This is a genomic window from Candidatus Cybelea sp. (genome assembly GCA_036489315.1).
Taxonomy (GTDB): domain Bacteria; phylum Vulcanimicrobiota; class Vulcanimicrobiia; order Vulcanimicrobiales; family Vulcanimicrobiaceae; genus Cybelea.
Genome location: DASXFZ010000059.1, coordinates 1 through 57671, shown reverse-complemented (window position 1 = coordinate 57671; position 57671 = coordinate 1). Strand labels below are relative to the sequence as shown.

Genomic DNA, 57671 nt, shown 5'->3' with positions numbered 1-57671 from the left:
GGCGCGATCAGTTTCGACCAGCAATCGAGTGCGGGTTTGCTCTCAGGCCTGATGACGCTCGGTCCGCTGGCGATTATGGTGCTGCTGCTCTTCTTTATCTTGCGACAGGCGCAGGGCGGGGGAAGCCAAGCCCTTTCCTTTGGGCGCTCCCGCGCGAAGATGCTCTCGGAGAACCGGCCGAAGGTTACCTTCGCCGATGTTGCCGGCGTCGACGAAGCAAAAGAAGAGCTCGCCGAGATCGTCGACTTTCTCAAGTATCCGAAGAAGTACCAGTCGCTCGGCGCGCGGATCCCCAAAGGCGTGCTGCTTCTTGGGCCGCCGGGCACCGGCAAGACGCTGCTCGCGCGGGCGATCGCCGGCGAAGCCGGCGTGCCGTTCCTCTCGATTTCCGGCTCCGATTTCGTCGAAATGTTTGTCGGCGTGGGAGCCTCTCGCGTCCGCGATCTTTTCGATCAGGCGAAGAAGTCTGCCCCGTGCATCGTCTTCATCGACGAGATCGACGCGGTGGGTCGCCAGCGCGGAGCCGGTTTGGGCGGCGGCCACGACGAGCGCGAACAGACGCTGAATCAACTGCTCGTCGAGATGGACGGCTTCGATCAAAACACCGGCGTCATTTTGATTGCCGCAACCAACCGCGCCGACGTGCTCGACCCGGCGCTGCTGCGCCCCGGCCGCTTCGACCGGCAGATCGTCGTCGGTCGAGCCGATTTCAAAGGCCGCGAGAAGATCCTCGAGGTGCACGCCCGCAATAAGCCGCTCGGCCGGGAAGTCTCGCTCGAGACGCTCGCCAAACGTACGCCGGGCTTCTCCGGCGCTGATCTTGAGAATCTGCTCAACGAAGCGGCATTGCTCGCGGCGCGGCGCAACAAGAGCGTTATCGAGATGATCGACTGCGACGAGGCCATCGATCGCGTGATGGTCGGTCCGGAACGGCGGTCGCTCGTAATGTCTCATAAAGAAAAAGAAGTGACCGCGTATCACGAATCGGGCCACGCGATCGTCGGAGGCCTGCTCGACAAAGCCGATCCGGTACACAAAGTGACGATCATCCCGCGCGGAATGGCGCTCGGCATCACCTGGTCGCTTCCCGAAGACGACCGGCACAACCGGACGAAGGAAGAGCTGATCGCGCAGATCACGATGTCGCTGGGCGGCCGCCTCTCCGAAGAGATCAAGTTCGGCGACGTCACGACCGGTGCGAGCAACGATTTCGAGAAGGCCAGCGAGCTCGCGCGACGGATGGTCACGCAGTTCGGCATGAGCGAACTCGGCCCGATCACGTTCGGTCGCGGTGCGCACCAGGTCTTCCTCGGCCGCGATATCGGCGAAGAGCGAAACTATTCCGAAGAGGTCGCGAGCCAGATCGACAACGAGGTGCGCAAGATCATCGAGTCGTCCTACCAGACCGGCAAACGCATCTTGAACGAGAACTGGGCCAAAGTCGAACGGATGGTGGCCTCGCTGATGGAGTTCGAGACCGTCGAAACCGAAGAAGTCCGAGCGATTCTCGACGACAAGCCGTACGATCGCGAACGCAACCAAGAGATTACGACGACCGCGCCGGATTCATCGAACGACCGGCCCGCAAGCGACGAGACCAAACGCGCCGAAAAGCCGACACGCTTCCCGCCAAAGATCTCTCCGGAACCGGCATGATGCTTCGGGCCTGTTTATCCGCAGCTGCGCTCGTCGCGGCTGCAGCGTTTCCTACGCTCGCGGCCGCTGCCGTCGGCCCGGCGCCGCAGCAGACGGGCGCTCTGCCGCGCGGCGGAACGTACGTCGTCTATCCGGATCCGACCGTCGGTTCGGCCGCGATCGGGCTTTGGTTTCGGGCGCCTGGCGCCGGCTACGATAACGCAACGCCCGGGATCGCCAACCTCGCGGCGACTGCCGTTGCGGTCGCGCCGCTGGCGAGTGGAAAAACGTTGTACACGCTCGTTCACGGCGTCGGCGGCGAGCTGAACGTCCAGGTCTATCCCGATATCGTCGGAATCGCCGTCACGGTGCCGGCATCGGCAACGCGCCGCGTCGTGGCGGCAATGACTGCAGCGTATTTCTCGCCCTCGGTCAACGACGCTGCGGTGAAGGTGGCGCGAGCCAACGCTGCGGTGCTCGGCGTACAGGAGCGCTACGAATCGGACGCGGCCCTGCACGACCTGCTCTTCAAACAGCTGTTCGCGCGCGGTCCCGAGCACTATCCGCCGCTTCCGGCGAGCATACCTCAAATCACCGGAATCACCACGGCGCAGATCAGCGACTTCGCAAAACGCGCATTTCGCTCCAATAACGCCGTACTGACGCTGACGGGTAACGTCGATACCTCGAACGTTACGGCCGTGACCGACGGAAACGGCTCAGGAAATATGGACCCGCCGTTCGACTCGGCGATCGCGCCCTCGCCTGCCGCTTCGACCGCCTCGGGCCTCGTCGGTGGAATCGGTCTTGCTTGGCTGGGCCCCCCGATGAGCGATGAAAAAGCCGCAACCGCGCTCGACTTCGTCGCCGACTACCTCTTCCGAGAAGAGACGGGCTTGGTCACGAAAGCGCTCGACCGCTCCGCCAGCAGTGCGCTCGTCGTCGGACAGTTCATTACCCTGCACGATCCGGGCGTCATGGTCGTGACGATCGGCGGCGATCGCGAGCAGGACGCTCGCGACCGCGTCCTCGCCGCCTTATCCTCGATGCAAACGCCGCTCGACGTGCAGACGTTCGACGCCGCTCGCGAAGCGTTTCTCTATCACGTTGCGGCCGACACCCAGACGCCGCAGGAACGTGCCGACAATCTCGGCTGGTACAGCGTCGAAGGCGACGTTTCGTACGCGCCGGGAATCGCCGGTGGAACCTACGTCCACTTGGTGCGCCAACTCGATCCGGCCTACGTGGCCGACGTCGTGAAGCGATACCTGCAGGCGCCGGTCGTCGTGACGTTGCTCGCCTCCACTCCGAAGGAGCCGTCCCAGTGAATTATGCGCGTTGCGCAGCGATCGCCGCTGTGTTGGCGATAGCGCCGCTCTCGGCAGCGGCTGCAGCACCGGCCGTTCCCGCTCCCAGCGTCGACACGGTGGCGGGCGCGACCGTCGTGCAGCAGCTCGATTCCGCGGCCTCACTCGCCGGCATAACGCTGCTCGTCCGCGCCGGTCTCGACCGTCAGACGATGCGAGAGAACGGTCTGGCGGCACTGGTCGCCGAGACGATCCTGCGCACGCCGGTCGCGCCGTCGCCCGGCGATAAGAATACGGTTGCGCTCGAAGAGGCGATCGCCGCTCACGGCGGTTCGATTCATTTCAACGTCGATCCGGGAGACGTCCGTTTCTACGTCGAGGCGCTTGCCGAAGACGCGCCCGTTGTGCTGCAGCTGCTGCAGACCGCCATTGCCGCTCCCGACCTTTCACCCGCAACGGTACGATCGGCGCGCGCGGCGCTCGGCAAACAGATCGCCGAGAGTCAACAGGTCGCATTGCAGGTTGGGCTCGATATGCTCTACGCGGCGTCGGCGCCGCAGGCCAACACCGGGCTGCCCGAGCTCGGAACGCCGGCCTCGCTCGCTCAGCTCGTTCCCGAGGATGTCGCAAGGTTCTATCACGCGTATTACCGCCGCGGCGGGGCACTCGTTAGCGCCGCGGGGCGCCTCGATTCGCTTCCCGCCGGTGCGCTCGCTTCGCTGGCGAGCGCGCTTCCAGTTGGGGATACCGCTCCGGTCGCCGTGCACGTTTCCCCGCTTAGCGGCGCGATGCACGAAATCGTCGCGCATCGCGACATCGCTTCCCCCTGGCTCATCGCACAGTATTCGGCTCCGAAGGTCGACAGCCGTGACTTCGGTCCGATGCTCGTCCTCGCGGCGTTTCTGCGACGCACGATCTCCGATATCGCTCAGGTTCCCGGCGTCGTCTCGCCGACATTCGCGTCGCGTTCGGTCGGGGCCGACTACGTGTACGACCGGTATCCTTCGAGCCTCGTCTTGTACGTCAACGGCGGCCTGATCGCCAATCCCACTCGAGCATTCGCGACCGCGCTCTCGGTGGTCAGCGTGCTGGCTGCGACGCCGCTGCAGGGCTCGATCGATGATTTCAAAGCCGTCGCCGCCGGCGACTTCGCCGGCGATGCGACGACCCTGGAGTCGCGGACCTGGTTGGCAGCGGTTTTCTCGCGCGAGAACGCGTCGCCGGATTTCATCAATCACGCGCTGGCCGCGATTGCTGCAACGACGCCGGCCGACGTGCAGCGCGTTGCGCGCACCTATCTTGGAAACCCGACGATCGCCTTGGTGCTGCCTCGCGGCACCAACCTTCAAGATTAGAGTCGCGCTCGTTCATGATTACCTAAATCAGCGCGGCGGCGCCGAGCGCGTCTTTGCCCGAATCGCGCAGGCGTGGCCCGAGGCCCCGATCTATACCGCGCTCTACGACGAGCGCGTCTCGGGCGAAGCGTTTCCCGCCCAACGTATCAGGAGCTCGTACTTGGCGCGAATTCCGCTGGCCAACCGTTACTTTCGCGCGCTCGCGCCGTTTTATCCGCGCGCCTTCGAAAGCTTCGACCTCCGCCCTTTCGATGCGATCGTCAGCTCTACGACCGCGTGGGCAAAGGGCGTGCGCTTTGCGCGCACGGCCGTTCACGTGTGCTACATCAACACGGTCAGCCGATTTGCGTTCGCGTACGACGAGTATGTCGGGCGCATGATGCCGGCCGCGATGGCGCGCCCGGTCGTCGACCGCCTGGCGGCGTGGGATCGAGCGGCCGCCGCCCGCCCGACGCACTTCGTCGCGAATTCGCGCAACGTCGCCGAGCGAATTCGAAAGTACTACGGCCGCGACGCCGACGTGCTGCACTGTCCCGTCGACGTCGATCGTTTCAGCGTCGGGGCCGGAGCCGGCGACTATTACATCGTCGCGTCTCGATTGCTGCCCTACAAGCGCATCGACCTCGCGATCGAAGCGGCCGCGCTCGCGAACGTCCCGCTGCTCGTTGCCGGGACCGGCCCGGCGGAGCGGTCGCTGCGCGAGATCGCGCGCGGCACGACGACGCAGATGCTGGGCTACGTCTCCGACGCGCAGCTCAACGCGCTGATCGGGAACGCGCGGGCGGCGGTTCTCCCCGGAGAGGAAGACTTTGGCTTGGTGCCGCTGGAGGCTGCGGCCGCCGGACGCCCGGCGATCGCCTATCGCGGCGGAGGTGCCCTCGAGACGATCGTCGAGGACGAAACCGGAAGCTTTTTCGACGAACCCGCCCCCGAGTCGCTGGCCGCGGTCTTACGCACATTCGACGCTTCACGCTTCTCACCCCAGCGTCTGCGTAACCACGCGCGGGCCTTCGCACCGGCGCAGTTCATCGAACGTCTGCACGCGATCGTCGACCGCGTCTACGCACAACGGCCGCTCGCGTAGGATGCGGCCGCTCTACTGGGCCGTCGCGATCTTCGTGCTGGTCTACGTCGCGCTCGATTTAAACAAACTCTACGCGCTGCGATACGGCGCCGACCTTGGCACCTATCTGCAAACCCTGGTAAATCTGCGCCACGGCTCCTCCTGGAACTACGGGGAGTGGCGCCCACACCTTCAGGTGCACAGTTCGTGGGCGCTGCTCTTCCTCGTTCCGCTCGTCGCGTTGATTCCCCGGGCCGAAACGCTGATCGTCGTGCAGGTCGTCGCGATCGCGGCGGCCGCGGTACCGCTCGTCCTTCTGGCTCGGGAACTTGGAGTGAGCCCGCGTGCGGCAAACCTGCTCGGAATCGCCTACCTGTTAACGCCGTCGGCGCAGGGGATGAGTTACGATAACTTCTCGGAGAACGTTTTCGTGCCGGTATTGGCGTGCGGCGGAGCGTTGTTTGCGCGCCGGCGCCTGGTGTGGCCAACGGCGCTCGCCGCGCTTTTGCTCGCGGGTTTGAAAGAAGACGAGATCCTGTTTGTGCTGTGGCTTGCAGCGGCGAGCCTGTTGTGGTGGGATCGTCGCATCGGCCTCGCCACAGGCGCCGTTGCGCTGGCGAGCGGCCTTGGATTTTGGCTTACCGAAAGAATCGCCGGCGTGCACCCAAATCTCCCGCCCTACGGCCTCGCGGTTCACGACGTCAGCGGCAAGTTTACCCTGGTAGCGCTGTTGCTGGCGCCGTTTGCGTTCGCGCCGTTGGGAATTGGACGATGGCTGCTGCTCGGCGTGCCGATGCTCGGCGAAATCGTCTTCATGCAGCCTTGGAACTACGAACCGAGCCGAGTCGGTTCGCACTATACCGCGCCGCTGCTCGCGGCGACTGCGGTGGCCGCGGCCTTCGGTATGAGACGCTGGCCGTTGACGGCGCGCGCGATGGTGCCGTGTGCGCTGATCGTGATGCTGTTGATCTTCAACGACACGGTTCTGCGCCCGGGCCGATGGCCGTATATCGTCGATTGGCCGGCGTACGCGCGTGCCGTCGCGTTGCGGGACGGCGGCCGCCCCGTGCTGCTCTTGCGGCGCGACGAGGGAACCTGGGCGATTGCCGCCGCCAATCCCTTGATCCGTCTCGACCCGCATCGCGACGACGGAGCCCTTTCCTGCCCCGCCTACGATACGAACGCGCGCGCCTTTTTTGCAAGCCTTGCGGGGCGCGCCCCGCGTGCGCTCTGCGGCGGCGTGCCCGTCGCTCCGTGACGCTCTCGTACGGACCGATACCGGCGACGCGCGAAGATCGCGGCCGCTTCGCCGCGGTGCGCGACGCCCGCGTGCTGATCTACTGGCCGCACGGGCTGGGCGACTGGATTCATTTCGGCTATGTGGCGCCATTGCTCGAGCCGTCGAACGCCTACGCGATGACGCGCTTCGGCGACGATTACGTCAGCGTGATGGAGAACAATCCAATCGTTCTGCCGCTCTACAGCGGCGTCGCGACGCCGGAAAGCGGATCGGAACTGGGTGCCGCTGACCTGGGGCTCGTGCTGCGCGAGTGCAATGGCAAGCCGCTGCACTTGAGCTTGCCGCCGCGGCTGGGTGCGGCGGTAGAAGCGTTCGGCCCCGAACGCCTGCTGTGGACCGACTATCCCGAGACCGAAGGTCGAACCGCGTTTCCGTTTCACACCAAAGCGCGCAACCTCGCGCGACTGCTCGTTCGCCCCGAACGGCTGGCGTCGTTCGATCTCTCGCGGCCGTTGCCCAGTACGCTCGATTTTGCGGTTTCACGCGAGGCGCAGAACCGGCTCGACGAGCGGCTCGCGCGCTTTTTGCCCGGCAGGCGGCTGTGCGTCATCTCGCGATCCGGCGTGACGGCGGCTCGCAAGAACTGGGGCGAGGGCGGCGAGGCGCGCGAGTTCGTCGCCGCGCTCGCGCGGCAATCGCCGGGGTGGCGTTTCGTTTCGATGGAGAACGAGGACCTTGGCGAAGCGGTGACCGGCTTTCGCTCGCTCTTCGGCGACCTCGATGAACCGTTCGCGCGTCTTTTCAAAGCCCTCGCAAACCGGATCGATCTCTTCGTCGGCATACCCGCCGGGCCGCTGCACCTCGTCATGGCGCGCGGCGGCATTCCGGTCGTCGGGCTGTGGGCGGCGCATCATCCCGATTGGTACGACGAGCCGAATCCCAGCGCGGTCCATCTGGTCGGCCGGTTCGTGCGCGATCGGAAATTCGAGCGGCGCATTGCAACGACGAGCAAGCCGCCGTCGCTTCAGCACCGGCTGCGCTATCTCGATTCGACCGGAATTCCGGCTGCGGCCGTAGTGGAAGCGGCGCTAACGGTTACTGCGTGAGCTGCGGCGCGAAGAGCAGCGCGAATATCGAGATCGAGTTAAAGAGCGCGTGCGAGATCATCGAAGCGTACGCGTTGCGCGTGATGTAGTAGACGCCGCAAAGTACCATTCCGCCGAGCGCCAGCGGGATAACTTCGAACGGGTCTCCGTGCGCGACTCCGAAGAGCAGCCCGCTCACGACGGCGCCTACCCAGAATCCGCCGTAGCGCAGCCCGAGGTTGAAGAAGAAGATTCGGAACAGCGCCTCTTCCGCGAACGGCGCCAGGACGATGGCGAAGAAAGCGAAGAGCCCGATCGTCGTGCGATCGTGAAGCCCCCGGAATATCTGCACGATGTCCTGCTGGTGCGCGGCGTGGAAGACGTAGTTTATAAGAATTGCCGTCCCGTCGGCCGCGACGAACATTCCGACGGCGCCGGCCAAGGCGATAAGCAGCGTCATGCCGTCTGGGACGCGAAAGCCGAGATCGCGCAGGCTGCGCTTCGAGAGCCGCGGGAGTGCGAGCAGTACGATAGCAACCAGCAGCGCGTCGAGTATCAGCTGGATGATCAGAAGTTCGTTTAGCTGTTCGGCCGTAACTTTCGTCGGGGGTGGAAAGACGATCTGGAGTACGAGAATAAAGACGAACAGCAGCGCGATCGAGACGGCTAGGAACCAGGTCCAAAAGCCCTTGAAGCTATCCTTTGGCCAGCTCGTCGGCCAGCCGGGCGAAGTCGCCGAGGTCGAGTCTTTCACCACGAAGCTCCGGTGCGAAATTGCAAGAAGAAAGCGCCCGCGCAATCGTCGCGCGGTCGAGTTCGGTTGCGAGCGCGAGACTGTTGAGGAGCGTCTTGCGCCGGTACGCGAACGCACCGCGTACGACCTTCCAGAAGAGTTCGAGGTCGCGAACCTGCACTGCCGGCTGCGAGCGCCGAACGAGCCGCACGACGCTCGAGTAAACTTTTGGCGCTGGGTAAAAGGCTTGCGGGGGTACGGTGAATAGCGGCTCGACCCGCATCGCGTACTGGACGGCGAGCGAGAGGCTTCCGAAGGCTCGCGTACCCGGCAGCGCCGCAAAACGTTCCGCAACGTCTTTCTGGACCATTACCGTAATCGAATCCGGGCCGCCGTACATTTCGATCAGACGCAGCAGCAGTGGCGTCGCGATATTGTACGGAAGATTGCCGGCGGCGCGCCAAGGCTTGCCGGCCGCCCACGCGCCGTAGTCGAACGCCAGCGCGTCGCCGCAGACGATCTGCGCGCCGGAGAGATCCGCGCGCGAGTGCAAGATCTCGACGAGCTCCGGGTCGATCTCGAGCGCGGTGAGTTTGGCGCCTCGATCGAGCAGCGCGCGCGTCAAGACGCCGGTGCCGGCGCCGATCTCGAAAACGGAGAGTTCCTTCGCAGCGCCGTCCAGCGCGCACTCGGCGATGCGATTCGCCGTCGACTCGCTGAGCAAGAAGTTTTGCCCCAAGCGTTTCTTCGGGCGCAGCGCCGATCGGGCAAGCATCGTTCGGGGACTCGGCATCCCCTTATTTTACGCCGCTTACTTCAAACGATAAACGGTAACGGCGCGCCGGCCAAAGGCCATCGCCGCGCCGAGCGTGTCGAAGCCGAGATCGATCCGCCGGCCGACGATATCGCCGCCGGTGTCGCCTGCAACGGCGATTCCGTAACCTGGAATGTAAAGGTGAGTCCCCAACGGGATCACTCTCGGATCGACGGCGACGATTCCGTAACCCGCGCGCCGTCCGATCGCGGTCATCCCGCTTCCTCCCGCACTTCCGGCGGTGTACGCCGTCGCGAACATCAGCATCGCGCCGCGCGCGAGCTCCGCCATCTGCGAGATGCCGCGCGCTTCAAACGCTGCCAGCGCCGACGCACCGATGGCTTGCGCCAAAATGCGCGGCTTTGCAGGCCGAATTACGACTGACGAAACGATCGTAGCGCGCACACGCCCACCGTCGCGCTGTAAATACTCGACGCGAACTTCGCGCAAACCAGCGTGACCGCGGGCGATGACTTTGGAAGTGCCGGGCTGGAGGGACGAGTTGAAGCGGGTGATAGTCTTCGGGGCGATCGAACGCCGTTCGACTCGCTCCCAGCTGATGAGGCCGTTGCCGTGCCAGGTGACGCCGGCCGCGACGGGCTGGTCAGTTGGTGCGGCCGCCCAGGCAGGGCTCACCGCGAGGGCGGTGCCCAGGAAAGCGGCACAGAGTACGCGTCCGATCAATCCGTAGTTCCTTTCCTTCCCGGAACGCGTCACGGTCTGCAAATCTACACCACGCAGAGAGGCGGACGATGAACGCAATTCGCGTTTTGTACGTGAAGCGGCGTGTGCGGCCGCTGGGGCAACGGATCCGACGGAGACGCCGAGACTAGAGTGGCCCGCTCGCCGATTTGGGCAGGCCCGGCTGACCCGGGCACTATACCACACTCGTCTCGGCGCGAAAATATGTCAAAAGTAACAATTTGCAAGGTGCCACCTTCTTGCTAAGCTCCTTTTCCGGAACCGGGCGCCTCGGGCAGCAAAGCGAAGAGATTCCGCCTATGGAGCGCCTGCGCGTGGGGCTGTTTACCGAAATTTACCGCCCCGTCGTCAACGGCGTCGTGGCCTCGGTCGAGACGCTGGCGCAAGGCCTGCAGCTGGCGGGCCACGAGGTCTTTTGCTTCGCCCCGAGGATGGCCGGCGCGACCGGTTCGGAGAGCCGGATCGTCCGCATTCCATCACTGCCGCTGCCCGCCACTCCGTATCGCCTCACGCTGCCCCTCATCAGCCGGCGCGAAGTCAAATCGGTCATCGAACGGCTCAGTGTCGTTCACGTTCACTCGCCGTTTATCACCGGCTGGATGGGGATGCGCTACGCCCGCCGCTACGGGATGCCGCTGATCTACACGTACCACACGCAGCTCGAGGCCTACGCGCACTACGTACCGTTTGAAGCAAACGCCACGCGCTTCGCCGCATCGCAGCTGACGCGAAGATTCGCAAACCTCGCCGACGCGGTCATCGCACCGACGCCGGCGATGGCGGCGCGCCTGCGCGAGCTTGGCGTAACCGTGCGCGTCGAAACCGTTCCCAGTGGAATCGACGTCGCGCGCTTCGCCGCCGGGCGGCGCAGTGAAGAACTGCGCAGGCAGGCCGGCGCCCGAAACGGCTCGCGGCTTTTCCTCTATGTCGGACGCCTCGCGAAGGAAAAGAACATCGAGATTCTCTTCGAAGCCCTCGCTCGAGCCGGCGATCCGGAGGCGTGCCTGGCGGTCGCCGGCGATGGTCCGTTGCGCGAGGAGTTGGGTCGCCGTGCGAAGTCGCTTCGGCTCGAGAACCGGATCCGGTTTCTCGGGCTGGTCGAGCAGGCGCGGCTGCCCGACCTCTATGCCAGCGCCGACGCATTTGTGATGCCCAGCATCACCGAGACCCAAGGCATCGTGCAGGCAGAGGCGCTTGCGGCCGGGCTTTGGGTGATCGCCGCCGACGCGCCGCAGAACCGCGACGTGCTCGGTGCGGCCGGCGTACTCGTCGCGGCCGAACCGGCGGCGTTCGCGGCGGCTTTGGCGGCGGTGCCCTTACTGCCGGACCCGCGACGTGCCGCCGACGCTCGCGCCGCCGCTGCCCGCTTTTCCGTCGAGGAGCAGATCTCTCGGACCCTAGGCCTCTACGCTAGCTTGATGCACCCGGCTCGGATCGCTTGACCTCGAACATACGTTCGCATAAAATAAGGGTACGAGGGTGATGACATGCAAAAATCGGGGCAGCGGGCGAGCGAGGTAGCGATCGGATACGCCGTCGGGCCGGCGGGAGGGGGCGTGGCCTATGCAACCTTCCAACGCGCCGGCGCTCAGGACGTTTTGCGCCTTCCATTTCGGATCAAGCAGATCTCCCCGTCGGTCGAGCGTGCTGCGGGCTATGCGGCTCTGGTGGTCGTTGCGCGAGCGATTCATCGGCTCGGCGTCACCGGTGTCCGCTTCGTGCTGGCAGATGAAGACTTTGTTCGCGAGGTGGCGTCCCGCGCCGAGGTGCCGGATAATCTCGTGCTTCCTTACGTCCGTTTGCGCTGTGCGCTCAATGCGCTCGGCAACTTCGAAATAGCGGCCGGACCGACTGACGACTTGATGCAAAGGGCGAGGGCCGAAGTAGCGCTGAACCAAGCAGCGTGAAGCTGGTGCGCCTCGGCGCGCAGGATCTCCCGGTAGAAACCAAAGCGTTAGCACGCGCGCTTCTTGGTTGCGTTCTCGTGCGTGAGAGCGAAGAAGGCACGGTCGCCGGCCGCATCGTCGAAACGGAGGCCTACCTGCCGGGCGACCCGGCGTGCCACGCCTTCACCGGGCGGAGTCCTCGCAACGCCACGCTCTTCGGACCGCCTCATCGCGCCTACGTCTACCAAATCTACGGCACGTCGTTTTGCTTCAACCTTTCCAGCGAGCCCGACGGGGAGGGTGCCGGAGTGCTGATTCGCGCTCTGGAGCCGCTTCTCGGAGTTCCGTTGATGCAGCGGCGGCGCGGCGCCGGCGAGATGCGCGATCTCTGCCGCGGCCCGGGCCGGCTCTGCCAAGCGCTGGCGATCGACCGGGCGTTCGACGGAACCGATCTCTTTGCCGATCGCAGCCTTTGGCTGGCCCGCGCGGACGGCGTTCCCGCGCGCGTGCGACTCAGTTGCCGCATCGGTCTCACGAAAGCCGCACAGCGCCGGCTGCGATTCTACGCGGCCGGGAGCCCGTTTGTTAGCGGACCGGCTCGGTTGAGCCCGGCTTGAACCCGGCCGGGCGCCTGTGCTATAGTGTGAGTCGTCGCGTCGCGGTCGTTTGTCGACAGCCGCGACATCATTTGACATCCTCACGCTCACGTCTCCGATCTGATTGCGACGGCCGCCTCTCCTTCGCTGATCGAAGCTTGACGTGCGCAGCTCTATGAGAGAGATAGCGTCCTGCAAACCGAACATCGGCCCAACCCAGAACACCGTGTAAATAATACTGATATGCGCCCCGCGCCCGGCGGAGGACGGCGGCGCCGTACGCGCCGGCGTCACCACTTTGGGCAGAATCCTGGGGCGTATCACGAACAGCTCCCGCAGGTAGACGTTCCGCCAATGACCACCGCGGCCCAGCTCGCCGATAAGACGAAGAACGAGTTGATCGAGGTCGCGAAAGAACTCGAGATCGAGATTCTCACCCCCGCGAAGCTCAAGAAGGACGAAATCGTCGAGCTGATCGTGCAGGGACAGATCGCCCGCTCGGGCATCGAAGTTGCCAGCGGCATACTCGACGTGTTGCCGGAAGGTTATGGGTTCTTACGGCGTGCCGGTTACTATATCGGAAACGACGACATCTACGTCAGCCAGTCGCAGATCCGCCGCTTCGAGCTGCGGCGCGGCGACATGGTCGAAGGTCAGGCACGGCGCCCCAAAGAGAGCGAAAAGTATTTCGGGCTCATCCGCGTCGACAAAGTCAACGACTTAGACCCCGAGGCGATCAAGGGGCGGCGACTCTTCGAAAAGGGGACGCCGATCTATCCGCAGGAACGCTTCAAGCTCGAGGTCCGCTCGACGCAGCTTTCGACTCGCGTCATCGATCTGTTCTCGCCGATCGGCATGGGCCAGCGCGCGCTGATCGTCTCGCCGCCGAAGGCCGGCAAAACGACGCTTCTCAAGAACATCGCAAACTCGATCTCCATCAATCATCCGGACGCGCACATCATCGCGCTGCTGGTGGACGAGCGGCCCGAAGAGGTCACCGACATGCAGCGCACGATCGACGGCGACGTCGTCGCCTCGACGTTCGACGAGCATCCGGAGAACCACACCGCAGTTGCCGAACTGACGATGGAACGCGCGAAGCGTCTCGTCGAGCTCGGAAAAGACGTCGTGATCCTCCTCGACTCGATCACTCGTCTGGCGCGTGCGTACAACCAGGTCGTCGCGAGCTCCGGCCGGACGCTCTCCGGCGGGCTCGACACCGCGTCGCTGCACAAGCCGAAACGATTCTTCGGTGCCGCCCGCAAAATCGAAGAGGGCGGTTCGCTCACGATCATCGCGACCGCGCTGATCGAGACGGGCTCGAAGATGGACGACGTGATCTTCGAAGAGTTTAAGGGCACCGGGAACATGGAGATCGATCTCACCCGCAAGCTCGCGGAATCGCGCGTCTTTCCGGCGATCGATATCAAACGCTCGGGCACTCGGCACGAAGAGCTTCTGCTCACGCCCGACGAGATGCGCAAGATCTGGATGCTGCGGCGCGCGACGGCCGTGCTCAACACGGGCGACATCACCGAGATCATCCTCGACAAGATGGCGCAAACGCGGACGAACGAAGAGTTCCTCCAAACGGTTACCAAGGAGGCGCTCTCGATGTCGCGCGGTTACGAAGACAACAATAACGGAAAGTACTAGTCGCTCCGCCGTCCCCGCTCCGCTCCTGCTGCTTGGCCTCCTCGCTCCCGCGAATCCGCGGCTCCGCTCGCCGGTCCGAGTCTCCTCGCCGTCAGGTTAGCCCGTAGTTTAAGCTCGAAATTAACGAGTAGAGACGAGGCTGGGTGCGGCAGGCGATTCGGCTGAACAGGTTTCTTGCGCAGGCCGGGGTCGCGTCGCGGCGGCACGCGGACGAGCTGATCGCAGCCGGACGAGTCAACATCGACGGGAGGACCGTCCGAGAGTTCGGGACCCAAGTCGAGCCGGGGAGCGAGGTGCGGGTCGACGGCACGCCCGTCGCGCTGCCGGCCGAACCGACCTATCTTCTGCTGAATAAGCCGCTCGGGGTCGTAACGACGATGCACGATCCACAGGGCCGGCGGACCGTCGCCGAGCTCGTCGCCGGCCGGCCGAGAGTCTTTCCGGTAGGCCGGCTCGACTACGCGACCGCCGGCGCTTTGCTGATGACCGATGACGGTGAGCTGGCACATCAATTGCTCCATCCGCGATTTGGGGTAGATAAAACGTATCGAGCGGAGATCGCCGGGCGGCTCTCTCCCGATCAGGTGCGCAGCCTGATGGAAGGGATTTCGTTGGAAGACGGCCGCGCGGCCGGCGCAAAGCTGCGGGTGCTCGCGGTCAGGCGCGAGCACTCCGTGGTCGACGTGACCATTCATGAGGGACGCAATCGGCAAGTGCGGCGAATGTTCGAAGCGATCGGTCACCCGATACTGGCTCTCACGCGTACCCGATTTGGGCCGTTGCGGCTCGGCTCGCTGCCGCCCGGTCACGTACGCGGCCTTACCGAGAAAGAGCTCGAGGCGCTCAAACGGCATCGCAGGCCGCCGGCGCAATCGCCTCGTACCAATCGCCTGAGGTAATGCAATGAACCGCTTCTTTCAAATCGCTGCGATCGCCGCCATCGCGTCTTGCGTTCTCGGCGACCGGGCTCTCGCGCAGTATGCGAACGAATACACGCCCGCGAAGCTGATCAAGCAAGGCTCGACTACGGCCGGCATCGCCGGCAGCGGCAAGGTCGTCGTGCAGGTTCAGGTGAACGCCGACGGCTCCCACAAAGTCATTCGCGTGATCAGCTCGACGAACTCCGCCGACAATCAGGCGGCGATGCAGATCGCCCAAAGCTCGAGCTACCGTCCGGCTCACCGCGGCGCGACGCCGATCACCGCTTTCTACGACTTCACGCTGAAGTTCAACGGCAAATCGGTCGCCCAGAATCCGAGCGAGACTGGGGGAATCAGCATGCCGTCAAGCGGGACGCTTTCGCCGGCGGCAACCCAGATCGCAACGCTGATCCGCCAGAAGCAGTATGCGCAAGCCAAATCGAAGGCGCAGGCCGCCCTCCTCAACTCGCCGGACGACCAGGGGCTGCGCGAAATGCTCGGGATCGCGTCGTACGATACGCAAGACTTCGACGGCGCCGCGCAGGCGTTCGATAAGGTCCCTTCGATCGCTCCACAGTTCAAAGCGGTAGCCGCCCAGAGCTTCGCGGCAGCCGCCGTGAAAGCGGCGTCGAGCAGCCCCGAGCAAGCGATGAGCTATGCGAACAAGGCGATGAGCCTCGCTCCGGACACCAACTCCCGGTTCGCGCTCGGCGTCGCGCAGTTAGCCAGCAACGATAACGCCGCGGCGCTGGCCTCGCTGAAGGCGGCGCACGACTCCGCGATGGCGGATTCGAAAATTCCCGTCTCGTCGAAGGTGAACATCGACTCCGAGCTGCTGCAAGCCTACCTTGCGAACAACGACGTACAAAGTGCGCAAGCACTCTCGGCGCAGATCAAGCAGCTCGATCCCTCGAGCACGGCCGGCGCTCGCGCAATGGGCGCCAGCCTGCTGAAATCGGGCCAGGCGGCAGTGGCCGCCAAAGACAGCGAAACCGCATTAAAAGACTTCGACCAGGCGGCGGCCCTGGGCGACCCCCAGATCGCGGTCACAGCGAACGTCTCGGCTGCGTTTGCAGTAGCGCAGAGCGCGAAGCCGGACTACAAGCGGATGCAGAGTTATGCAGACAAAGCACTCGCTCTTCAGCCGAACAACGCTCAGGCCAACTTTGCAGAAGGGATCGCGCTGACGGGGCAATGGGCCGGCAGCCACAACGATGGAATCAAGAAGCAGGCCGCCGACGCGCTGGCCAAAGCCGACCAGCAAGCCAAAGCCGACGGCAACGAAGCCCTCGCGCTTCAAGTGGAAACGTTCGTGAAGAACAACCTCAACGGCGGAGCCGGTGCCCGGCCGGGAAGCGGGCCGTAAATCACCAGGACTTTATCCGGGGGTAGGCCAATGGGTCGCCCTCACGGGGCGGATGGTCGCCGCGCAGCAACGTTAATTGGAGGGTGGTAGCACACCGTGTTTTCGGGATTTTTGGGTCTCATGCAGCAGGGCGGCTGGGATATGTGGCTGCTCTTGCTCATCTCTATCGTCGGTCTCGCGGTCGTCATCGAACGCCTTGTCTTCTTTCAAATGCAGCACTCCGATACCAAGGGCTTGCTGCGACAGATCGGAGCCAAGGTCTCGGCCAACGACCTCGACGGCGCAATCGAAATCTGTAAGAAAAACCGTGGGATGCTTCCGCGCATTCTCGAGTTCGGGCTTCGTCGCGGCGAGAAAAATCGTGCCGACATCACCGACGCCCTTTCGATAGCGCTGATGGAGCACCTCAACTCGCTCGAGCGTAATCTGCCGATCATCGGCACGATCGCCGTCATAGCCCCCTTCGTCGGCCTCTTCGGAACGGTGCTCGGTATCATCCGCGCGTTCCAAGATATCGCTCTGAAGGGCAACTCGACTCCGGCCGTCGTCGCCGCCGGCGTCTCCGAAGCGCTGATCACGACGGCAACCGGTCTTATCATTGCGGTCATCGCGGTCGTGTTCTTCAACTTCTTCAAGTCGCGGATCAAGAACTATAACCAAGAGATGATTGTCGCGGCAAATCAGCTTGCGGAGATGCTGCACTTTCACAACACGGGAGCGCCGATCCCGACCGAGCTGTATCAGCCGACCGGGGCGCGCACGAAGTAAGGATCGCAGGACACTACCGTGTCGCTTCTATCGTCACAGCAAGATCAGGAGGTAATGGCGGAGATCAACATCACGCCGTTCACCGACGTCCTCTTGGTTCTGCTCATCATCTTCATGATTCTTGCGGCGCTCGTCGCGCCGCCGGGTTTCGAGAAAGAACTTCCCAACAAGAATCCCAATAACTCGACCCAAACGAAGAACCACAACGACATCGAGGTCGACGTCAACAATAAGGGCGTTATCTTCGTAGACGGGACAAAGACGGACGAGACCGGCATCTATCGAGTAATGTACGATGCGTCGAAGAAAAAACCGCACCACCATGTCTCGATCATCGCCGATGCGAAGGCGCCGTACGGGATCATCATTCGGATCCTTGACGCCGCCAAACAGTCCGGGCTCGAAGACGTCGGCTTCGTTACGTCGTAGGGATAGGAGGGTAAGAGAACGTGGCCGTTTCCACCGGCGGAGGCGAAGATGAGGTAATGTCGACGATCAACATCACGCCGTTTACGGACGTGCTGTTGGTGCTCCTCATTATCTTCATCATTCTGGCCTCGGTCACCAAAGAGCCGAAGCTGCCCGACGCTTACAATAAGGATAAGGTGCAGCCTTCGCAGATCGTGGTGATGATCGACGAGAAAGATCACATTCAAATCGGCTCGAACCAGGTCGATATCAAGGACGCGAAGGCCGCCTTCGCGCAGCTGCAGGATGCCACCGATCACCGCTTCAAGAGCGTGATCGTCAAGGCGGATCCGCATGCGACCTATGGCACGATCCTTCAAGTGATGGACGCCGCAAAGCAGGTCGATCTGACCGACTTCGGCCTGGCCAACCACGTTCAAGGCGCGCCCCCAGGAGCAACCCAATAGTCTATGGCTAATCGCGGCGGTTACATCACAACCGGCGAACGGGTCCGCAGCTACATCGGCTGGGCCTTCGTCATCGCACTGGTCGTGCACTTAGGCGTGGCCTCGGTGTTTCCGAACATCAACAAGCACGCGGAAGATCAGAAGACCGAAGAAGTGACGGTTTCGAAGATTCACAAGGTCATCGTGCACACGCCGCCGCCGCCGACGCCGACCCCGCCGCCGACGCCGACCCCGCCGCCGGAAAAGACGCCGCCGCCCAAACAGCAGAAGCAGCCGCAGCCCAAGCTCAAGCTCAACGTGGTGAAGACGACGAGCAACAGCAAGTCGAGCAGCTCGACTGAGAACGCGTACGTCGCACCAAACAGCGGAAGCGAAAAAGGCGCCCCGTCGGGCCAAGGAACGCCCGCGCCCGCCGCGGCTACCGCGCCGCCTGGAACTCCGAAGCCTTCTTGCGCAAATCCCAACGTCGAAGCGACGGTTACCAACCCGGTGCAGCCGGAGTATCCTGAGTCGGCGAAGGAGATCGGGCTCGGTGCGGTCACCGTGCAGGTCGAGGTCACGGTCGGACCGTCGGGCAATCTCCTCGGAGCGAAAGTCTACAAGAGTTCGAGCAACATGGCCATCGATCAAGCTGCGCTGCGGGCCGCTCGGGAATCCACGTACTCTCCGAAGCTGATTGATTGCGCGCCGTCGCAGGGCGACTATCTCTTTCGCGCCGACTTCACGCCAGGAGACTAGCCGGGTTAGAAGCTGCTCCGCGCCCCATGCAAGATGAGGCGTACTGGGCGCTTTCTGGTCGTTGCCTTCGCGCTGTCGCTGCTGCTGCACGCGATCGTCGCGTTGATCGTACATCCGGCACACGCCGATTTTCAGAACCAAACCGAGGTCGTTTCGATCGTCCGGCGTTCTTCGATAGCGGTAGCGAAGCAAACCCCGCCGCCTCCTAAGCCCAGGCAGACCCCGGCCCCGCACCGTGGCGCAGTTGCGCGGCCGCACGCTCGGATCGCAGGCTCCGCCGGCCCCCCCGGAGGGGGACGCGGCAAGGCTACTCCCGCGCCGACCCCGCCGCCGGCGACCGCCCCTCCGAAGCTGGCGACCGCCGCTTGTGCCTCTCCGGAAGCGGCTGCGACGGTCGTCGCGACGCCGCCGCCGCCGAACATTCCGCCCGAGGCGCGCACCGAGGCGACCAGCGGGCTTGCGAGCGTGCAGGTGCAGCTCGACGCGACCGGTCAGGTGCTCAGCGCCAGCGTGGCGCAGAGTACCGGCAACTCTTCTCTCGACCTCGTCGCCGTTTCGATGGCGCGCCAGGCGCGCTACGATCCGCCGCTGCACGACTGCAAACCGATCGCCGGCAGCGCAACCTTCAGCGTGAAGTTTGTCGCGTGGTAGCGGCAGGCCGTCGCGCGGCGTCGGGTAAACGCCAAGGGCCGTGACCTTCTTCCAAGCGTTTGTTTTGGCCCTGTTGCAGGGCGTGAGCGAGCTTTTTCCGGTCTCGAGCCTCGGTCATACGATCCTCGTACCGGCCTTGCTGCAGTGGCGCAACATCGATCGCACGAGCCCATCGTTTCTCGCCTTCGTCGTCGTCCTGCACCTGGGCACTGCGCTCGCGCTGCTCGTCTTTTATCGCGCGCAGTGGGCGGCGATCGTTCGCTCGCTCGTACGCAGCGTCGTCCGCGGGAGGCTCAGCGATGACCGCGACGAGCGAATTGGCTGGCTTCTGGTCGTCGGAACGATCCCGGTCGGAATCCTGGGGGTCCTACTCGAGCATCCGGTACGGCGCCTCTTCGCCCACCCGGCGACGGCCGCGCTCTTCTTGGTCGTCAACGGCCTCGTGATGTTTGCCGGCGAAGCGTTGCGCCGTCTTCAACAACGGCGCCTCGCGCGCGCCGCTAAGCCGATCGAACGGCTGAGCTATCCCGCCAGCCTCTTCATCGGGCTCGCGCAAGCAACGGCGCTGCTTCCGGGCATCTCCCGCTCGGGAAGCTCGATGGTTGCGGGATTGCTCTGCGACCTCGATCACGAGGACGCAGCGCGCTTTTCATTTCTGCTCGCAACGCCGGTGATCGGTGCGGCCGCGCTGCTGGAGATTCCGAGGCTTTTTGCGCCCGACGCGCATCTCGTGCTCGTTCAGGCGATCGCCGGCGGGATCGCAGCGGGTATCGCCGCCTATCTTTCCGTCGCGTTCTTGACGCGTTATTTCCGCTCGAACGATCTGCGCCCGTTCGGCTGGTACTGCGTAATCTTGGGTTCCGTCTGCTTCGTGCTCGCACGAAAGGGGGTCATTACATGAAAGCTCTCGCCCTCGTTTTGGCCGTCGTCTTTTTCATTCTCGGCATTCTCTACGGGATGGGCAGGATCAATTTCTTTACGGAGTCGGGAGCCGGGCATTCACATCACATCACCCACATGGTGATCTTGTGGGTGCTCGCGCTGCTCTGCCTGATCTGGGTTCGGTTTCAGAGCGCGCCGCGACGATGAAGCTCTCGCACGTCGCGCCCGATGGCAGCATCGCTATGGTCGACGTTTCGGGTAAAGAGGCGACGGTTCGTTTTGCGCGCGCGCAGGCGCTGGTGCGTTTGAACGACGCCGCGCGCGCCGCGATCCGCGACGCGGTCTTGGCAAAAGGCGACGCCTTCGTCGCGGCGCAAATAGCGGGAATCATGGCGGCCAAACGCACGGCCGAACTCATTCCGCTCGCCCATCAGCTCCCGCTGGGCAGCGTCGACGTCAGCTTCGCATGGCAGGAGAACGGCGCGCTTGCGATCGAGGCGGAGGCGAGGACGACGGCGCAAACCGGCGTCGAGATGGAGGCGATCGTCGCGGCGACGGTCGCGGCGCTGACGATCTACGACATGGCGAAGGCGCTGGACCGGGGCATAACGATCGAAGCGGTACGCCTGCTGCGCAAGACCGGCGGTAAGGATTCCTTCGATGCCGCCGGCGCCGCTGAGGACGCCCGGTGAGAAATCGCGTCGCGCTGATCGTCCTTTCCGACCGTGCCGCCTCGGGCAAGCGCCCCGACACGTGTATTGCCTTGATGAAGGAGCGCCTGGGCGGCGCCTATGAGATCGTGCGCGAGCGCGTGATGGCCGACGAGCCCGCCGCGCTGCAGGCCGAACTCATCGACCTGGCCGACGCAAACAAGGCCGATCTCGTGCTCACCAGCGGCGGAACGGGGCTCACGTCGCGCGATCGCACACCCCAGGCGACGGCCGCGATTCTCGACTATGAGGTCCCCGGAATCCCCGAAGCGATCCGAATGGTATCGTTTGCGAACGTGAAGACGGCGCTACTCTCGCGCGCGCAGGCCGGCGTTCGCCTTCGCACGTTGATCGTCAATCTTCCGGGGAGTCCAAAAGCGGTCGCCGAAGCACTGGACATCGTGCTGCCGGTGATCCCGCACGCACTGGAGCTGCTCAACGACGAGGCCGTGCACGAGTGATCAGAATCACGAGTTTCCAAGCGGCGCAGAGCTATTTGCTCGGCACGATCGACGAAGTTGTCTCGCCGCGAACCTCGTACAAGCTCGACCGAATGCAGGCCTTCCTGCGAAATCTCGGCGACCCGCACCGCGCTTATCCGACGATTCACGTCGGCGGCACGAGCGGCAAGGGATCGACCGCGACGATGATCGCATCCGCATTGCAGGCCTCCGGTAAGCGCACCGGCCTGCACACCAAGCCGCACCTTCGCTCGATGACCGAGCGCGCCCAAATCGACGGCGTCTCGATCGAAAACGAACGCTTTGCGCGGCTGCTCGCCGATTCGATGCCGGCGATCGAGCGAACGATCGCGCAGTACGGGCAGCCGACGTACTACGAAACGCTGCTGGGCCTCGCGTTTGCCTATTTTGCCGCGGAGAGGGTCGACGTCGCGGTGATCGAGGTCGGGCTCGGCGGGCGGCTCGACGGCACCAACGTGCTCGAGCCGGTCATCGCGGCGATTACCTCCGTGGGCTACGATCACGTGGAGATATTGGGAACGACGCTCGAGGCCATCGCGCTGGAAAAGGCCGGCATTGCGAAGCCCGGCGTGCCGCTGGTCGTCGGAAGCGTGCCCGAGGCGGCGCGTGCGGTCATCGAACGCTACGCCGCAGAGGTGGGTGCTCCTGTGGTGCTCGTGCGCGATGTCGTGAAGATCGGCGTCCAAAAGAGCGACGTGCACGGCGCCGTCTTGAATCTGCAAACGGCCTTCGACACGTATTCCATCGAGCTTCCGGTCCTCGGGATCTTTCAGCGCTCCAATGCAGCGACGGCGATCGCGGTATTGGAACGCCTCGGCGATCTGCGCCCGGAGCGGGAAGCGATCCGCCGCGGCTTCGCCGCCCTCACGATTCCGGGGCGCATGGAGCTGGTCCCAAGCAGACCGCCGGTGGTCTTCGACATCGCTCACAACGTTGAGAAAGCCGAAGCACTCGTCGCGTCGCTGCAAGAGAGTTTTGCCGGGCGCCGCATTCACTACGTCGTCTCGATCGGCGAATCGAAGGACGCGCGCCGGATCCTCGAGGTGCTCTCCACGCTCCCGTCCACCTTCACGTTTACTGCGTACTCGACCGCGGGACGCAAAGCGATCCCTGCATCGCGCCTTTCGACGATCGCCGAGTCGTTCGGAAGCTGGGGGCGTGCCGTCTCCGACCCGATCGAAGCGTTGACGGTCGCGCGGCGTGTCGCCGCAATCGAAGACGTCGTCGTCGTAACGGGCTCGACGTTCATCGTCGCGGGGCTTCGCGAGTGGTTCGTACCCGCGTCCGTGTGAGAGGCTCCGTGCAGCTGCGCGACGCGCAGCTGCGGTGGGGGGAACGAACCTATTTGATGGGCATCGTCAATGTCACGCCCGATTCGTTTTCGGGCGACGGCATCGAAAGCGAAGCTGCGGCCACGGAGCACGCCCTGTCGCAGCTGCGCCTGGGAGCCGACCTGCTCGACCTGGGCGGAGAGTCGACTCGCCCCGGCCACGAGCCCGTCGGCGAACGCCTGGAGATGGCGCGCGTGATTCCGGTGATCGACGCCGTGCGCCGCGCTCGTCCCAGCGCGCCGATTTCCGTCGACACGTACAAGCCCGACGTCGCGCGCGCCGCCCGAATCGCTGGGGCCGACCTGATCAACTCGGTGTGGGGAGCTCCGGCAGAGCTTCTCGACGTTGCGGCCGAGCTCGAGATGCCCATCGTGGCGATGCACAATCAAAGCACGACGCACTACGATGCGCCGGTCGTCGATGCGGTCCTGCGCTATCTCGAAGACTGCGCCGCGCGCGCGGTAGCGCGCGGAATTCCGCCCGAGCGCGTCGTTCTCGACCCGGGAATCGGCTTTGGCAAGAACGCCGAGCAGAATCTCGCCGTGCTCGCACGGCTCGATCGTCTGGTCGCACTCGGCTTTCCGACGATGATCGGCACTTCGAGAAAATCGACGATCGGGAGACTGACGGGGAGAGCGGTCGGCGATCGCGTCTACGGTACGGTTGCGACGACGGCGCTGGCAATCGCGGCCGGCATCGACATCGTTCGAGTACACGACGTCGCCGCCGCGCGCGATTCGATCGCGGTATCCGACGCGATCGTTCGGGGTTGGCGGCCCGCGAAGTGGATCGAATAACACTGCGCGGCGTGCGCGCGCTCGGACGCCATGGATGGCTGCCCGGCGAACGCGACCGCGCCCAACCCTTCGAGCTGGAGTTGAGCGTGGAGGTCGACTTGCGCGGCGCCGAGGCCCGCGACGACCTCCACGAGACGGTCGACTACGCGGCGCTGTGCCGCCGTATCAGCGGAGTGGTCGAACGCACCTCTTTTGCTTTGCTCGAGCGCCTCGCGGGCGAGGTTCTCGAGACCGTCTTCGAGGATTCCCGCATCGCGCGCGCGACGCTCACGATCTCGAAGCCCGCCATTCTCGATGGAGCGACGCCGTCGGTTACGCTTGAGCGCGGCAATCCGCATTGCGATCGGCCGTGACGGCACACCTCGCGTACGTCGGACTCGGAAGCAATCTCGGCGACCGCGCCGCTAACCTCGAGCGCGCGCGCGAAGCGCTGCGCGAGAACGGCACGATCGTGCGCAGCTCGGCGCTGTACCGAACCAAACCGTGGGGGCGTCGGGATCAACCGGACTTTTTCAACGCGGTCGTCTCGCTCGAGACCGGGTCGGGCCCCCACGAACTGCTCGACGTCTTGCGCGGGATCGAGCGGCGGTTGGGACGCGCGCCCGCCGAACGATGGGGTCCGCGCGTGATCGATCTCGACCTTCTACTCTTCGACGACCTGACGGTTTCCGAGGCGAATCTGCGTCTGCCGCACGAGCACCTGGCCGAGCGGGCGTTCGTGCTCGTTCCGCTTGCCGAGCTCGACGATCGCTTCGCAGCGATGCGCGATGCGCTCGATTCGAGCGAGCTGGCAGGCGTAACACGCCTAGGGGAACGCGGCCTTTCCAGGTCCGGCGCGGTGCCGCGTGAAAGCGATAGCCTGATGTCGAGCACAGACGCCGCAAGCGTCAGCGATCGAGTTCGCGCGCTGGCGGCGTTCTTGAGCGAAGGGGATGCCGTCCGGCTGCGTGTCCAGCGGGGCGTTGAAGAGATCGAACTTACCGCGCCGCGCCGGAGCGCGCGTCGCGGCTCGGCCGACGGTCATTCCTCCGAGGCGCCGCCGCTGCGCGTCGATACGATCAAGGCGGACCTTGTCGGAATCTTTCATTTGGGACGTCCCGCCCCGGCGGAGGGCGATCAGCTCGACGGCGATCGAGAGCTGGGTTATATTGAGGCGCTCGGAATTCGAACGCCCATTCACAGCATGGGTTCGGGGCGTCTGGTTTTGATTGCAGCCGCCGACGACGCGCCCGTCGAATATGGACAGCCACTCTTTTCCATCGCCCGAGGCTAAAGGGGCGAGAAGGATCCCGTCATTTTTCGTAAGGTACTGATTGCAAATCGCGGCGAGATCGCGCTACGAATCAATCGCGCGTGTCAGGAACTCGGTGTTTCGACCGTCGCGATCTTTTCCGAAGCTGACCGCGAATCGATGCACGTCCGGCAAGCGGACGAGGCGTTCTGCGTTGGCCCGGGTCCCGCGGGGCGTTCCTATCTCAACATTCCCAACATCATTTCAACCGCGCTGATCACCCGCTGCGACGCGATCCACCCAGGGTATGGTTTTCTTGCCGAGAACGCGCGCTTCGCCGAGATTTGCGCCGATCACGGTCTCGAGTTCATCGGACCGAAGCCGCGGGTGATCTCCCTGATGGGCGACAAAGCGACCGCGAAGCGGGTGCTGCGCGACGCCGGCGTAGCGACGACACCGGGAACCGACGTGCTCGCTTCACTCGAAGACGCCTACGCAGCGGCCGAATCGATCGGCTATCCCATCCTCCTCAAGGCGACGGCGGGCGGTGGCGGCAGAGGGATGCGGGTCGTCTCCGATCCCGGCGAGCTGCCCCGCGCCTACGCGGGCGCGACGGCGGAGGCCGAAGCGAGCTTCAAAGACGGACGGGTCTATATCGAAAAGCTGATCCGCTCCCCGCGCCACATCGAAGTCCAAGTCTTGGGGGACGAATTCGGCAACCTCGTTCACCTCGGCGAGCGGGACTGCTCGGTGCAGAAGCCGGCCCATCAGAAGATCATCGAAGAAACCCCGGCACCGCACGTGCCCGAGACGGTGCGAAACTCACTGCACGAGATGGCGTTGCGCGCTTGCCGCTCCGTCGGTTACACCAACGCGGGTACTCTTGAATTTCTGGCGGCGGGTGACGACGTGTACTTCATGGAGATGAATACGCGCATTCAGGTCGAGCACCCGGTGACCGAGATGGTCTACAACATCGATCTCGTCAAGGAGCAGATTCGAATCGCGGCGGGCGAACCGCTCGGCTACACGCAAGGCGACCTCGTCGCCCGCGGGCACGCGATCGAATGCCGGATCAATGCCGAAGACACGAATAACCATTTCGCCCCGGCTGCGGGTACCGTGACCAAGCTGGTCTTTCCAGGGGGGCCGGGAATTCGCGTCGACACGCACATGTATGCGGGGGCGACGATTCCGCCGTATTACGATTCGATGATCGCCAAAATTATTGCGTACGGAGATACCCGCGAAATCGCCATTGCGCGCATGGAGCGCGCGCTGCGCGAAACGCTCGTCGAAGGCGTACAGACGACGATCGGACTCTGTTTGGAGATTCTCGCCACCCCGCAGTTTCGCCAAGGCCGGTACGACGTCGAGTTTCTTCCCAACGAGCTCGCGCTGCGATGACGTCGCGCCGCGAAGGCCGCGAACAGGCGCTCAAGGCGCTCTATTGCGTCGTCATCGGCGATCGCGAGCCGCACGACGCGCTGCGCGAGGTCGTTGGGGAAGAGGCCGACGGCGAGCAGCGCGCTTTCGTCAAGGAGCTCACGCTGGGAACGCTCGAGTACGCGCAGGAGGCCGATCGCATCGTCAGCCCTCTCTTGGAGGGGTGGGCACTCGAGCGTCTGCCGACCATCGATCGCCTGCTGCTGGAAATGGCGACCTTTGAGATACGCTGCCGTCCGCAGACGCCGGCGGCGGTCGCGATCAACGAAGCCGTCGCGCTTGCGAAACGGTTCTCGACCGAGGATTCGGGGCGCTTTGTGAACGGAGTACTCAGTGCGGTCGTCAACGCGAAAGGGTAAGCGTCGCAGCCCGTCGATGCGCTTCCTGCGCGGCTTGGGCATCGCGGTCTTTCTCGTCGTGCTCTTTGCAGTCGGCACCGTCGCCGGGATGGTCGCCGCTTACGGGCGCAACCTTCCCGATATCAGCCGGATGGCCGACTACCAGCCGGCCAGCACGACGCGCATCTTCGCTCGCGACGGAACGCAGCTTGCGGCCGTCTACAAGGAGAATCGCGTCTGGGTGCCGCTCGCGCGCATTCCCACGGTGGTGCGCGAGGCGTTCATCGCCAATGAGGACCATAACTTTTACTCGCACCACGGCGTCGACGCCGGCGGAATCATCAGAGCGGCGTTCGCGGACCTCACGCACCAGCAGATACAGGGCGCGTCGACGATCACCCAGCAGTTGGCGCGTCGGCTCTTTCTCAGCGATCAGGTCAGTCTCTCGCGCAAGGTTCAAGAGGCGCTGCTTGCCATCGAGATCGAGCGCTACTACACGAAGGACGAGATCCTCGAACGTTACCTGAACATCATCTACCTGGGCGGGGGCGCCTACGGCGTCGACGCCGCCGCGCATACTTATTTCGGGCGCGGCCTGAGCGGACTGGGCCTCGGACAAGCGGCGATGCTGGCCGGCGTCGTGGCCGCACCCTCCGACTACTCGCCCTTTGCCAATATGGACTTGGCTCGGGAGCGCGAACGCCACGTACTCGATCGTATGGTCGAGAGCGGCTACGTCACCGCGGCGCAGGCGGATGCAGCATACGACGAGCCGCTCGGCCTGATTACAGAGCGGGCGACGGGCTTGCAGGGTTACCGCTATCCGTACTTTACGACCTACGCAATCGCGCAGCTCGAACACCTTTTCGGTGCGAGCGCCGTCGAGGAAGGCGGGCTACAGGTCTACACCACGCTGGACCAGCACATGCAAGACATCGCCCAAGACGCCGTAACGTGGGGCGTGCATCAGGCGGCCGCCGAAGGGATTGGAGCGCACGAAGCGGCGCTCGTCGCTTTGCGCCCGTCGACCGGCGAGATCCTCGCAATGGTGGGCGGCACGGGATTCTCCCTCACCAATCAGTATAATCGGGCCTGGCAGGCACGGAGACAGCCCGGCTCGTCGTTTAAGATCTACGACTACACCGCGGCGATCGATTCCGGCATGCCGGCGAGCACGATCATCGACGACACGCCGGTGAGCTATCCGATGGGAGACGGTACGCAGTGGTCGCCGCAGGATGACGATCACAGCTATATGGGCGCGATCTCGCTTCGCGAGGCTCTCACGCTTTCGCGTAACGTCGTCGCGGTCAAGCTGGCCGAGCGCGTCGGCCTCGACCGGGTCATCGACTACGCCCATCGCATGGGGATCACCGCGCCGCTGGAAGCGAACCTTTCCCTCGCGCTCGGATCGTCGGTCGTGTCCGTGCTCGATCAGGCCAGCGGCTATTCGACGCTGGCAAATCAAGGGCTGCACGTCGACGCCACACCGTTCCGCATCGTAAAAGACTCGCTGGGCAGCGTAGTCCTGGATAACCGCTATCCGACGGCAAACGACGTCGTAAGCGCCGGAACCGCCTTCATCATGACCTCGATGCTCGAAGACGTCATCAATCACGGAACCGGCTATCCCAACGCGATCATCGGGCGCCCCGCCGCCGGAAAGACGGGCACGACCTCCAACTTCCGCGATGCGTGGTTCGTCGGCTATACGCCCGATCTCGTCACCGCCGTTTGGTTGGGCAACGACGATTACACGCCGATGAATGAATCGTACGGTGGAAATATTCCCGCGCGCGTCTGGGCCCGTTTCATGAAAGCGGCGCTGGCGGGGACGCCGGCGCACGACTTCCCGTTCCCCGCCGATGAGGTTGCGAAGGTTGCGGGGTGCGGCCGCGGATACGAGTACTTCTTGAAGGGAACCGAACCGCAGTACGGTTGCGGCGGCTACACCGCGCAAATGCCCGACGACGTCTCGCAGCCGGCGACCGAAGGGCTCGCGCAGCCGACGGTGCCGCCCGCAGACGCGACGCCGCCGCCGACGCTCCCTCCGCCTCCGACGCTTCCGCCGACGCCCGCGCCACCGCTCACGGAGCCTTCACCATCCGCTCCGCCGTGACGCCGGCCAAAGTCGTCGTTACCGTCGGCGAGTTCTCAAAGCGTCTGCAGGAAGTATTCCGCCGCGTTCGCGCCTTCGATTATATTGGAATCAGCGGCGAAGTCTCGGAATGGACGCCCAGAGCGAACGGCATTTACTTCACGCTCAAGGATTCCCAGGCGGTATTGCAGTGTTTCGCCCACCATAGCCGCGCCCGAAATTTTCCACCGGTGACGCTCGGTTCGGCGGTCGTCGCTTACGGCAAGGTGCGCTTAGCCGAATGGCGCAGCCGCTACGAGCTGCTCGTCGACAGCGTCGAGTTCACCGGGATCGGCGAGCTCTTTCGCCAGTACGAGGCACTCAAAGAGCGATTTCGCGCGCTCGGATTCTTCGAGCAGAGCCGCAAACGCAAGATTCCGCGCTTTCCGAACGTCGTCGCGCTGGTTTCGGCGCGGGGTAAAGGCGCCGAAGACTTTTTGCAAACGATGAAGGCGCGCGCACCGTACGTCCGGATTCATTTCATCGAAACCAGAGTGCAAGGACTCGGCGCGGACGTCGACCTCGCCCAAGCGCTCGACAAAGCCGACGTGCTGGGCGCCGACGTCATCGTTCTGGCTCGCGGCGGCGGCTCGTACGAGGATCTATTTTCGTTCAATTGCGAGCCGGTCGTCCGGGCGATCGTCCGGACGAAAACGCCGGTCGTCACCGGGATCGGCCACACCGCGGATCACCATCTGGCCGATGAAGTTGCCGATCTCGAGTGCGAAACGCCGTCGAACGCGGCGCAGTTCATCGCGAACCTCTGGCAATCGGGCGACGAAAAACTCGCGCGCTTGCGAATCTTGCTCGACAACGGCATCGCGGAGATTCTGGCCGACCGCTCGCAGCGCGCGGATCGCGCGGACGAACTTGTCGGTCGGGCTTGGGAGCGGACGCTCATGGTGCTCCAAAGACGCGTTAGCGACGCGCAGCGCCGGGTCTCGGATCACAATCCGGTCGCTCGAGTCGGGCGCCAGGCGCGGCGTTTGACGGAATCCAGCACGCGGTTGGGCGCCTGGCCGGCGAATGCGTTCGGACAGCGCGAGCGAGCCGTCGGGACTCGGCACGAACGCCTCGCGTCCGTATCGAGGCTCGTCTTTGCGCAACGCCAGAACGCGCTCGCCCTAGCGAGAAGCCGGCTGGACTCATCCGATCCCGAGATGCCCCTGCAGCGCGGCTATGCGATCGTAACGTTCGCCGGCCGCGCGCTGCGGGACGCAGGCGACGTCGCGCCGGGAGACTCCATCGATGCGAAACTGGCGCGCGGGAGCGTCGAGGCGCGCGTGGAAACGGTGAGCCTCGATGAGTAAGGCGTCAGACCCTAAGAGCTTCGAGGCAAAGCTGGATCGAATCGATGCCATTGTCAACCTCCTTCAGAACGGCCAGCCCAGCCTCGAAGAGTCGATCGCGTTGTTCAAAGAGGGCAAGAGCCTTGCGCGCGAGTGCGAGGCGCTGCTCAAGAACGCGCAGACGCAGGTGGAAGAGGCAATGGCCGAGGCTCGTCCCTCCGAAGGTGCTGCAAACGCTGCGGAGCTCGACGGCGAACTGCCCTTCTAAGGCGGCGCTCTTAACTAACTCTCGTCGGCAGCGGTTTGCGGCATCGGCCTGAAATCGGGTTCGATGCGCCGCATAAATGCGTCGAAAAGCGGAACGGTAAAATCGATCCGCCCGTGTTCGGGGCTGTAGATCATGCCTTTTTTGATGAGCGAGTCGCGCGGCGGACCGAGCTGACGCTGCGTGCTGCCGGCAATGTCGGCGACCTCTTGCGAACTATACGGCCCCGCTCCGAGTTCGGCCATCGCTCGCAGGTAGAACCGCTCTCGCGGGCTGCAGCGCCGGTAACGGACGCTGAAGAAGCCATTGTCGAGTTTGGAAAGCGTCACCGGCTCGATTGCGTTCACGACGTCGACGTCGATGGGCGACGAGCTCGCCGCATTCCACACGTCGTAGGCGAAGAGCTGTACGAAGAACGGATACCCGCCGCTGACCGCGATGATGCGCGTTACCGCGCTCGCAGTGTAGGCGACGCGCTCGGACTTCGCCGGCACAACGATCGCCTCGCGCGCCTCGCTTTTGCTCAACGCACCGATCGGACAAAAGTTGAAGAGGCGTTCTGCGTACGATTTCGCTTCGCCCAAGCGCTGGAGAATCTGCGGCAGCCCGGTCGCTACGAAGAGTACCGGGAGCGAAAGCTGATTGATTCGATGCATCGCCATGATGATCGACGAAAGCTCGGCCTCCAATAGATACTGCGCCTCGTCGACGGCGAGGAGCACGGCCGTTTCCTGAGCGCGGGCCGCTTCGCCGATGCTGACCAATAGGGCCGTTAGGTCGACCTGAAGATCGCCGCTGTCGCCGAGGCCGCGCTCCGGCTCGACACCGATGCTAGCGCTCAGTCCGTCGAAGCCGAGGCGAACGGTGAACGACTTGAATACGCGCATTGCATGCTTGGCGAACTCGTTCACCCGCGCCGGTGTATCGAGCGAAAAGAGAATCGACTGCAGCTCGATGGCGAGTTTGTGCAGAAACGATCGCTGCTCGTCGGCCTCGAGATAGGCGACGATATAGCCGGCTCGCTTGGCATCGCCGACAAAGGAATTGAGCAGAACGGTCTTGCCCACCCCGCGCAGCCCGTAGGGGATGACGCTTTGCTCGGCGCGCCCGGCCATGACCCGCGCGAGGGTCGTTCGGAAAGCCTCGATGAGCGGTTCGCGGCCCACCAGAACGGCAGGCGGGGCTCCGGCAGTCGGAACGTACGGGTTCTTCTCCGGTTCCATCGCGCTCTAGTCTATCAAAGTCTACAGCATTTTGCGTAGATTTCTTTAGGGCCTCATGATAAAGATGCGGGCCCAAGCAGGGAAGCGACTATGAGGCAAGAGAGAAGCGTCGATGATGCGTCGACCAATAATCCTCGCTCTGCTAGCCGTCTGGTTTTTGGCGGCGGCGGTGCCGGCTTTGGCACAGACTTCGGCACCGACTTCGGCGACCGATATCGCTAAGAGCCGGCTGGAGACGATGCTGCGCAACGGTCACGCCGACCCGGCTTGGTTTAGCGCCGAGTTTCTCGCCCAGATACCCGCAAGCAAAATCGATGACGTCATCGCCAACCTCAAGAGCTCGCTCGGCGCTTTCGAAAAGGTTGAGGTCGTGCAGACGAAGTTCGTCGCGTATTTTGCAAAAGGCACCGACGACGTAACGATCCAGTTGGACGGCGACAATAAGATCGCTCTGCTGCTCTTTAAGCCGCCCGCACTCTCGGCGTGCTGATGCCGGGGTCGCGGCCGCGGCGGTGCCGGAGGTAAGGCGCGGCCGGCGCCTCCGTCTCGACGACGCCGTCGCCGAGCAGGCCGATATCTCGCGCTCGCAGGCCCGCAGCCTCATCATGGAAGGGCGCGTCACCGTCGACGGCCTCGTCGCAACGAAAGCTGGACAGAGCGTCGCGGCAGCGTCGCGGATCGAAATCGAGCGTCCGCGTCGTTTCGTCAGCCGCGGCGGCGAAAAGCTCGAGCACGCTCTGCGTAACTTCGCCATCGACGCGCGCGGCAGTCAAACGCTCGACGTCGGCGCTTCGACCGGCGGCTTTACCGATTGCCTTTTACAGCATGGCGCGGCGCACGTTACCGCGTTGGACGTCGGCTACGGCCAGCTCGACTGGCGGCTGCGAAACGATCCGCGCGTCAAAGCGATCGAGCGAACGAACTTCCGGCTTCTTCCCGACGACGCGTTTCCGGATGGTTTCGATTTGGTCGCGATCGACGCTTCGTTTATCTCGCTTCGCACGATCCTGGAGCGCGCCGTGAAGTACCTCCGCGAGGGCGGCGTCGTCGTCGCGCTCGTCAAGCCGCAGTTTGAGGCGGGGCGGGAACGCGTCGATTCGGGCGGCGTCGTCCGCCGCCGAGAGACGCATCGCGCGGTGCTGGCAGAAATTCGCGATGCGGCGCTGCACCTCGGCCTCGTGCCGGTCGGACTGCTCGCCTCGCCGTTGCTGGGGCCGGCCGGAAATCGCGAGTTCTTCCTTGAGCTGCGGCGCAGCGGAACTCCGTTCGGGGACGCACGAATCGAAGCGGTCCTCGACGAATCGTAGCACTATGACGATCCTGGCCATCGAACGCAAGGTCATCGCGCTCTTCGTCGACCGGGAGCGCGAGCACGCCCGCTCGATCGCGAACCGAGTAGCGGAAGATTTTCGAGCAGCTGGATTCGACGTGGTGGACGGCGCGCAGGACCAAAGCGCGGCGCTGCTGATCACGATCGGCGGCGACGGAACGCTGCTGCGTGCCGCGCGGTTAGCCGTCCAGCACGATCTGCCGTTATTGGGCGTCAATACCGGACGGTTGGGGTTTCTCACCGAGTTCGACGAAGACGATCCTCGACTCGGCGATCTGCCGGCGCTCGTGGAGCGGGGACTCTTCACCGACGAACGCACCGCGCTGGAGGCAGAGTACGACGACCGCCGTTATTTCGCGCTCAACGACGTCGTCGTGCGAAAGGGCGAAGTGTCGCGCATCGTCCCTTTTGGCCTGAGCGTCGACAACGGCGCCACGACTCGCATCGCTGCCGACGGAATCTGCGTCGCCACGCCCACCGGCTCGACGGCGTACTTTCTCTCCGCAGGCGGCTCGCTGATCGCTCCGACCGTCGACGCGTTTGGCGTCGTTCCGCTGTTGCCGCATACGCTGTTCTCGCGGCCGCTGATCGTCCCGACGCGGTCGAAGATCGAGATTACCTCGGGTCAGGAGAGTGCGCACGCCCATCTCGAGTGTGACGGTGAGGTGCTCAGCGAGGTCGAGCCGAGCGCCAGCGTCTTCATCCGATGCCATCCCAAGCGGGTTCGTTTCGCACGGACGGCCCCGCTGCATTTCCTCGAGCGGCTGGAAACCAAGATGCTCTGGGGTGTTTCGTTCAAAGATCCACGGCGGTAAGGAAGAGCGGCTTTTAAATGCTGCGGCGCCTCGAGATCGAGAACTACGGATTGATCGCACGAGCCGGTGTCGAGTTTTCGCCCGGCGCGACGATCTTCACCGGCGAGACCGGCTCAGGCAAGACGATGCTGCTGGGCGCCCTGGATTTCGCGCTCGGCGCGCGGGCAGGGGCCGATATCGTCGGACGCGCGGCGCGCAAGGCCGGCGTGACGATCGCCTTCGATCCCGGGAGTGCGCTGCGCGCGCGCCTGGAAGCCGACGGCTTCGAACTCGACGCTGGGGAAGAGGGCAGCATCGCGCGCGAGATGACCGATGCCGGGCGATCGAGCGTGCGCGTCAACGGGCGCGCCGCGACCGCCGGCTACGTCCGTGAGCTGGCCGAGGCGATCGCCGAAATCGTCGGGCAGCACGAAGCGCAGCACCTCGTCTCTCCCGCGTATCACTTAGAGCTTCTCGACCGGTTCGCCGGCGAGGAGGCGCGCAAGCTGCGCGAGGCGACCGCAGACGCCTACCGGCTCTACGATGAAGCGGGGCGATCGCTCGAACGTCTGACGCGCGACGACGCTGACGCGCGCGTACGCTACGACGAAGCCTTGTTCATCGTCCGCGAGGTCGAAGAGGCGCGCATCGATGGCGCCGAACTCGAGCGGATCGCAGGGCGGCGCGCCTATCTCGACAACGTCGAGCGCATCGCGACGGCGCTGAGCGCGGCTGCCAATGCGCTGTCGCAGGAGGAGCCGGGGGCGACCAACGCGCTCGGTGCCGCCGCAGCAGCGCTGGCGAGCGTCGCGAAGTTCGGCGACGAGCTTCGGGCAATGGCGCAGCGTGCTGCGGCACTGCAGAGCGAGGCCGGCGAGCTTGCTGCCGACGTCGCGCGCGCACTCGAAGCCACCGAGTTCGATCCCAGCGAGCTCGAGACGATCAACGCGCGGCTCGCGCTGCTGCAGCGGCTCGCGCGGCTTTATGGGGGAAATCTCGACGAGGTTATCGCGCGAGCGCGAGCTGCACGCCGGACGATCGAGGAGTTCGAAAACCGTGACGAGCTGCTGGAGCGCGCGCGCAGCGAAATGGCCGGCGCGTCGCGTGAGCTCGAGCGTCTCGCGGCCGCCCTGCGCAAGGTGCGGCAGAAGGCCGCGAACGAACTCGTGAAACGCGTGCTCGGGGAGCTAGGTGAAATTGCGCTCGGATCGGCACGCTTCGATATCGGCTTGCAGCCTGCGGAGAGAATCGGCCCGGCGGGAGGCGATCGCGTCGAGTTTCTCTTTGCCGCCAACGCCGGCGAGGCGCCGAGGCCGATCGCCCGCGTTGCTTCCGGGGGCGAACTCTCGCGCGTTCTGCTTGCGCTCGTCGTCGCGCAGGCGGAGCGTTCGCCGGCAGCGCTGATCTTCGACGAAATCGATGCCGGTATCGGCGGCGCGACGGCGGCGGCCGTCGGCGAACGCATCGGTCAGCTTGCGCGGCGTGGCCAGGTCGTCTGCGTAACCCATCTGGCGCAGATCGCCACCTTCGCGAACCGCCACTACGTTCTCGACAAGCTGGAGCGCAAAGGAGAGACGACGATCGGGGTGCGCGAGCTCGCAGGGACCAAGCAGCGAGAGGCGGAGGTCGCGCGAATGCTCTCCGGCGAGACGCACGAAACTGCGCTGCGGCACGCCCGCGCGCTCCTCGTGCGCAGCCGCAACGCCGCTAAGGAATCTGGTGGATCTTGAGCACGTTGGTACCACCCGAGCCGACGGGCATGCCGGTGGTGAACGCGATTTGCTCGCCCTGGCGAACGAGGCCGGCTTTGAGCATCTGGCGCTCGGTCATATAGAGCAAGACCTCGATCGACGCGTACGAGTCGATCATGATTGCCTCGGTGCCCCACAGCAGCGCCAGGCGCCGCGCGACGCGCGGTTCGGGAGTGAGCGCGACGATGTGCGCCTGCGGTCGAAAAGCCGCTATGTGGTGGGCGGTATTTCCGGTCGTGGTACCGGTGACGATGTAGGGAATCTTCAGCTCGGCGCTGGCGCGAGTCGCGGCTTCAGCGATCGACGAGGCAACCGTCGGCGCGAAGTTCTCCAGCCGGCGATCGCGCAGCGCCGCGTGCGGATAGTGGCGCTCGACTTCGCGGGCGATTTGCGCCATCATGCGGACTGCGTGGATCGGGTAGGCGCCAATCGCCGTTTCGCCCGAGAGCATCACGGCGTCGGTACCGTCGAGAATGGCATTGGCGACGTCGGTCGCCTCCGCGCGGGTGGGACGCGGTGCCGCCATCATCGATTCGAGCATCTGCGTCGCCGTGACGACCGGCTTGCTCGCGCGATTGCACTTTGCGATGATCTCTTTCTGAATGATCGGCACTGTTTCGATCGGCACTTCGGTTCCGAGATCGCCGCGCGCGACCATGATACCGTCCGCGCTTTCGATGATGCTGTCGAGCTCGGCGAGCGCCTCGTGCTTTTCGATCTTGGCAATTACGGGCACGCGTTGGCCGCGCTGCGCGATGAAGTGCTTGACGCTTTCGACATCCGACGCCGATCTCACGAACGAGATCGCGACATAGTCGACGCCGTGATCCAGTCCAAAGGCGAGATACTCGAAGTCGCGCGGCGTCACCGACGTGATATTGAGCGAACCTTCGCAGTAGCTGATGCCCTGCGAGGGACGAAGATCGCCGCCGACTTCGACGGTCGTCTCGATGTCGTCGGCGCTCTTACCGGTGATGAGAAGTAGAATCTGACCGTCTTGCAGATAGAGATGCTTGCCGATCTCGACGTCGGCGGGTAAATCCTGATAGGTCGTGCCGACCCGCTCGCGCGATCCGGCTACGGATTCGGCGGTGATGATGAAGCGGTCGCCGCGCTCGAGCCGAACCGACGACAAGCCGTCGGCGAGCGGACCCGTGCGCACCTTCGGCCCGGGCAAATCCTGAAGAACGGCCGTGTGGATGCCCAGTTCGGCCGAAATCTCCCGCGCGGAACGGATAACCGCGGCGTGCTCTTGCGGTTTTCCGTGCGAGAAGTTCAAACGAAGGACGTTCGCGCCGCTAAGAAAGAGTGAGCGGAGCGTCGCGGGGTCCTGCGACGCCGGTCCGACAGTCGCGACGATCTTCGTACGTTTTTTAATGATCGGTTCCATCAACCGCGCAGGCTTGTGCGCCGGAGCCGGCAGGCTCCTGCGTTCGGTTAAGCGCACTTAAGGCGTCGTCGTGAAGTTCACGCGAGATTCGCGCGACCGCCGCTATCCCGAGCGACTGACGGGCAGCTTTCTCGCGTCGCTGCTGATCCACGCGCTGCTCGCCTTACTGCTCTTCACCGTGCTCGTCAGCTCTTCGGAGCAAGGAGCGAACGAGAACGTCCAAGGCGGGGAAGTCGTCACGGTTTCGCGGACGTCGCCGGTCGTCGTGGCAAATCAGCCCGCAGCGACTCACGCCGCCGTGCCGGTACCGCACGTGCGCGTGATCGCGCCGCCGCAGCACGCGCCCCTGGCCGTACCGCAGTCGCAGCGCCAGCCCACGAACCGTCACGAGCTGGCGAAGACGGCGCCCAGCGCGCCGCCGAACCCGCAGCCGATACCGCAAACCACGCCTCAGCCCAACCCCGAGCCGACGCAAAACGTCTTTGAGACTAAGCCCTCCAACGAAATCCCGGCAGCCCCGATCAACGTGCCGACGGTGGCGCCGGTCGCGGTTGCCGTGAAGGCCCCACCGACCGCCGCCCCCTCGCCTTCACCCTCGACGGCGCCCGTCGAGCATCCGTCGCCACGGCCGCCCGCGCCGACCGCCCGTCCGAGTGCGAGGCCGGCGACGCCGGCTCCAGTACTCCCCAAGGCATCGCCGAGCCCGGCAGCCGTCGCCCGAGCCAGTACAGCGCCGGTCAGCGGCGTGCCCAGCCCGAGCCCAACGAGCACCGCGGCCGTGGCGCACACGGCGGGGACGGCGCCGAAGCCGGCGCCGAGTGGGGCCGCCGCCTCACCGGGGCCGCGCGAAGGCACCGGGCCAAAGCCGCAGAACGCGGCGAACCGTCCGATCGCGGTGCGCCCGACGGCATCGCCCGGCCCGCGGCCGACGGCCGCTCCAAAGAAACAGCGGAACGCGCCGAACATCAACGCCAAGCTGCGCGCGCTGCTGCCGAACAACCCGGTGCATCCCACCGTCGGTACCTACACGCCGAGTTACTCGCTGCGCGGCCGTCTGGAGCCGACGCCTCCGCCGGAGGTGCTCGCGAAGACGCAATACATGTACGAGGTGAAGGGTACCGGCAACGAGGCGCGCGTGAAAATGTGGGTGGTAGCGGCGCGTAAAGCCGGCCCGACGACGATCTGTACGGGTTGGCTCGTTAGATATCCACAGGCAGTGCGCGGCGGATATGCCGAACAAGCGACCTCGGGCAACGTTCAGAGCAACGTTCACGCGGGGCCGGCAAACGGAACGCAGATTTCGGTCGGCGGGGGCGGCGCAAGCGGCGAACCTCTCTCGCCATTTGCCGCCGGCGTCGCGCCGATCGTAGACGGCATGGTTTCACAGCCGTGCGACGGACGGCTCCTGGTACGATACGCACCGTCGCCCGCTCCGTCGCCGTAGCCTGCTGCGTTTCCCTCTTGAAACGCGACATAAGTCGCACTACAATTGCGTTGTGCCGGAAAAGGCCGGCACGATTTGTCGGTACGAAGGAGGGCGGTTGGAACCGCAAAATCCGCCGGGCTACCGAGCCCGCGAAAAACGCGCCGACTGAGGGCGCCCAAAGCGCGCCCACGACGGCCGGACGATTTCCGGCGGCGCGCCAGTCGTACGATAGAAAACAGAGCGAGGGACCGCGCCCACGTGGGGTTGCGGTCCGTCGCTGTTTTCGGTATTGTTAAGGACGGAGTTAGAGGAGCGTGGGTTCGTCCCGCGCTTCGCTGCTTCAAGAGAGCAATTTGACGGCAACAATGAAAGCGGAGATTGCAGCGGCTTTCGAACGCGAGCTGGATGCGATTGCACACGACAAGAGCTTTGGCTCGCTCGAAATCGTTGCGCACCATGCGCGTTCGGTACGCGGAGCCCCCGAACTCAGCGTAACCATCGACGCCCCGGGCGGTGCGGATCTCGCGCTCTGCGAGCGCCTCGCCGCACGCCTTAATGCGAATCTCGCCGCGATCGACTCGGGGTACAGTCTCGTCGTCGAGTCGGCCGGTCTCGATCGGCCGTTGGTTCGTCCGGGCGACTACGAGCGTTTTGCGGGCGAGCGCGCGCGCATCGTGACGTCGCTCGCCGTCAACGGAAGCAAGACGCATCGTGGAATGCTGCGCGGGCTGCGGGGAGAGAGCGCCGTGCTCCAAACCGACCGCGGCGAACTGCTGCTGCCGCTGGCGGCCGTAAAATCGGCAAATCTCGAATATGACGCTCGCCTCGATTTACAACGCGATAAACAACGACGGAAACAAGGACATGGCTACGATAGACCACACCGGAACTGAAGATAAACTCATCGACGTCCTGCAGTTCATCGCGCGGGAACGCAACATCTCGTTTGAGATGCTGCTCGAGGCGCTGGAAGCAGCGTTGCTGACGGCGTACAAGCGTCACTTTGGCAGCGAGTCGAACGCGATCGTGATCGTCGACCGGCAGAGCGGCGCGTATCGCGTCTATCATCGCCGCAACGTCGTCGAGGAAGTCGAAGATCCCAAGCTCGAGATTTCGGCGAAGCGGGCCGGCAGTCCGTACCAGGTCGGCGACTTCTACGACGAGGAAGTGACGCCGAAAGACTTCGGCCGGATCGCGGCCCAGACGGCAAAGCAAGTGATCGTCCAGCGCATTCGTGAAGCAGAACGCGACACGGTCTACAACAAATACGTCCGCAAGCTCAACGATCTCGTGACCGGAACGGTACAGCGCTACGAGCAGCGCAACATGTATGTGACGCTCGAGGGACGCGATGAGGCGGTCATGTACCTCGACGAGCAAGTTCCCGGCGAAGCCTATCGCATCAACGATTTCATCCGGGCGTACGTTCTCGACGTCAAGAAGTCGCCGAAGGGACCGCAAGTGATCCTCTCGCGTGCGGCAGAGGGACTCGTGCAGCGGCTGCTCGAGTTGGAAGTTCCGGAAATTGCCGACGGGACCGTGGAGATCATGGCCATCGCGCGCGACCCCGGCGGCCGCTCGAAGGTGGCGGTGAAGAGCAATCGGCCCGAAGTCGATCCGATCGGCGCGTGCCTCGGTCCGAAGTCGAGCCGGATTGCCAACGTCACCGACAATCTGCGGGGGGAGAAGGTCGACATCATCCGCTACGATCCAACGCCGGCGACCTTTATCATGAACGCATTAGCACCCGCAAAGGTGATCGGCGTAGAGCTTTTCGAGGACGACAGCGTCGCGCTGGTCATCGTTCCCGATTATCAGCTCTCGCTCGCCATCGGGCGCGACGGACAGAACGTGCGCCTTGCCGCGCGGCTGACCGGCTGGCGCCTGGATATCGCGAGCGAAACTGAGTCGCCTGCGCTTCGCGAGCGGTACCTCGCAGAGCGAGCCGAGCGTGTTTCGTCAGGCACCGCCCCCGAGGCCGTCGAGGCCGGCGCGGGACCGGCAGAGGGTGAAGAGATCGACGCCGAGCTCATTCGCCGGCTCGAGGAGTTCCGCCGTGAGCGGCTCGGGGACGGCGAAGCATAAGCCGGTCCGCACCTGCGTCGGCTGCCGGCAGCGATTCGCTCAAGCGGAGCTCAAGCGGTACGTGCGGACGGCTGCCGGCTGGCGTCCCGACAAAAGCGGCCGCCGCCAGCCCGGGCGCGGCGCCTACCTGTGCTCGGAGCCGTGTGTCGAGCGCGCCGCAAAAAACAAACGCTATCCGGGTCTTGGCGCGGCGGCGGTCGAATATGGTTTAATAGATAACTCGTGCCAAAGATAATTCGATGATGATTTGTGACGACCGTGCCCTCCGATGAGGGCAAACCTTTGATTACTTAGCGGAGCCAAGCCGTCGGTTGGGGCTCCGCGCACTCCAACTGATGGGACTCGGGCGCCTCGCGTTCGAGAGGAAACTTGGCCGGAAAAGTACGGATTTTCGAGCTCGCCAAAGAGGTCGGGCTCACCTCGAAGGAACTGACGACACTCTTTAACGAGCGCCTGGGCGGGATCTTCGAGGCCAAAAACCAGCTCAGCGTCGTGCCGGACCAGATCGCCGATCTGGTCCGCAGCGTGCTGCTCAAACCCAAGCCGCAGGCGCCGGCTAAGGCGAGCGCTCCACCGGCGGCCGCGGCGCCCGCGGCCGCGCCGAAAGCCGCGCCGCCAAAACCGGAGGCACCCGCGACGCCGTTGGCTCCGCCGGTCACGCGTCTGCGCCCGGTTGCGACGGGCGCCCGCAGCGTCGCCCGCCCGCCGGCCGCGCAGGCGGCTCCTCAGCCCGTTTCCGAACCCGCCCCCATCGTTGCCCCTCCGCCCCAGCCGCCGCGCGTCGCGCAGCCGCGCCGGGCCGCCGAGCCGATCCCGCAGCTTCGCCCGGTGCCCGCCGGGCAGCCATCGATCGTCAAGCGTCAGACTCCGCCTCCGTCCGCGGCTTCGGCCTCGCCTGGGCCTCAAACAGGGCTTCCGGGCCGGCCCGGCGTCGCGCCGCGCCCCGGCGAGGTTCTGCCCGGGCAAGGCGGTAAAGGCGCAGCGCCGCCGCGTGGAGCCGCAACGCCTCGACCGATGCCGCCTGCCCGCCGCCCGGCGGGGAATGGGCCGTTCCGTGCCATAACGCCGGGCACGCGTCCGGGGGTAAACCGCCCCGGTGCGGCGCCCGCCGTCGAGTCTCCCGCGCCCTCGAGCGGTGCGCGCCCGGGCGATCGTTCGCGCATTCACGAGGACAAGGCCGCCGCCAAGAAAGATCGCGAAAAGGAACTGCTGCTCGAGAAAGAGCGGCAGCGCAAAAAGAAGGGCGACGCGGCCGCCTCCGCGCCGGCACGCGCCCTCGAAACCATCGAGATCCCGGACCTGCTCACGGTGCAGGAGCTGGCGACGTCGATGATCGTTCCCGCGCGCGACGTCATCACCGAGCTGATCAAGATCGGAACGATGGCGACGATCAATCAGAACATTTCCAGCGACGTTGCGACGCAGATTGCAAAACGCTTCGGTTTCAATGCGGTCGTCAAAGAGGCCGGCGAGGAAGTTACGGTCGAGCAGGAAGAGGACAAGCCGGAGATGCTGACCGCGCGCCCGCCGGTCGTCACGGTGCTCGGCCACGTCGACCACGGGAAGACGTCGCTGCTCGATAAGATTCGTCAAGCCAACGTCGCGGGGGGCGAAGCCGGCGGAATCACGCAAAAGATCGGTGCGTACACCGTCGAGCGAAACGATCGGAAGATCACGTTCGTCGATACGCCCGGTCATGAGGCGTTCACGGCGATGCGCGCGCGCGGTGCAAAGGTTACCGACGTCGCGATCCTCGTCGTGGCGGCCGACGACGGCGTTATGCCGCAGACGAAGGAAGCGATCGCGCACGTGAAGGCGGCGAACGTTCCGATCGTCGTCGCCATCAACAAGATGGATAAGCCGGACGCGCAACCCGACCGCGTCAAGCAGCAACTGGCCGAAGATGGTCTGCAAGCGGTCGACTGGGGCGGTACCGTCGAAATGGTGCCCGTCTCGGCGCGAACGGGCGACGGGATCGACGGACTGCTCGATACCGTTCTGCTCGAAGCCGACATTCGCGAACTCAAAGCCAACAAGACGCGGCGTGCGACCGGTGTTGTCATCGAGTCCGCGCTCCATCGCGGGCGCGGCGCGGTGGCGACCGTTCTCATACAGAACGGCACCCTTCGCGTCGGCGATATCGTCGTTGCCGGCGGGACTTTCGGAAAAGTGCGCGCGCTCATCGACGACAAAGGCAAACAAGTCAAGAAGGCAGGTCCGTCGATTCCCGTCGAGGTTATGGGGCTTTCCGATGTGCCCGCTGCCGGCGACGTCCTCAGCGTCGTCAGCGACGAGCGAGTGGCGCGCGAGACGGCCGAGAAGCGGGCAACGCGGCGGCGCGACGTCCGCATGGCCGCGGCCGGATCGCAGCGGGTCTCGCTCGAGACCTTCATGTCGATGCCGGCCGAAGGCAAAAAGGTGCTCAATCTGATCATCAAGGCCGACGGTCAAGGCTCGCTCGAAGCGCTGCGGGCGCGGATGGAGTCGCTCTCTACCGATGACGTCGAGATTCGCGTCATCCACGGCGGCGTCGGCGCGATCTCGCCCAACGACGTCAACTTGGCGAGCGCTTCGAATGCGGTGCTCATCGGGTTCAATATCCGGCCGGACGAGACGGCCCGGCGGCTGGCGGAGAACGAAGGCGTCGATCTGCGCTTCTATCAGGTGATCTACGAGATCGAGGACGATCTCAAGAAGGCGATGCGCGGCATGCTTTCGCCGGTGGAGCGCGAGGTCGTGCTCGGCCGCGCCGAAGTGCGGCAGGTCTTCAAGGTCAGCCGCGTCGGTACGATCGTCGGCTGCTACGTCAGCTCGGGCAAGATCACGCGCAATGCGAAGGCGCGCGTCATCCGCGATGCGGCGGTCGTATTCGACGGCGAGGTCGAGAGCCTGCGCCGTTTCAAGGACGACGTTCGCGAAGTTGCCGAGGGCTACGAATGCGGCATTCAGATCGCGAAGTTCCAAGACCTCAAAGAGGGCGACGTCATCGAAGCCTACGCTCTCGAGCACGTTGCCGCGGAGCTCGTGCGCGCGTGAAGGCACAACGAATCGCCAAGATCGACCACGAGATCCAACGGATCCTCGGCATGCTGATCTCGCAGGAGCTGCAGGATCCTCGCCTCGCGTTCGTCACCGTAACGCGCGTCGAGGTCGGAGACGACCTGCGCCGCTGCAAGGTCTTCGTCTCGGTGATTGGCGACCGGCACCAAGCGCGTCAGTCGCTCGACGCGCTCCAGCACGCCGGACGCTTTCTGCGCGGCGAACTTGGCCGCAAGATCGATCTGCGCTATACGCCCGAGCTGGTCTTCGTCGAGGATCGCTCGGCCGAGCGCGCGATCGAACTCGCGAAGACGCTGCGCGCCGCCGTGGCGCAATCGCCATCGAAGGAGAGCGAATGATCGAGAGTAAGCCCCGCGTTGCCTCGGTACAAGAAGTCGTCGAGGAGCTGCGTGGCCGCAGTTCGTTCGTGATGGTCAGTCACGTCAAGCCCGACGGCGATACGCTCGGTGCGGGATTGGCGCTCGGCCTCGCGCTCCAAAAGCTTGGCAAGCGCGTTTGCTACTTCCAGCAGGACAGCGTGCCCCGCAACCTGCGCTTTCTGCCTGGAGCGCAGTCGGTCAGCAACAAGGTCCCCGAATCTTTGCCGCCCGACACGCTCTACGTCTTCTGCGATATGAGCGACTGGCAGCGTGCGGGGGATCAGCTGCCGCGGGTCTCGCGCGAGAATATGCTCGATATCGACCATCATCTCGGCAATATGCTCTTCGGAAAACTCAACTTCGTGCTCGAGAGCGAGTGCTCGACCGGCAGCGTCGTTCTGCGAATCCTGCGCGCGCTAGGGATGAAGCTCGATGGCGAGATCGCTACATGCATTCTCGCGGCGATCATGACCGATACCGGCGGGTTCATGCATTCGAACACGACGCCGGAGGTACTCGAGGACGCCGCAGAGCTGATGCGTGCCGGGGCGGACAAGGAGCGGATCACCCGCGAGATCTTTGCCAATAAGCGAGTGGCGGCGACGAAGCTGCTCGGCCGGATCATCGATGTAATGCGCTTCGAACACAACGGAAGATATTGTTATTCGTACGTCGACGATGCGATGCTCGCGCAGACCGGCGCCGACGGAGAGGATACCGAAGACACGGTTAACGTGCTGCTCGGTCAGGAAGGCGTCGAGGTTGCCGCGCTCTTCAAAGCGATCGCCGGCGAAATCCGCGTCTCGCTGCGCTCCAACGGATGCCTTAACGTCCAGGCCGCTGCCGGCCGTTTGGGAGGCGGCGGGCATTTTCGCGCTTCCGGACTAACGTACACCGGCCCGCTCGGCGATGCGATCGAGAACGTCGAAGCGGCGCTGGTCGCGGAAGGTTTGTAGCGAAGCCCGTCCGTCGTTAGAGACGTGATCGGTTTCGTCAATCTTTTCAAGAGCGCGGGGCCAACCTCGGCACGTGCAGTCTCTCGCGTACGCCGAATCTACGCGATCGCCGGCGGCGACCGTAAAATTGCCGCCGGACATCTCGGAACGCTCGATCCGCAGGCCGCGGGGGTGCTTCCGGTCGCGATCGGAAAGGCGACACGCTTGATTCCGCTGCTGGAGGACCAGCGCAAGGGATATGCTTTTACGCTCGTGCTCGGACGATCGACGACAACGCAGGATGCCCACGGTGAGACCGTCGCCGAGGGCGACGTCCCCGAAACCTGGCCGCAGCTTCTCGGCGAAGCGGTGTCCGGCTTTATCGGACGCATCGCGCAAACGCCGCCGATGTACTCGGCGGCACATCATCAGGGACGGCGCCTGTACGAGCTCGCGCGCGAGGGAAAGAGCGTCGAACGCAAGCCGCGCGGCGTGACGATCTACGGCTTGACGCTGCTCGGCACGCAGAGCGGCCGGCCGGCGACTGCGCGGATGCGCGTTGCCTGCAGCGAAGGGACGTACGTCCGAACGCTCTGCCACGATCTTGGGACCGCGATCGGCGTTCCCGCGCACATGGGGGCGCTCGTTCGCGAAGCTTCCGGTCCTTTCGTGCTCTACGAAGCGCACGCGATGGAAGAGATCGCCGAGGCGCCGGAGCGCGCGCTTATTGCGCCCGAGCACATCATTCCTTTTCCAACCATCGTCTTGGATCTGCGCGGCTCGGCGGATTTTCGTGCGGGACGCGTCGTGCCGCTACCGACCGGCGCGACGGGACGCCATGTTTTCGTTCGCGACCACACGCGCGTCCTCGTCGGTGTTGGTGAAGCGCTCGGAACGCTGCTCGCGCCGCGAAAGGTTTTCGTGTGAAGCTCAACCACGAACTCACGCGCGAGAACGAACGCCCGCTCGTGCTGACGATCGGTTTTTTCGACGGGTTTCATCTCGGCCATCGCGAGCTTGCGAAAGCGACGATGCGGCTGCGACGGCCAGGCTGGCGAGCCGGCGTCCTGACGTTTGCCCAGCATCCCGCGGCGCATCTGCGCCCCGGAACGGAACCGCCGCTGATCTCGACGCCGCTCGAGCGGCTCTGCCTTTTCGCGAACGCCGGGTTTGAGGAGTGCTTCTTCGTGCGCTTCGACGAACGCATTGCCACGCTTTCGCCGGATGCGTTTCTGAAGCTCCTCGTCGAACGGATGGGCGTCCGCGGCATCGTCGTCGGCGAAACGTTTCGTTTCGGGCACAAGCGAACCGGCGATACGCAGTTGATGCGGGAGTTTTGCGCGCGGCGCGAGGTTGAGGTCGTGGCCGTCAAGCCGGTGGAGGCAGAGGGTGAGCGCGTCTCCAGTACCCGCATACGCGGCTTGATCGAGCGCGGAGAGCTCGAGACGGCCGACCGTCTGCTGGGCGGCGCCGGCTATGAAATTCGTGGTGTCGTCGAACTCGGAGCCGGCCGGGGACACGCGCTGGGTTTTCCGACTGCAAACATTCGCGTTCCCGAAAAGTTGCTACCGAGTGATGGAGTCTATTCGGCAACGGCCCGCTACGACGGCCGCGACTATGCCTCACTCGTATCGATCGGAAGCAACCCTCAATTCGCCGGCGAGTACCGCACGGTCGAGGCGTGGCTCCGCGACTTCCGCTACACGATCTACGGCCGGGAACTCTGGCTTCGCGACCTTCGCTGGGTCCGCGAGCAGCGGCTTTTCCCCGATGTCGGCGAACTGGTCGCCCAGATGGAGCGCGACGCGGCTGCCGTCGGATATCCGGCGTATGGCTAATCGAGTGCCGGGACTTGGCGTCCTCGCGCTGTGCATCCTCGGCGCCTGCGCGCGCGGCGGCGCGGGATCCACGCAGATTGCCGCGGTGGGACAGCCCGCGCCCCCGTGGACCGAACCGAGCCTGCCCGGACCGACGCTTTCGCTGACAAGCCTGCGCGGCAAGGCGGTTTACTTAAATCTTTTCGCGAGCTGGTGCGATCCGTGCAACGAGGAGGCCCCGGCGATCAGCGCTCTGCAGCGCGACTACGCTGCCAAGGGACTCCAAGTCGTCGGCGTCGACATCCTCGAGAACGCGCATAAGGCCGGCGAGTTCCGCCAGAAACACGGTTTGATTTATCCCGTCGTTGTCGACAGCGGAACCGTGCGCGATCAATATCGTGTCAATGGGCTCCCGGTCCACGTATTCATCGGCAGGGACGGCATCGTGAAGCGGATCGTCGTCGGCGAAATGTCCCCGCTCGAGATGCGGCACAGCGTCGAGCGCTTATTACAGTAGGCCGATGGTTTCGCTTGCACGCCGACCCGCGGTCTGGAGCCTGGCCGCAGCGCTAGCCGCGGCTTCGACGAGCGGGTGCTCCGGCGCGGGCCAGTCGGGGGCGATGATGCCGCTCTCCAACGCGGGCGGCTCGGGCGGAAGCGGCGTGATGGGAAACGCGGTCCTGCGAATTTTTGTGCCGGCATTGCCGCCCAACGCATTTGGTAGGCCTCCCGCCACGCTTCCGCAGCCGCAAAACACCGCGCCGACCGGCGTCAATACGCTAAGCGGCGCACCCGGAATCGGCACCTTCCCAACGCCCGTTCCGACGTCAGCGGCCGTGAACCCGACGTCGCCGCCGCCGCCCGGTGCACAAGTGCTCTCGATCAACTTCGCCGGCCCAACCACGATCAGTCAAGTCGTAACCGTCGGACCGAATGCGGGCGGCTGTGCTCCCGCAGCCGGCGGCACGAGCTGCCAAGTCTCTCTCTCGATTCCCGTGGGAACGTACATCGGAACGATCGGCGCTCCCAACGCCGGTACGCCGGTCGCGGTCGCGTTTACGGTGGCGCCGAACGGACAGAACGTCTTCGGTATCACGACCGGCGGCGTGCCCGCCTCGCTCGAGATCGTACCCGCCTCGTCGCTGAGCGCAACGAACCCGCAGGGGGAGCTGGATCTATACGGCGCCGGGCGCCATCCGGTTCTGGTGGAAATGCTCGACGCAAGTCAAAACGTCATCGTCGCCGGCGGGCAGGGAACCTTTGCGCTGAATCAGGCCGGCGGTCCGCTCGCGCTGACGGTCGCCCAAGCTGCGACGTTCGCCCCGAATCTCTTCTACGTTTCGTCGTCGGCCTCGCCCAGTTCAAGCTCGGCGTTTCTGCGCGCATCGGCGACGTACTCCGGCCCCAACAGCCCGTGCTCGCAGCCAAATGCGGTGTGCAGCGGATCGACTCGCGTCGGCCTTCGCCAAATCCTCGCGGTCGCAAACTCGAACGCAAACGACGTCACGATCTACGTAAACGGTGCGAACCTCCCGCTGACGACCGTGCAAAGCGCGATCTCGGCCCCACAGGCCTTGGCCTTCGATTCGACCGGCAATCTCTTCGTCGCAAACCTGCCGGGAAACGTCACCGTGTACGCGCCGCCGTACGCCAGCGTCTCGACGACGGTCGCAAGCGGCGTCAATCATCCTCAGGCGCTGGCGCTGGACTCGCGCGAAAACCTCTTCGTCGCCAACGGCAGCGGGAGCAATACGGTTACCGCGTACTCGCCGCCCTACGGCGGTTCGCCGATGGCAACGATCTCAACGGGCGTTGGAGATCCGGTCAGCGTCGCCGTCGACCAGAGCTCCGATCTGTTCGTCGTCAATCAAGCGTCGAACACGGTGACCATCTATCAGCCGCCGTATATTTCGCCGCCAACCATAATCTCCAAAGGGCTGAACGCTCCGAACTCGCTGGCGCTCGATCAGCGCGGGAATCTCTTCGTAGCTAACCTAAACTCGACGCCCAATTCGGTCGTCGAGTTCTCACCGCCGTTTTCGAGCCAAAGCGGACCGGTTGCGACGATCACCAACGGCGTAAACGAGCAAGGAGCGATCGGCCTCAACGGGGCCGCGAACCTATTCGTTCCCAATCAAGGCGCAAACACGGTAACGGAGTACGCCGCGCCCTATACCGGGCCGCCGGCGACCATCTCCGGCGGGCAGAGCCAGCCGGTGGCCCTCGCGATCGACGGCCTCAATAATCTCTACGTTGCCAACTACGGCAACAACACGGTAACGGTATACGCGCCGCCTTACGTCAGCGGATCGTGGACCGCAATCAGCAACGGCATTAGCCTGCCGCTTGCGCTCGCGCTCTCGCCGGCGACCAACGCCGGAGCAGCGGTGCTGCCCTAGGTAAAGGGTCTGCCTCGCGCCTTCCGCATCCGGCTGCGGCGCTCGGTCAGACGGTCCTTGTCGGAATGTAACCGTCCCGAAGCGAGAACATTTAAAGGATTCGCTGAGCTTGGAGCGTTAGGCGGGCGAGGCTTGGAAAGTTAGGCGGCGCGAACTTGTAGGGCGTCGCCTTCCAGGGTGACGCGCGCCGCCGAGCCGTCGCGCAGTTCGCCGCGGAGCAGCGCGGTCGAGAGCGGTGTCGACACGTAGTGCGAAACGGTCCGCGCGACGTACCGAGCCCCGCTTCCGGCGCCCATCGAGACGCGCGCGAGATAGAGCTTCGCGTCGTCGGAGAGATCGAGCTTCACGTTGCGTGCCCCGAGGCGCTCCGCGAGCGCGTCGACGTGAATCGTGACGATCGCTTCGATCTGCGCGAGGCCGAGCTCCTCGAACGGAACGATCTCCTCGATTCGATTGAGCAGTTCGTTTCGCAGTGCGAAGGAGAGCTCGTCCTCCGCAAGGTTGGTCGTGAGAATGATGATCGTGTGCCGAAAGTCGATCGTGCGCCCTTTGGCGTCGGTCACTCGGCCCTCGTCGAGGATCTGCAGCAGGATCGCTGCGACCTCGGGGTGCGCCTTTTCGAGTTCGTCAAAGAGCACGACACAGTACGGCCGCCGGCGGACCGGCTCGGTGAGCTGGCCCGGTTCGTCGTGCCCCGCGTATCCTGGCGGAGCGCCGAGGAGTCGCGAGACGCCGTGGGCTTCGGTGAATTCTGAAAGATCGACGCGAACCAGCGCGCTCTCCGTGCCGAAGAGCGCCTCCGCGAGCGCTTTGGCGAGCTCCGTCTTGCCGACGCCGCTCGGGCCGCGGAAAAGGAAGGTGCCCAGCGGTTTGCGCGGGTCGTGCAGCCCGGTGCGTGCCCGGCGTATCGCCGACGAGACCGACGCGATCGCGCGCTCTTGCCCAATCACGCGTTTGGAGAGGATCTGCTCGAGTTCGAGCAGCCGGTTCGCCTGGGATTCGGTGAGCGAACTCTGCGGAATTCCGGTCCAGCGCGTCACGACGGCGGCGACGTCGCCGGGCGTCACCGCCGGAGACACGACGGCGCCTTTGTTCGCAAGAGCGACGGACGCGGCGGCCTCGTCGACGAGATCGATTGCTTTGTCGGGTAAAAACCGGTCGGCGATATAGCGCGCCGCGAGCTGCGCTGCAACCTCGACCGTTTCGTCGGGAATCGTGACGTGGTGGTGCGTCGCATAACGCTGACGCAATCCGCGCAGAATTTCGATTGTCTGCTCGATGCTGGGCTCTTCGATCATCACCGGTTGGAAGCGGCGTTCGAGCGCCGCATCCGATTCGACGTATTTTCGGTACTCGTCGAAGGTCGTCGCACCGATACACTGCAGGTCGCCGCGCGCGAGTTCCGGTTTGATCATCGAGCTCAGATCGAGCGGAGCGCCTTCGGCGGCCCCAGCCCCCACCAAGGTGTGCAGCTCGTCGATGAAGAGGACGACGTCGCGGGCGCTGCGCTTGACCTCGTCGAGAATTCGTTTGACGCGCCCTTCGAACTCACCGCGATACTTCGTGCCGGCAACCAGCGGCCCGAGCGAGAGCGCGAGCAGCCGTTTCCCACGCAGCGAATCCGGTACGTTTCCCGACGCGATGCGTTGCGCCAAACCTTCGACGACCGCCGTCTTTCCGACGCCGGGCTCGCCGACGAGACATGGGTTGTTCTTGCTGCGGCGCGCGAGAATCGAAATGACGCGCTCGATCTCGGCGTCGCGTCCGATGACGGGATCGAGCTTGTTCTCACGCGCAAGCTGCGTGAGATCGCGCGAGTAGGCCGCCAGCGTCGGGGTCCCGCCGCGCAAGCGCTTTCCGATCCCTTCGAGCGGTGAATCGCTGCCCGAGCCTTGGAGCTTCTCGGCCAGCAGCGCGCTGCCGGCGATGAGCCCGGCCGCGGCCAGCGCGGCGCCGACAAAGGGAAGGGCGCTGGACATCGTGCGTTTTTGCGCGCAGACGCTGCAGAGCCGCCGGCCGCCCAGCGTGGTTACGGAGGGACGCTCGGCGCAGAGTTCGCATTCGGGGTTCATTACCGGAGTCTACTGCATCGAGCGGGCCGGGGTTTCGGCGGCCGGAAAAGCCTCATGGCTGCGCGGTGAAGACGGCCGTGACCGAGACGCTGACGCTGACGTTGGACTGATCGAAGACCGTCGGGGCGGCCGCTCTGGCCATCGCGCCCATCGGCACGGGCGGACCAACCATCCCGCCGTTCTGCAGCTCGAGGCTTTTCACCGCGACGATCCGGACGTTTGCGGTGCGTGCCAGCGCTTGTGCTGCGCTGCGCGCCAGCGCTTGTGCTGCGCTGCGCGCCTCCGCTTCGGCCTTGGCGATCGCCTGCGCGCGCGCCACGCTTGGATCGGCAAGCCCGAACGCGACGCCGTTGATCCCGGTCGCGCCGGCGCCGATGCAGGCATCGCTGACTGCGCCGGCTTTACCGATGCTGCGCACCTTTACCGAAAACGTGCGCGAGACGGTATACCCGTAGCGTTCTCCGTTTGGGGCCGGCGGTATCACCTGCGGCGGCGGATTGTAATTAACATTGTAGTACGCAAGCGTGACGTCGCCCCTCGCGATGCCGAGTCTCTCCAGCGCCGCCACGACGCGTTCGTAGATTTGGTTGTTTTGCGATACGGCGTCTTCCGCGCGCGCTGCGTTGGTTTCGACCGCTGCGTTGACGGTTGCCATGTCGGGCGGAAGCGAGACGCTGCCGGTACCCGAGGCGGTGATTTCCGTAACGCCGGATTGTGCGGCCAAAGCGCCGCCGGTTGTCGCAGCGACGGCGATGAGCAGGCAAAAGAATGTACGCTTCATAATACGACAAACGTCCACCGTTCGGGCGCCCTCTCCCTGTTTGCGCGGCGCGCCCGAGGCGCGGATCGAGAGGCGAACGGAGCGCCGCCGGCCTCGAGGAGGAGAAAAGCTTGGGATTTCTTGCCTGGATTATTTTCGGATTACTCGTGGGGCTCGTCGCTCGCTGGATCGTGCCCGGCGAGGGGCCCGGAGGCGTGATCGGCGACATCATCATCGGCATCATCGGCGCGGTCATCGGCGGCTGGCTCTACGGCTGGTTCGGACACGCCGGCGTTAGCGGGTTCAACTTGCCGAGCATGGTCTGCGCGTTGATCGGCGCGGTCGTTCTCCTGTGGCTGATTCGCGTGGTGCGCGGGCGCTCGTCCGCCTGAAGGTTGCGGCGATTCGACGAGGGAAGTTGAGCCTGTCATGGCCTACGTCATCACCGAACCGTGCATCGGTACCAAGGATAAATCGTGCGTCGACGTGTGCCCGGTCGACTGCATTCACGGCAAGGATGAAGACGAGATGCTCTACATCGATCCCGAGGTTTGCATCGACTGCGGGGCCTGCGTCTCCGCCTGTCCGGTAGAAGCGATCTTCGCGGATTCGGACCTGCCGGAAAAGTGGCAGCAGTTTACCGCGATCAACGCCGACTACTTCAAAAAGGTATGAACCCGACGCTCTCTCCCGACGCCTTCAACGCGTTCTTCGCCTGCGCGCCCTGGGTTATTGGGCTTCTGATCTATCTCACGTTCTTTATCGCGAAACGGCACGAACGCGCTCCGGCGCACGCCCCGTCGTCGCACAGCGAAACCTTTGCCTGTGCGCAGTGCGGGCGTCGCGGTGCGCGCGATGCGATGGTCGCGCAGGACCATGGCGGCGCCGTATCCTACGTGTGCGGCGACTGTGCGACCGCACAAGTCGCCCACTAATACTCAGAAGCGACGACGAACGGAGCAGCTTTTCTCGCCCGATGCGAAAAAAGCGAGCGTCCCAGGAGCCGCGGTGTGCCCGAAATCAAACCTACTGCTGCTGGCCGTAGTTCGAGAGAACTTCGTGAATCCGCGACGCCATGCTCGTGGCCGCGTCCCACTTGCGCTGCCACATGTTGCGCCCGAAGATGAGGCCCGTGCAGCCGGCCGCCATCGCTACGTGCGCCTTATGCACCGTCGCGTCGTCGCCCATTTTGCTCCCGCCTGAAACGAGCACGAGGCTGCGCCCGGCGGAGCGCACGACCTTGCGAAGCCCTTCGACATCGTCGAACGAGAGCGTGTCGTACGGTTTCGGCAGTTTGGAGGCGTCGTCGGGCTTCCATACGGGCTCGTTGAGTTTGATCACGTCGGCGCCCATCTCGCAGGCGACTCGGGCCGCATAGTCCACGGCGTAAAGCGAGTCGATTCCCCCTTTGGCTTTGATCGCCGCGCCGCGCGGGTACGCCCAGACGACGAGCGGCATGCCGTAGCGCTCGCACTCGCGCCGGACGTCGTTGCACTGAGCGATATCGAGCTCTTGCGAGGGACTGCCGACGTATAGCGTGTAGCCGACGGCATCGGCGCCGAGGCGAACCGCGTCCTCGACCGACGACGTCAACGGACTAAACGCGTCGTCGTCCGAGGGAATGTTCGTCTTACCGTTTACTTTAAGCAGGAGCGGCACGCGTCCGGCGTACTTCTTCTGATACTTCTCCGCTAGGCCGACGTGGAGCGCGACACCCGAAAAGTTCCCGTCGACGGCCAGCCGATAGATCCAGTCGGTGTCAAGCGCCTCCGGATTGTCGAAAAAATCGATCGGGCCGTGTTCGAGCCCTTGGTCGATCGGCAGCATCATCAGCGTCCCGTTCGCGGGTCCGTGCTCGTACATGAATTTGTGCAGGCGCGTGCGCTTGCCGATGGAGAGATTCATCTCATCGAAGGTAGGACGCACGATGGTAGGAGATGCGGTGGCTGTCATAATGGCGCGGCCTTCGCCGCACCCCGGAGGTTATCCTGAGGCGACGACCAAATCGCCGCTCGTGATCACGCGGCTCGGATTCATCGGTTTGGGCACGATGGGGGAGCCGATGGCGCGTTCGCTGCGCCGCGCCGGTTACGAAGTTGCCGCATCGGTGCACCGAAGTCGCGAGGCGCTCGAGCGCTTGCGCGGCGACGGAGTCGCCGAGGCGGCAGACCCAGCCGCGCTGGCGGCCGATTCGCAGGTCGTGATCCTCTGCGTTCCCGATGCCCCGCAAGTCGAGGAGGCGCTCTTCGCGGCGCGCGGCGTTGAGGAAGGCGCAAAACCGGGGCTGCTGGTGATCGACATGTCGACAATCTCGCCCGTTGCCTCCCGCCGGTTTGCCGAGCGTCTGGCGAAACGGGGGGTTGACTTCGTCGACGCCCCTGTCAGCGGCGGCCCGCTGCGTGCCCGGGACGGGAAGCTGACAATCATGGTGGGAGCCTCGCCCGAAGCCTTCGAGAAGGCTCGGCCCGTCCTCGCGGCGATGGGGACGCCGAACCATCTCGGGCCCGTCGGAATGGGGGAGACCGTCAAGCTGGTCAATCAGATCATCATTGCGAACGTGATGATCGCCAACGTCGAAGGTCTGATGTTTGCAAAAGAGGCGGGCGCCGATCTCGACGCGGTTAGAGGGGTACTCGCCACGGCAACGGCTTCGAACTATATTCTGGAGAAGTGGCTGCCGAAGGTGTGGCTTGCAGGGACTTTCGAGGGCGGCTTCGCACTCGATCTCTTGCGCAAGGACCTCGCAGCCGCGCTCGATGCCGCTCGTTCCGAGAATCTTCCGATGCCCGCGACGGGGCTCGCGTACCAACTCTACACTACTCGTAGCTCTCACGGAGACGGAGCGCTGGACTACAGCGCGATTGCGAAAACGTATGAACGGAATTGCGGAGCTTAAGGCGCCGCGGGGCGCCTCTTTCAAAAGTCCGGACTTCAATAAGAAAATTCTCGTCGTCGACGACGAGTCGGCGATCCTGCAGACCCTGCGCTTCAACTTGGAGCGCAGCGGCTACGCGGTCGTTACCGCTGGAGACGGCCGTACCGCGATCGCCATGGCGCAGCGCGAGCAGCCCGACCTGATCGTGCTGGACATCATGCTTCCGGTGCTCGACGGCGTCGAGGCCTGCAAAGAGATCCGGAAGTTCAGCCCCGTGCCGATCATCATGCTGACCGCCAAAGATCAGGAGATCGACAAGGTCTTGGCGCTCGAGCTCGGTGCGGACGACTACGTGACCAAGCCGTTTGCGCTCCACGAGTTCCTCGCTCGCGTGAAAGCGCGGCTGCGCCGGCAGAACGCGATCGCTCCGGGGCACGACGAGGCGATCGCCTTGGGCGAGATCGTCCTCGATCCGTCTCGCCAGCAGCTTACCGTTCGCGGCAAGGACGTTGCGCTCGCGCCCAAAGAGTTTGGCCTATTGCGGGTGCTGATGGAGAACCACGGCCGCGTCGTGACCCGTCAAACCCTGCTGGATAAGGTTTGGGGATACGATTTCGAGGGCGAGCAACAGACGGTCAGCGTCCACATTCGCTGGCTACGCGAGAAGATCGAGGAAGATTCGCGGACTCCGCGCCACATCTTGACGGTGCGCAGCCGCGGCTACATGTTCAAGGCTTGACGCCGCTCTGGTGGTCGTTCCTGGCGTTGCTCGTCGGCATCGCCGCCGGTGTTCTCATCGCGAGGCCGCGGGTCGCGCGACGGGAGACCGCGGCCTATCCGCCGCCGCCAAGGAGCGTCGCCTCGAGTCCCTCGCCTTCGGAGGCACCGTTCGCGCCGTTGGTGCGTGCCTTGCCGATCGGGGTGATCCTCGTCGATCGAACCTGTCACATAGAGTTTGCCAACGCGGCCGCCGGAACGACCTTCGGTTTCGATCCGGCGCGTTCGATCGCGCTGCACATCATCGAGGCCGTACCCAACGTGGAGCTCGAGCGCAGAATCGGCGACGCGTTGCGCGGCGAGGCATCGGTCGCGCCCCTCATGCTCACCGGTGCGCCCGGGCAGCGAACCTATCGGGTCTCCGTCTATCCCCTGACCGACGACAATCGGCAGTCGCGCCGCGTCGTCGTCTTCTCGGACGATCAGACGGCTCTCGTTCGGCTCGACCGAGCGCGTAAAGAGTTTCTTTCAAATGTTTCCCACGAGCTGCGCACGCCGCTCTCGTCGATCAAGCTGATGCTCGAGACCGTTCTCGAAGCTCCCGAGGAAGAAGCGCGAGATCTTTTCGTGCCCCAGGCTCTGGCGCAAGTCGATCGATTGAACGCGCTCGTCGGGCAGCTGCTCGAGCAGGCGCGTGCCGAGTCGGGGCAGATGCAGCTGGCGTTGCGCGACGTCGATTTGGAGGAGGTGGCGCGCCCGATCGTTGCCTCTTTCGAACAGCAGGCCTCGAATAAAGGCGTCTCCCTCGAACTCGCCGCGCTTCGTCCCGTCCGGGTCGAAGCCGATCCCGACCGGTTGTCGCAAGTGTTCGTCAATCTCATCGACAACGCGCTGCGGCATACGTCGGAGGGCGGCCGCATACGGGTGGAACTCGACGCACGCGACAGCGATGCGGTGCTGCGGGTGCGCGACACGGGCGAAGGAATACCCTATCGAGACCTGCCGCATATCTTCGAGCGCTTTTATGTCGTCGACCGGTCGCGAACGCGCGGCAGCGGCGGCGCCGGCCTGGGTTTGGCGATCGTCAAGGGAATCGTCGACGCGCACGGCGGCGCGATCTCCGCCGAATCCATGCTGGGACGCGGCACGGCATTTACGATCCGCTTGCCGATCATGCGTATCAAGCGAGACGCCTCGTGAGGCTTAACCTTCTTAACGGTAACGGGCCCGGCGCGTGTGCCTGACGAACAGCACACCGCGATGTATGCCAGGACCGCGGAGCCGGCCATGCTTTCGACAGACGTGAAACTCAAGGTCGAAAAACTCGACGTGTACTACGGCCAGTTTCACGCAATTCGCAACGCGTCGTTGGCCGTACCCGTGAATCGCGTAATGGCGCTGATCGGTCCGTCGGGATGCGGCAAGTCGACGTTCATTCGCGCCCTCAACCGCATGCACGACTTGACGCCGGGCGCGCGCGTCGAGGGGCACGTCTTGCTGGACGATCGCGACATTTACGCGCCCGAAGTCGACCCGGTGACGATCCGGTATCGCATCGGAATGGTCTTCCAGCGGCCAAACCCGTTTCCGAAGTCGATCTTCGATAACGTCGTCTACGGGCCGAGCATCCACGGAGAGACGAATCGAGCCGCACTGATGGAGATCTGCGAGCGCAGCCTGCGCCGCGCGGCGCTTTGGGACGAGGTCAAGGACCGGCTCGACCGCTCGGCTCTGGCGCTCTCCGGCGGCCAGCAGCAGCGGCTCTGTATCGCCCGCTGTCTCGCCGTCGATCCGGAAGTGATTTTGATGGACGAGCCGGCCTCGGCGCTCGATCCCATCGCGACGAGCAAGATCGAAGACCTCATCGACTCGCTCAAGAAGGAATATACCGTCGTCATCGTGACCCACTCGATGCAGCAGGCCGCCCGGATCAGCGACAATACGGCTTTTTTCCTGCTGGGCGAGCTGTTGGAAACCGACACCACGGCCACGATCTTCACCAAGCCCAAAGATAAGCGTACCGAAGACTATATTACCGGCCGCTTCGGCTAAAGCTTTCAATAACAAGTCTTAAGACGACCTTAATAAGCGGTCGCTAGACTAGTATGCAGTTACCCTCTCGTCAATTCTCAGGAGAGAGCATATCGTGTCATTTACTTTGGCTCGTGCCGGCCTGCTGGCGGCGGCGATGCTTCTGAGCGGCTTGTCCCCGGCACTGGCGGAAACACAGGCAACGCCAGTCGCCCAGGCAAGTGCGCCGGACTTCGGCAGCCCGCCCTCAGGCCAGATTCCGATCCTCTACAACGATCATCACGTCTACGCCAAACCCGACGTCCTCAAGCAGGGCCGGGTGCTGGCCGCCTACGCTAAAGGCGGAACG

The 57671-nt window shown here is 64.5% G+C and carries 60 protein-coding genes (1 of these 60 running past the window's edge); 52 read left to right on the top strand and 8 right to left on the bottom strand.

Annotated elements, in window-relative coordinates; translation table 11 throughout:
• The 6 genes in view from ftsH to VGG51_13245 are tightly spaced (at most 1 nt apart) and all read left to right on the top strand, a layout consistent with a single transcriptional unit that may run on beyond the window.
• Positions 1-1656 carry the 3' portion of an ATP-dependent zinc metalloprotease FtsH gene (gene ftsH, locus VGG51_13270; protein HEY1884001.1) on the top strand. 270 nt of this gene lie to the left of the window's left edge, so the window shows 1656 of its 1926 coding nt (coding positions 271-1926); the start codon falls outside the window, past its left edge; it ends in the stop codon at positions 1654-1656.
• Positions 1653-2963, top strand: coding sequence for a hypothetical protein (locus VGG51_13265; GenBank protein ID HEY1884000.1), 1311 nt, complete (start codon positions 1653-1655; stop codon positions 2961-2963). Before ftsH ends, VGG51_13265 begins: the two co-directional genes overlap by 4 nt.
• The gene (locus VGG51_13260) at positions 2960-4297 is read left to right on the top strand and encodes an insulinase family protein (protein ID HEY1883999.1); all 1338 of its coding nucleotides are present in this window, start codon (positions 2960-2962) and stop codon (positions 4295-4297) included. The genes VGG51_13265 and VGG51_13260 overlap by 4 nt, the downstream gene beginning before the upstream one ends.
• A complete protein-coding gene (locus VGG51_13255; protein ID HEY1883998.1) occupies positions 4242-5381 on the top strand; it encodes a glycosyltransferase in 1140 nt (379 codons plus the stop codon). The genes VGG51_13260 and VGG51_13255 overlap by 56 nt, the downstream gene beginning before the upstream one ends.
• A gap of 1 nt (position 5382) precedes the next feature.
• On the top strand, positions 5383-6618 hold the full coding sequence (locus tag VGG51_13250; GenBank protein ID HEY1883997.1) for a DUF2079 domain-containing protein: 1236 nt from the start codon (positions 5383-5385) through the stop codon (positions 6616-6618).
• Complete coding sequence (locus VGG51_13245; protein HEY1883996.1) at positions 6615-7706, top strand: hypothetical protein; 1092 nt, start codon at positions 6615-6617, stop codon at positions 7704-7706. Before VGG51_13250 ends, VGG51_13245 begins: the two co-directional genes overlap by 4 nt.
• On the opposite strand, the gene VGG51_13240 is transcribed toward VGG51_13245, so the two are convergent.
• The 3 genes from VGG51_13240 to VGG51_13230 are packed head-to-tail and all read right to left on the bottom strand — an operon-like array spanning position 7696 to position 9916.
• A complete protein-coding gene (locus VGG51_13240; protein ID HEY1883995.1) occupies positions 7696-8439 on the bottom strand; it encodes a type II CAAX endopeptidase family protein in 744 nt (247 codons plus the stop codon). The genes VGG51_13245 and VGG51_13240 overlap by 11 nt on opposite strands.
• Complete coding sequence (rsmA, locus tag VGG51_13235) at positions 8381-9211, bottom strand: 16S rRNA (adenine(1518)-N(6)/adenine(1519)-N(6))-dimethyltransferase RsmA (GenBank protein ID HEY1883994.1); 831 nt, start codon at positions 9209-9211, stop codon at positions 8381-8383. The genes VGG51_13240 and rsmA overlap by 59 nt, the downstream gene beginning before the upstream one ends.
• An 18-nt stretch (positions 9212-9229) precedes the next feature.
• Positions 9230-9916: a 3D domain-containing protein gene (locus tag VGG51_13230; protein HEY1883993.1), complete on the bottom strand. Its 687-nt coding sequence runs from the start codon at positions 9914-9916 to the stop codon at positions 9230-9232.
• Between the two features lie 317 nt (positions 9917-10233).
• On the opposite strand from VGG51_13230, the gene VGG51_13225 reads away from it, so the two are divergent.
• The 24 genes from VGG51_13225 to xseB all read left to right on the top strand — a co-directional run bounded on the left by VGG51_13225 (position 10234) and on the right by xseB (position 30301).
• Positions 10234-11376 carry a glycosyltransferase gene (locus VGG51_13225; GenBank protein ID HEY1883992.1) on the top strand — a complete coding sequence of 381 codons (1143 nt, stop codon included), beginning with the start codon at positions 10234-10236 and terminating at the stop codon, positions 11374-11376.
• 45 nt (positions 11377-11421) lie between these two features.
• Complete coding sequence (locus VGG51_13220) at positions 11422-11841, top strand: hypothetical protein (GenBank protein HEY1883991.1); 420 nt, start codon at positions 11422-11424, stop codon at positions 11839-11841.
• Positions 11838-12437 (top strand): DNA-3-methyladenine glycosylase, encoded by a 600-nt coding sequence (locus VGG51_13215; GenBank protein HEY1883990.1) that lies wholly within the window; start codon positions 11838-11840, stop codon positions 12435-12437. Before VGG51_13220 ends, VGG51_13215 begins: the two co-directional genes overlap by 4 nt.
• A 333-nt stretch (positions 12438-12770) precedes the next feature.
• Entirely contained in the window at positions 12771-14072 is a 1302-nt protein-coding gene (gene rho, locus VGG51_13210) for a transcription termination factor Rho (GenBank protein HEY1883989.1), read from the top strand.
• Positions 14073-14215: 143 nt separating this feature from the next.
• The gene (locus tag VGG51_13205; GenBank protein HEY1883988.1) at positions 14216-14971 is read left to right on the top strand and encodes a pseudouridine synthase; all 756 of its coding nucleotides are present in this window, start codon (positions 14216-14218) and stop codon (positions 14969-14971) included.
• Positions 14972-14975: 4 nt separating this feature from the next.
• The gene (locus VGG51_13200; protein HEY1883987.1) at positions 14976-16358 is read left to right on the top strand and encodes a TonB family protein; all 1383 of its coding nucleotides are present in this window, start codon (positions 14976-14978) and stop codon (positions 16356-16358) included.
• A gap of 96 nt (positions 16359-16454) precedes the next feature.
• A complete protein-coding gene (locus tag VGG51_13195) occupies positions 16455-17126 on the top strand; it encodes a MotA/TolQ/ExbB proton channel family protein (protein ID HEY1883986.1) in 672 nt (223 codons plus the stop codon).
• Between the two features lie 18 nt (positions 17127-17144).
• Positions 17145-17555: a biopolymer transporter ExbD gene (locus VGG51_13190; GenBank protein HEY1883985.1), complete on the top strand. Its 411-nt coding sequence runs from the start codon at positions 17145-17147 to the stop codon at positions 17553-17555.
• A gap of 20 nt (positions 17556-17575) precedes the next feature.
• On the top strand, positions 17576-18001 hold the full coding sequence (locus VGG51_13185; GenBank protein ID HEY1883984.1) for a biopolymer transporter ExbD: 426 nt from the start codon (positions 17576-17578) through the stop codon (positions 17999-18001).
• A 3-nt stretch (positions 18002-18004) separates the two neighbouring features.
• Complete coding sequence (locus VGG51_13180; protein HEY1883983.1) at positions 18005-18739, top strand: energy transducer TonB; 735 nt, start codon at positions 18005-18007, stop codon at positions 18737-18739.
• Between the two features lie 33 nt (positions 18740-18772).
• On the top strand, positions 18773-19390 hold the full coding sequence (locus VGG51_13175) for a TonB family protein (GenBank protein HEY1883982.1): 618 nt from the start codon (positions 18773-18775) through the stop codon (positions 19388-19390).
• Positions 19391-19430: 40 nt separating this feature from the next.
• Positions 19431-20291 (top strand): undecaprenyl-diphosphate phosphatase, encoded by an 861-nt coding sequence (locus tag VGG51_13170; GenBank protein HEY1883981.1) that lies wholly within the window; start codon positions 19431-19433, stop codon positions 20289-20291.
• Entirely contained in the window at positions 20288-20479 is a 192-nt protein-coding gene (locus VGG51_13165; GenBank protein HEY1883980.1) for a hypothetical protein, read from the top strand. Before VGG51_13170 ends, VGG51_13165 begins: the two co-directional genes overlap by 4 nt.
• The gene (gene moaC / locus VGG51_13160) at positions 20476-20964 is read left to right on the top strand and encodes a cyclic pyranopterin monophosphate synthase MoaC (protein ID HEY1883979.1); all 489 of its coding nucleotides are present in this window, start codon (positions 20476-20478) and stop codon (positions 20962-20964) included. Before VGG51_13165 ends, moaC begins: the two co-directional genes overlap by 4 nt.
• Positions 20961-21443, top strand: a complete 483-nt coding sequence (locus VGG51_13155) for a MogA/MoaB family molybdenum cofactor biosynthesis protein (GenBank protein HEY1883978.1) — start codon at positions 20961-20963, stop codon at positions 21441-21443. The genes moaC and VGG51_13155 overlap by 4 nt, the downstream gene beginning before the upstream one ends.
• Complete coding sequence (locus VGG51_13150) at positions 21440-22756, top strand: folylpolyglutamate synthase/dihydrofolate synthase family protein (protein ID HEY1883977.1); 1317 nt, start codon at positions 21440-21442, stop codon at positions 22754-22756. The genes VGG51_13155 and VGG51_13150 overlap by 4 nt, the downstream gene beginning before the upstream one ends.
• A complete protein-coding gene (gene folP, locus VGG51_13145; protein ID HEY1883976.1) occupies positions 22753-23592 on the top strand; it encodes a dihydropteroate synthase in 840 nt (279 codons plus the stop codon). The genes VGG51_13150 and folP overlap by 4 nt, the downstream gene beginning before the upstream one ends.
• On the top strand, positions 23580-23945 hold the full coding sequence (gene folB, locus VGG51_13140; protein HEY1883975.1) for a dihydroneopterin aldolase: 366 nt from the start codon (positions 23580-23582) through the stop codon (positions 23943-23945). Before folP ends, folB begins: the two co-directional genes overlap by 13 nt.
• Complete coding sequence (gene folK / locus VGG51_13135) at positions 23942-24865, top strand: 2-amino-4-hydroxy-6-hydroxymethyldihydropteridine diphosphokinase (GenBank protein HEY1883974.1); 924 nt, start codon at positions 23942-23944, stop codon at positions 24863-24865. Before folB ends, folK begins: the two co-directional genes overlap by 4 nt.
• Before the next feature lie 21 nt (positions 24866-24886).
• Complete coding sequence (accC, locus tag VGG51_13130; GenBank protein HEY1883973.1) at positions 24887-26230, top strand: acetyl-CoA carboxylase biotin carboxylase subunit; 1344 nt, start codon at positions 24887-24889, stop codon at positions 26228-26230.
• Entirely contained in the window at positions 26227-26628 is a 402-nt protein-coding gene (nusB, locus tag VGG51_13125) for a transcription antitermination factor NusB (protein ID HEY1883972.1), read from the top strand. Before accC ends, nusB begins: the two co-directional genes overlap by 4 nt.
• Positions 26603-28726, top strand: coding sequence for a PBP1A family penicillin-binding protein (locus VGG51_13120; protein ID HEY1883971.1), 2124 nt, complete (start codon positions 26603-26605; stop codon positions 28724-28726). Before nusB ends, VGG51_13120 begins: the two co-directional genes overlap by 26 nt.
• Positions 28723-30054 (top strand): exodeoxyribonuclease VII large subunit, encoded by a 1332-nt coding sequence (gene xseA / locus VGG51_13115; protein ID HEY1883970.1) that lies wholly within the window; start codon positions 28723-28725, stop codon positions 30052-30054. The genes VGG51_13120 and xseA overlap by 4 nt, the downstream gene beginning before the upstream one ends.
• Entirely contained in the window at positions 30047-30301 is a 255-nt protein-coding gene (xseB, locus tag VGG51_13110) for an exodeoxyribonuclease VII small subunit (protein ID HEY1883969.1), read from the top strand. The genes xseA and xseB overlap by 8 nt, the downstream gene beginning before the upstream one ends.
• Positions 30302-30315: 14 nt before the next feature.
• Here the strand turns inward: xseB and VGG51_13105 are convergent, their stop codons facing one another.
• Positions 30316-31521 (bottom strand): ATP-binding protein, encoded by a 1206-nt coding sequence (locus VGG51_13105; protein ID HEY1883968.1) that lies wholly within the window; start codon positions 31519-31521, stop codon positions 30316-30318.
• A gap of 112 nt (positions 31522-31633) precedes the next feature.
• Here VGG51_13105 and VGG51_13100 point away from each other — a divergent pair, with 112 nt between their 5' ends.
• The 4 genes from VGG51_13100 to recN are packed head-to-tail and all read left to right on the top strand — an operon-like array spanning position 31634 to position 35375.
• Positions 31634-32011, top strand: coding sequence for a hypothetical protein (locus tag VGG51_13100; GenBank protein ID HEY1883967.1), 378 nt, complete (start codon positions 31634-31636; stop codon positions 32009-32011).
• A 22-nt stretch (positions 32012-32033) separates the two neighbouring features.
• Complete coding sequence (locus tag VGG51_13095; protein HEY1883966.1) at positions 32034-32828, top strand: TlyA family RNA methyltransferase; 795 nt, start codon at positions 32034-32036, stop codon at positions 32826-32828.
• 4 nt (positions 32829-32832) lie between these two features.
• On the top strand, positions 32833-33666 hold the full coding sequence (locus tag VGG51_13090; protein HEY1883965.1) for an NAD(+)/NADH kinase: 834 nt from the start codon (positions 32833-32835) through the stop codon (positions 33664-33666).
• A gap of 17 nt (positions 33667-33683) precedes the next feature.
• Entirely contained in the window at positions 33684-35375 is a 1692-nt protein-coding gene (gene recN / locus VGG51_13085) for a DNA repair protein RecN (protein ID HEY1883964.1), read from the top strand.
• Here recN and pyk read toward each other — a convergent pair.
• Positions 35353-36786 carry a pyruvate kinase gene (gene pyk, locus VGG51_13080; protein ID HEY1883963.1) on the bottom strand — a complete coding sequence of 478 codons (1434 nt, stop codon included), beginning with the start codon at positions 36784-36786 and terminating at the stop codon, positions 35353-35355. The genes recN and pyk overlap by 23 nt on opposite strands.
• A gap of 70 nt (positions 36787-36856) precedes the next feature.
• Between pyk and VGG51_13075 the strand changes: the two genes are divergently transcribed.
• From VGG51_13075 to VGG51_13030, 10 genes are all read left to right on the top strand, one after another.
• Positions 36857-38230, top strand: a complete 1374-nt coding sequence (locus VGG51_13075; GenBank protein ID HEY1883962.1) for a hypothetical protein — start codon at positions 36857-36859, stop codon at positions 38228-38230.
• Between the two features lie 347 nt (positions 38231-38577).
• Positions 38578-39105, top strand: a complete 528-nt coding sequence (locus tag VGG51_13070; GenBank protein HEY1883961.1) for a hypothetical protein — start codon at positions 38578-38580, stop codon at positions 39103-39105.
• Positions 39077-40297, top strand: a complete 1221-nt coding sequence (gene nusA, locus VGG51_13065; GenBank protein ID HEY1883960.1) for a transcription termination factor NusA — start codon at positions 39077-39079, stop codon at positions 40295-40297. Before VGG51_13070 ends, nusA begins: the two co-directional genes overlap by 29 nt.
• Before the next feature lie 369 nt (positions 40298-40666).
• Positions 40667-43333, top strand: coding sequence for a translation initiation factor IF-2 (gene infB / locus VGG51_13060; protein ID HEY1883959.1), 2667 nt, complete (start codon positions 40667-40669; stop codon positions 43331-43333).
• Positions 43330-43695 carry a 30S ribosome-binding factor RbfA gene (gene rbfA / locus VGG51_13055; protein ID HEY1883958.1) on the top strand — a complete coding sequence of 122 codons (366 nt, stop codon included), beginning with the start codon at positions 43330-43332 and terminating at the stop codon, positions 43693-43695. Before infB ends, rbfA begins: the two co-directional genes overlap by 4 nt.
• Positions 43692-44672 (top strand): DHH family phosphoesterase, encoded by a 981-nt coding sequence (locus tag VGG51_13050; protein HEY1883957.1) that lies wholly within the window; start codon positions 43692-43694, stop codon positions 44670-44672. Before rbfA ends, VGG51_13050 begins: the two co-directional genes overlap by 4 nt.
• Positions 44673-44696: 24 nt before the next feature.
• The gene (gene truB, locus VGG51_13045) at positions 44697-45578 is read left to right on the top strand and encodes a tRNA pseudouridine(55) synthase TruB (protein ID HEY1883956.1); all 882 of its coding nucleotides are present in this window, start codon (positions 44697-44699) and stop codon (positions 45576-45578) included.
• Positions 45575-46489: a riboflavin biosynthesis protein RibF gene (ribF, locus tag VGG51_13040; protein ID HEY1883955.1), complete on the top strand. Its 915-nt coding sequence runs from the start codon at positions 45575-45577 to the stop codon at positions 46487-46489. Before truB ends, ribF begins: the two co-directional genes overlap by 4 nt.
• Positions 46482-46985, top strand: coding sequence for a TlpA disulfide reductase family protein (locus VGG51_13035; GenBank protein HEY1883954.1), 504 nt, complete (start codon positions 46482-46484; stop codon positions 46983-46985). Before ribF ends, VGG51_13035 begins: the two co-directional genes overlap by 8 nt.
• Positions 46986-46989: 4 nt before the next feature.
• A complete protein-coding gene (locus VGG51_13030; protein HEY1883953.1) occupies positions 46990-48867 on the top strand; it encodes a hypothetical protein in 1878 nt (625 codons plus the stop codon).
• A gap of 140 nt (positions 48868-49007) precedes the next feature.
• On the opposite strand, the gene VGG51_13025 is transcribed toward VGG51_13030, so the two are convergent.
• Complete coding sequence (locus VGG51_13025) at positions 49008-50939, bottom strand: ATP-dependent Clp protease ATP-binding subunit (GenBank protein HEY1883952.1); 1932 nt, start codon at positions 50937-50939, stop codon at positions 49008-49010.
• A 52-nt stretch (positions 50940-50991) separates the two neighbouring features.
• Entirely contained in the window at positions 50992-51720 is a 729-nt protein-coding gene (locus VGG51_13020) for an SIMPL domain-containing protein (GenBank protein ID HEY1883951.1), read from the bottom strand.
• A gap of 110 nt (positions 51721-51830) precedes the next feature.
• Between VGG51_13020 and VGG51_13015 the strand changes: the two genes are divergently transcribed.
• From VGG51_13015 to VGG51_13005, 3 genes are read left to right on the top strand one after another with little or no spacing between them, the layout of a single operon-like run.
• Positions 51831-52091: a GlsB/YeaQ/YmgE family stress response membrane protein gene (locus VGG51_13015; protein HEY1883950.1), complete on the top strand. Its 261-nt coding sequence runs from the start codon at positions 51831-51833 to the stop codon at positions 52089-52091.
• A 37-nt stretch (positions 52092-52128) separates the two neighbouring features.
• A complete protein-coding gene (locus tag VGG51_13010; protein ID HEY1883949.1) occupies positions 52129-52374 on the top strand; it encodes a ferredoxin family protein in 246 nt (81 codons plus the stop codon).
• Positions 52371-52634 (top strand): hypothetical protein, encoded by a 264-nt coding sequence (locus VGG51_13005; GenBank protein ID HEY1883948.1) that lies wholly within the window; start codon positions 52371-52373, stop codon positions 52632-52634. Before VGG51_13010 ends, VGG51_13005 begins: the two co-directional genes overlap by 4 nt.
• 91 nt (positions 52635-52725) lie before the next feature.
• On the opposite strand, the gene VGG51_13000 is transcribed toward VGG51_13005, so the two are convergent.
• Entirely contained in the window at positions 52726-53604 is an 879-nt protein-coding gene (locus VGG51_13000; GenBank protein ID HEY1883947.1) for a hypothetical protein, read from the bottom strand.
• Positions 53605-53641: 37 nt separating this feature from the next.
• Here VGG51_13000 and VGG51_12995 point away from each other — a divergent pair, with 37 nt between their 5' ends.
• The 5 genes from VGG51_12995 to VGG51_12975 all read left to right on the top strand — a co-directional run.
• Positions 53642-54595, top strand: a complete 954-nt coding sequence (locus tag VGG51_12995; GenBank protein ID HEY1883946.1) for an NAD(P)-dependent oxidoreductase — start codon at positions 53642-53644, stop codon at positions 54593-54595.
• Positions 54573-55313, top strand: coding sequence for a response regulator transcription factor (locus tag VGG51_12990; GenBank protein ID HEY1883945.1), 741 nt, complete (start codon positions 54573-54575; stop codon positions 55311-55313). Before VGG51_12995 ends, VGG51_12990 begins: the two co-directional genes overlap by 23 nt.
• Positions 55310-56491 (top strand): ATP-binding protein, encoded by a 1182-nt coding sequence (locus VGG51_12985; GenBank protein ID HEY1883944.1) that lies wholly within the window; start codon positions 55310-55312, stop codon positions 56489-56491. Before VGG51_12990 ends, VGG51_12985 begins: the two co-directional genes overlap by 4 nt.
• An 87-nt stretch (positions 56492-56578) precedes the next feature.
• Positions 56579-57343, top strand: coding sequence for a phosphate ABC transporter ATP-binding protein PstB (gene pstB, locus VGG51_12980; GenBank protein ID HEY1883943.1), 765 nt, complete (start codon positions 56579-56581; stop codon positions 57341-57343).
• 94 nt (positions 57344-57437) lie between these two features.
• Positions 57438-57671 (top strand): hypothetical protein (locus tag VGG51_12975; protein HEY1883942.1); only part of this gene is annotated, 234 nt, incomplete at its 3' end.

Coding starts and splice junctions, on each gene's coding strand:
- VGG51_13100 (HEY1883967.1), top strand. CDS start 31,634: ATGATGCGTCGACCAATAATCCTCGCTCTGCTAGCCGTCTGGTTTTTG.
- VGG51_13020 (HEY1883951.1), bottom strand. CDS start 51,720: ATGAAGCGTACATTCTTTTGCCTGCTCATCGCCGTCGCTGCGACAACC.
- VGG51_12990 (HEY1883945.1), top strand. CDS start 54,573: ATGAACGGAATTGCGGAGCTTAAGGCGCCGCGGGGCGCCTCTTTCAAA.
- VGG51_13025 (HEY1883952.1), bottom strand. CDS start 50,939: ATGAACCCCGAATGCGAACTCTGCGCCGAGCGTCCCTCCGTAACCACG.
- VGG51_13010 (HEY1883949.1), top strand. CDS start 52,129: ATGGCCTACGTCATCACCGAACCGTGCATCGGTACCAAGGATAAATCG.
- VGG51_13070 (HEY1883961.1), top strand. CDS start 38,578: ATGAAAGCGGAGATTGCAGCGGCTTTCGAACGCGAGCTGGATGCGATT.
- moaC (HEY1883979.1), top strand. CDS start 20,476: ATGAAGCTCTCGCACGTCGCGCCCGATGGCAGCATCGCTATGGTCGAC.
- recN (HEY1883964.1), top strand. CDS start 33,684: ATGCTGCGGCGCCTCGAGATCGAGAACTACGGATTGATCGCACGAGCC.
- VGG51_13225 (HEY1883992.1), top strand. CDS start 10,234: ATGGAGCGCCTGCGCGTGGGGCTGTTTACCGAAATTTACCGCCCCGTC.
- VGG51_13105 (HEY1883968.1), bottom strand. CDS start 31,521: ATGGAACCGGAGAAGAACCCGTACGTTCCGACTGCCGGAGCCCCGCCT.
- VGG51_13030 (HEY1883953.1), top strand. CDS start 46,990: ATGGTTTCGCTTGCACGCCGACCCGCGGTCTGGAGCCTGGCCGCAGCG.
- rho (HEY1883989.1), top strand. CDS start 12,771: ATGACCACCGCGGCCCAGCTCGCCGATAAGACGAAGAACGAGTTGATC.
- VGG51_13035 (HEY1883954.1), top strand. CDS start 46,482: ATGGCTAATCGAGTGCCGGGACTTGGCGTCCTCGCGCTGTGCATCCTC.
- pyk (HEY1883963.1), bottom strand. CDS start 36,786: ATGGAACCGATCATTAAAAAACGTACGAAGATCGTCGCGACTGTCGGA.
- VGG51_13005 (HEY1883948.1), top strand. CDS start 52,371: ATGAACCCGACGCTCTCTCCCGACGCCTTCAACGCGTTCTTCGCCTGC.
- xseB (HEY1883969.1), top strand. CDS start 30,047: ATGAGTAAGGCGTCAGACCCTAAGAGCTTCGAGGCAAAGCTGGATCGA.
- rsmA (HEY1883994.1), bottom strand. CDS start 9,211: ATGCCGAGTCCCCGAACGATGCTTGCCCGATCGGCGCTGCGCCCGAAG.
- VGG51_13250 (HEY1883997.1), top strand. CDS start 5,383: ATGCGGCCGCTCTACTGGGCCGTCGCGATCTTCGTGCTGGTCTACGTC.
- VGG51_13090 (HEY1883965.1), top strand. CDS start 32,833: ATGACGATCCTGGCCATCGAACGCAAGGTCATCGCGCTCTTCGTCGAC.
- pstB (HEY1883943.1), top strand. CDS start 56,579: ATGCTTTCGACAGACGTGAAACTCAAGGTCGAAAAACTCGACGTGTAC.
- VGG51_13180 (HEY1883983.1), top strand. CDS start 18,005: ATGGCTAATCGCGGCGGTTACATCACAACCGGCGAACGGGTCCGCAGC.
- VGG51_13165 (HEY1883980.1), top strand. CDS start 20,288: ATGAAAGCTCTCGCCCTCGTTTTGGCCGTCGTCTTTTTCATTCTCGGC.
- VGG51_13265 (HEY1884000.1), top strand. CDS start 1,653: ATGATGCTTCGGGCCTGTTTATCCGCAGCTGCGCTCGTCGCGGCTGCA.
- nusA (HEY1883960.1), top strand. CDS start 39,077: ATGGCTACGATAGACCACACCGGAACTGAAGATAAACTCATCGACGTC.
- VGG51_13220 (HEY1883991.1), top strand. CDS start 11,422: ATGCAAAAATCGGGGCAGCGGGCGAGCGAGGTAGCGATCGGATACGCC.
- VGG51_13000 (HEY1883947.1), bottom strand. CDS start 53,604: ATGAATCTCTCCATCGGCAAGCGCACGCGCCTGCACAAATTCATGTAC.
- nusB (HEY1883972.1), top strand. CDS start 26,227: ATGACGTCGCGCCGCGAAGGCCGCGAACAGGCGCTCAAGGCGCTCTAT.
- VGG51_13200 (HEY1883987.1), top strand. CDS start 14,976: ATGAACCGCTTCTTTCAAATCGCTGCGATCGCCGCCATCGCGTCTTGC.
- VGG51_13050 (HEY1883957.1), top strand. CDS start 43,692: ATGATCGAGAGTAAGCCCCGCGTTGCCTCGGTACAAGAAGTCGTCGAG.
- VGG51_13175 (HEY1883982.1), top strand. CDS start 18,773: ATGAGGCGTACTGGGCGCTTTCTGGTCGTTGCCTTCGCGCTGTCGCTG.